The organism is Geomicrobium sp. JSM 1781026 (assembly GCF_041949955.1).
In the GTDB taxonomy this organism is placed as follows: Bacteria; Bacillota; Bacilli; order Bacillales; family Marinococcaceae; genus Geomicrobium_A.
The window spans coordinates 288,358-346,028 of sequence record NZ_JBHFQF010000001.1 but is presented as its reverse complement, the minus strand read 5'-3'; the positions used below and the strand labels follow the sequence as shown (position 1 = coordinate 346,028).

The window sequence follows — 57,671 nt, the reverse complement described above, 5'->3', positions numbered from 1 at the left end:
CAGCAGGCTTCATCGTGCCGTCTCCATGAATCTTTTCATAGAATAGTGGATCAAGAGATCGAACTTGCGGTGTTTGCGCAAAGTTGTACTCTGGAACTGGTGTGTGTGTCGCCCACTCAAGTGTACGGCCATCCCAAGGGTCGCTACTCGCTTTCGGTGATTTCATTGCAGAGTACACGACGTTTACAACGAGTAAAATAATCGCAACACTCATGACAAACGCGCCGATCGTAGAGACCATATTCATCGCTTCCATGCCTTGGTCTTCGAGATATGTATACACTCGACGAGGCATACCGATCAGACCGAGAATGTGTTGTACGAAGAACGTTAAGTGGAAACCAATGTAGAACAACCAGAACGTAAGCTTCCCTAATCCTTCATTTAGCTTATGACCGAACATCTTCGGATACCAGTAGAACGTTGCACCAATAAGTCCAAGAACAATACCACCGAGGATAATGTAGTGGAAGTGAGCGACAACGAAATACGTATCGTGATACAAGTGGTCAACAGGCGCCATGGCAAGCATAACTCCAGTTACACCACCAAGTACGAATGTCGGAACAAATGATGAAGCACAAAGCATCGCTGTGTTGAATGTGAGCTTACCGCCCCACATTGTAAATAGCCAGTTAAATATCTTAATCCCTGTCGGAATCCCGATTACCATTGTCGCAATCGCAAAGACTGAGTTTGCAATCGGTCCAATTCCTACGGTAAACATGTGGTGCATCCATACCATGAAACCGAGGAAACCGATGATAAGTGTTGCAAATACCATCGCTGTATAACCAAACAAACGCTTCTTGGAGAACGTTGGAATGATTTCAGAAATCATACCGAAAGCTGGCAATACGAGAATGTATACTTCTGGGTGTCCAAAGATCCAGAAGATGTGTTGCCAAATGACAACGTTTCCGCCTTCACCTGGGATAAAGAACTGCCCATCAAACATCCGGTCAAGCATTAATAGTGCAAGACCTGCTGCAAGTGGAGTAAATGCGAATACGATAAGAATAGACGTTACGAGCGTTGTCCAACAGAAAAGTGGCATACGCATCATCGTCATGCCTGGCGCGCGCATGTTAATAATCGTAACGATAAAGTTAATCCCCGAGACGAGCGTACCAATCCCGGATACTTGTAGACCAAGAACATAGAAGTCAATCCCTATGCCCCCGTATTCTCGACTTGCAAGTGGCACATAAGATGTCCAACCTGCATCAGGTGCTCCGCCAAAGAACCAGCTCAAACTTACGAGAAGTCCCCCGAAGAAAAACAACCAAAAACCGAGTGCGTTCACAAACGGAAAGGCAACATCTCGAGCACCAATTTGCAAAGGAACTATATAGTTCATAAAAGCAAATAACAACGGTGTTGCCGCTAAAAACAGCATGATAGTACCATGCATCGTAACAAATTCATTAAATGTTTGGCCGCTTAGAAAATCATTCATTGGGCTCATGAGCTGTATCCTCATGAAAACCGCCATAAGGCCGGCTTTCAAGAAGAACAGCGTACCCGAAATGAGATATAAGACGGCTAGCTTCTTATGGTCAACAGTCGTCAACCAATCCCAAAGCACGCTCTTTCTGAGCGTATTCGTAGCCTCTCTTACCACGTGGATTAGCCTCCTTTATGCATACCTTGAACAATTAGTCTCGTTCAAGTCCCTCTTTCGTTTCTGGATCTAATTTCTCTAATTGATTCAAGTAAGCAACAATCGCGTCCAGCTCTTCATCACTGAGCTCTGGATACGCCGGCATTTCATTGCCTTGTTTTAACGATTGTGGATCTTGAATCCATTCTTTTAGGTTCTCATCTGTGACTTCAAGGTAGTTCGCAATTGTCTCGCGATCACCGAAGTTCGTTAATGCTGGTCCTTGCGCAGACCCTTGTCCTTCGACAGCGTGACAACTAATACACCCTTGCTCTTCAAAGATTTCACGACCTTGGTTAGCGAGTGTATCCGCAGGCTCTTCTGCTTCTTCTTGCATTGATTCTGCCCACTCTTCATAGTCGTCTTGTTCCAAAGCGATTAACCTGAAGTCCATGAGCGCGTGGGAAGGTCCGCAAAGCTCAGCACATTTCCCTTTATAAACCCCTGGTTCATCTGCTTGTAGCCACATGTAGTTTTCAATTCCAGGGATGTTATCAACCTTACCTGCGAGTGCAGGAACCCAGAACGAGTGCATAACATCTTCAGCTTCCAAGATGAACGCGACTTTCTCTCCAACCGGAACATATACTTCATTTCCGGCAGTGAATCCATCACCGTGGTTGTAATCAAACTGCCACCAGAACTGATGACCTGTTGCTGTAATTTGAAGAACGTCATCATTCAGTTCTTCTAATTCTTCTTCAGACAACTCTTCTTCATTTACATCTTCTTGCGCTTCAGCATCTTCTAGGCCGGTATTTGATAAGTAAAATTGACCGGTCACTGTCGGAACAGCAAGAATCGCAAGCAAGAAGAGTGGAATCACTGTCCAGGCAACTTCAAGCTTTGTGCTTCCATGTACCTGTTCAGGGTATTCGTTATCTCCTTCTTTATGTCTGAAACGAATAACAACGATAAAGAACAACACAAAGACTACAATAATTACGATTGCCATTACGTAAAGGCTCAAGATCATGTTGTCATAAATCCATTGTGACTGTGGTCCCATTGGATCAAGAGCTGTCAATCTCCGTTCACCACAGCCTGCTAGGAACAGGAAGACTGCCATAAACGGTGCAAACTTGAGAAGTTTTCTCCAACCATTCATGAGTGTTTAACCCCACTTTCTTTCAATCGCTGATATTACAAGTGTATCCGTTGCAACATGAAAACATGTAAAAACATCGGCGCGTGCATACAAATGAAAACATTTGTAGTTCTACACCGAACAGTCAACAGATTACAATTCATCATCAGCCTTTTTATATTCATCTGCACCATCTGCGATTTACAAATGTTTAGGCTGGCAGACAAACATCATCGCGAACAAAGTTCAGTCCGTTGTCATGCAACAAAGCACGAATACTTGTGTTCAGAAAATCGCGGTGCACATCAGCCTTTATTATGCACACATCGACGTTACAGGTAAGACGAATTGATAACGGCTTAATTGGCGGCAAAAGCAATTGCTTGATCGTCAAGCTCTTTACGAAAGTGGGTTCTCACGACCTATGTATGAAAAAAAGCTCGGATCATCTGAGGTGAGTGCCTCTATTCACAAAAGAGTCACAGACAAGTCATACTTCGCACGGTATACACGTTGTATTCATTCCTTCTAACTGTTCATCCTACACCATTAACGCCATGTCCGCCTTTGTCCGTCTTCACCCCCTTTTTGAAATAGACCAGTGAACACCATTCTTTGTTCGGCGACCAGTCAAACCCTCCCTTATTCTACTACAAATAACGTGTAAAACGTAAGGGTTATCGATTTAATCTTATTATAGCCTAAAATAGAATGGGTTTCATTACATAAGGTGTAATCGTTTTAATTCCCTGAGCCGAATTGCCACGAAATGTTCACTGGAGAAAAATTGACTTCCTTTGATTTCCTTCTTACTATTTAGTATAAAGGCATGTTTATTCTGCGTCGAGTCCTAGACAGCCTACATAGAATAATCGCTCGCAGACGGTTTGTCAACTTGTGTCGAATATACAGAATTGGGTATGCTAAATATTACTACACCCATCTGAATTTGGTAGAAAAGGTGATTGCTTTGAATAGAGGTTTAAAGTTTTTTGGCGTGCTCACATCACTCGGAATGATTCTCGTTTTGTTACAAGGCGCGATCGTGACGAAAACCGACTCCGGTGATGGCTGCGGAGACACTTGGCCACTTTGTTTTGGCGAAGTGATTCCTAGTTCGACCGCGCTCGCCACACTTATTGAGTATAGCCACCGGTTGGTTTCTGGCTTTGTTGGCTTACTCGTTATTATTCTCGCCATTTGGTCTTGGAAGAAGTTAAGCCACGTAAAAGAGACGAATTTCTGGGCACTTATGGCTGTGTTATTTATTATTTTCCAAGGCATGATGGGAGCCGCCGCTGTCGTATTTGGGCACTCAAACATTGTGCTAGCCTTGCATTTTGGGATTTCAGCCATTTCGTTAGCAACAGTTGTCATCCTAACGATCCTCGCCTTTGAGGATGGTCACAACCCGCCAGCCCCGCGTGTTCGTAAAGGGTTTCGTAACTATTTATTTTTTGTTCTCGTGTATGCCTACCTTGTCATTTACACCGGAGCTTACGTGAAACATACAGGATCAACATACGCATGTACAAGCTTTCCGTTTTGTGACCCGGTAGCATCAAGCATGACGTTGCAAACGATCGTACAAATCGTCCATCGCTCAGCAGCAATTTTGCTCGTCGTACTTCTTATCATACTTGCGATTAAAGCGATCCGTTATTATCGAGAAAGTAAAGCATTGACTGTATGTGCATGGATCAGCGTTGCTCTCATCTTCATTCAAGCGACTGCAGGTGTGTTGATTGTCATGTTGCCACAATACTATATGGCAACCGCTCTGACACACTCGCTCGTCGTATCGATTATGTTTACGATCCTTTGCTACATGGCAATGATTTCAGTAAGAAAACCGGCATATTAACTAAAAAAGGAAGTGCCAAGGGCACTTCCTTTTTTAGTTCGCTCTAGAATGCATCAAACAAGTTCGGACGCGTCGACGGGATGGCTGAACATAGATTTAAAACATCTTGTGCCTCACCTTTCATCCGTCCATCTGCGTATAAATGTTCGCCATTCACATATCCGAACAACAAAGGGACAAGTGTGGACACATCCATCTCGATAAGATTCGTGCCATCATCCATCCGTTTCACACCTTCAGAACTCACTTCAAAAATCCCGTCATTCCACGCGGCAAACTGATCAGTAATCTTTAATACGAACGCCTGATCATCTTTGAATTGGAAAGGAAATATAGAGAAAAATGCTTCTACATTTACAATTCTTCCCATAAAAAACGCTCGTTTCTTTTCTAAAGCCTTTGGGTTTTCCATGAAAAAACGCCATGACTCACTGTTTGCCACCTTCACATTCATGCTGTCTGCCATCGAATCATGGTTTGCAAGAAAGCGCCATAGCTCACGCTCGGCTGCGTCATCTAAAGCAACAAATTCTGACACTTTTAACTGCTTATCTTTCATCGAATACAGCACATACCCGCGGTCTTCGCCTTCAGGATTGGTAAAAATGATATTCCTTCGCTGTTTTGTCCAATGGCTAAACTTGCGGCGCATCCACCACCATTCATCCCGGTCAATCATCCCGGTAAATCGCGGAGCGTATTTCGCGTAAATATGCTGAAGTGCTTGCCAATCTTCTTGATTAACACTGCGAAAGGAACCGTTGCCTTCTTTTACTGGGGTTGGGAACTCGTCTTTTTTGAGTTCGGCAATCGTCTCATCGCAATAGAGCTCCCAGCCAAACTTGCGATAATAACCAACAGAAAATGGATCGAGCAAGGAGACGAGGGCTCCACGATCTTTCATATCTTTGAGCCCTCGTTGTAATAATTGACGAACTAAACCTCCTCGACGCTCTTCCGGCCAAGTGGAAACACCTGTCACCCCGCACCCTTTAACGGAAACACCATGTAACCACACGTTAAGCGGCAGCAAGGATACTTTTGAAGCGAGTCGCTCGCCATCAAATGCTCCCCATACATTTTCAGGTTGGGTATTTTCTCGCAGGTAATCACGATCCTCATCTGTAAACCGATGTTGAAAGGCAAATTCTCCTAATTGTATTGCTTGTTCTTTTTCTTCTGGTTGTAATGTTCGAAACTCCACTACTTGGCTCCCTTCAGCCACGTTCTTATTCGGAGAACTCCACTAAAAGATCACCGGCTTCGATTGTATCTTGGGCTTGTACATGTATGGATTTTACCGTGCCATCCTTAGGCGCTTGTACGGTTGTTTCCATTTTCATTGCCTCAGTAATGAGCAAGTGGTCTCCTTTCTTCACTTCTTCCCCATCACGGACGAGTACTTTTAAGATCGTTCCTGGCATCGTTGCTCCGATATGCGCAGCGTTCTTTTTATCTGCTTTTACTTTTTCTCGAATGTCTGTTTTAATACTCCGATCTTTAATGACGACCTCACGAGGTTGCCCATTCAATTCAAAGTATACGATGCGATCCGCTTTTTCATCAGCTTCTGAGATGGAAATCAGTTTCACGATCAATGTTTTTCCTTCTTCTATCACGACTTCAATTTCCTCACCTAAGCGAAGGCCATAGAAAAATGTCGGGGTGTCAAGGACAGACACATCGCCAAATCGATTTCTAAACTGCTCATATTCTTCGTACACTTTCGGATACATCGTATAGTTGAGAATGTCGTGAGCAGTCACTTCTCGATTTAGTTCTTCATACAACTGCCTACCGACTTCATCAAAGTCTACTGCTGACATATGACTGCCTGGGCGATCGGTTAACGGTTTGCGGTTTTTTATAATGATGTTTTGAAGCTCTTTTGGAAATCCACCAGGTGGCTGACCAATTTCACCGGCAAACAATTCAATGACCGATTCAGGAAAATCAAGTGATTCCCCTTTTTCATAAATGTCTTCTTCAGTAAGTTCATTTTTGACCATGTATAACGCCATATCACCAACCACTTTGGATGATGGTGTTACTTTCACGATATCTCCAAACAATTGATTCACTCGTTGATACATATCCTTCACGTCGTCCCATTGTTCTTTCAAACCAACTGCCTTCGCTTGTTGAAGCAAGTTGCTGTATTGTCCCCCTGGCATTTCGTGCTCATAGATCTCAGGGTGTGGCGAGAGCAATCCATTTTCAAACCCTTGGTAAAAACCACGGACATCTTCCCAATAGCCTGTAAGCTTACGCGCGGATTGAATGTTTAAGTTAGGCTCTTTGCCCGTTCCACTTAATGCATAATATAAGCTTTCCATACTCGGTTGCGAAGTTGAACCCGCCATTGAACTAATCGCTGTATCGATAACGTCTACGCCTGCATCAATCGCTCGGCTGTACGTATATACCCCGTTGCCACTCGTATCATGCATGTGCAGATGAATTGGTAAATCAACGGTAGCTTTTAGTTCACCAATTAACTCAAAAGCGGCTTCCGGCTTTAATAATCCCGCCATATCTTTAATCGCTAAAATGTGCGCCCCTTCACTCTGCAGTGTCTTAGCTAACTGTTTGTAGTACTCGAGATTGTATTTCGTCCGGTTCGGGTCGAGAATGTCACCTGTATAACAAATGGCAGCTTCAGCGACTTTATCTGCTGAGCGCACCGCATGAATGGCTTGTCGCATCCCTTCAACCCAGTTCAATGAGTCAAACACACGGAACACATCAATTCCTGCATCCGCTGAACGCTTCACGAACTCCTCAATCACGTTGTCTGGATAATTCTTATATCCAACAGCATTTGCTCCTCGAAGCAGCATTTGGAAAAGTACGTTCGGCATCTTCTCTCTTAAATGAATTAAACGCTCCCACGGGTCTTCATGGAGAAAGCGCATCGATACATCATACGTTGCCCCGCCCCACATTTCCATCGAAAACAAATCAGGAAGCAAGTGTGCCGTTTCTTCAGCAATTGACGTTAAATCTTTCGTGCGAATGCGCGTAGCTAACAGTGATTGATGAGCATCACGGAATGTTGTATCTGTGATCATCGTCTTTTCTTGGTCTTTTAGCCACTTCGCCAACCCGTCTGGGCCGTGTTGTTCAAGTACTTGCTTCGTACCGCTTGGAAGCGGTTTGGTGAGATCCACATCTGGTATACGAGGTTTACTAAACAGCGGCTTGTCTTGTTTTTCCAAGTCAGGATAGCCGTTCACGATCGTTTCACCGATAAAGCTCAACATCTTCGTTCCCCGGTCTTTCCTTCTCGGGAACACAAACAATTCTGGTGTATCATCAATAAACGATGTATTATATTCTCCATTTAAGAACGACGGGTGACGAACCACATTCTCTAAAAACGATATGTTCGTTTTAATTCCTCGAATTCGAAACTCTCGCAAGTTCCGAATCATCTTCTCAGCAGCTACATCGAATGAAAGCGCCCACGTCGATACTTTGACGAGTAACGAGTCATAATGAGGGCTAATGACCGCTCCTTGGAATCCGTTCCCAGCATCTAACCGCACGCCAAAGCCGCCGCTAGAGCGATAAGCCATAATTCGTCCCGTGTCTGGCATAAACTGATTTTCTGGGTCTTCTGTTGTGACTCGCGATTGAATTGCATACCCGTGTAAACTAACATCTTCTTGTTGTGGTAAGCGCAATTCTGGACCGAACAATGTCGATCCGTCGGCAACATACAGTTGGGCGTGTACGATATCTACACCGGTCACCATTTCGGTAATCGTATGCTCCACTTGGATTCGCGGGTTAACTTCGATGAAATAAAACTCACCATCTTGTCCGAGTAAAAACTCGACCGTACCGGCATTCACATATTCAATGCTTTTGGCAAGGTCTAGCGCAGATTGGCAAATCCGCTCTCGTAAATCATTGCTAAGCCCAATGCTTGGTGCGACCTCTACGACTTTTTGGTGTCTGCGCTGTACAGAACAGTCCCGCTCGTACAAATGCAACAAGTTTCCTGCGTGGTCACCGATAATCTGTACTTCAATATGCTTAGGATTTTCTATTAGCTTCTCAACGTATACCTCATCACTACCGAAAGCAGATTTCGCTTCTGAACGAGCACGCTCGAAGTTCTGAGCGAGTTCGGATGCTTCCCGAACAATCCGCATTCCTCGGCCACCACCACCAAGGCTTGCTTTTATAATAAATGGGAATCCGTGTTCATCCGCAAACGCTTCCACTTCTTCGATGCCTTCAACTGCTCCGTCACTGCCTGGTATAACAGGTATACCCGCTTGGATCGCTGTCGTTCTTGCTTTAATCTTATCGCCGAACATATTCAAATGTTTCGACTTCGGACCAATGAACACAATCCCTTCTTGTTCACAACGCTCAGCAAATTGAGTATTTTCTGCCAAAAAACCATAACCTGGATGGATGGCATCAACACCAATTCTTTTGGCTAAAGAAAGGATATTCTCAATATCTAAGTAAGCATCAATCGGCTTTTTTCCTTCACCGACAAGATAGGCTTCATCTGCTTTATAGCGATGAAAAGCGCCTGAATCCTCTTTGGAATACACAGCAACAGTACGAATGTTTAACTCCGTACATGCGCGAAAAATTCTAATGGCGATCTCGCCACGATTAGCAACGAGAACTTTCTTGATGTTCTTGAGCTTGCTCATAGTTATGTCTCCACCTCATTTTCTATATGTTTCACTTATCATAGCATGTGAGGCGGCTAAACGGCTAGAACGAAACCGTTTAGTGACGTTAAACGAACGACCTAACACCTTTAAATCGGGCAAAATAACAACAAAAAACCATTCTATGTATGTATAGAATGGAATCATTTATTCACTACAGTCGCTTCATGGAGAGCAGCCAACTGTCGTTCAAGCTCTGCTAAAATCTGTTTTCCGCTTGCTTCGTCAATGAGCTGTAAACGTATTGCAAAATCGATCTCGCGGGATAAGCCAAACATCTGTGTATCGAGTACTTCTTCATAAAGCGGGCATTGCGGCATCGTTAAGTTATCCATCTGTACTTCAATCAGCTGTCTGATTTTCTCAGCATCTGCTTTTAGGATGGCGAAGGCCTGCTCTCTGCTGTCCATCACAGTCTCCATATGCACATGCATCCCTCCAGTTTGAACTCTCTACTCATCATATCGGCTGAGCGATAAAAATGCAAGCAAGATTCAAAAAACCTGCCTTTAAAATATGCTTAAGTCATATTTTTGTGACAGATTTTTCAAAAGTTCAATCCCGACTTTACTATTTCCCTTCTCATCTAGCGGCGGACTGTAGATTCCAATACCTACACCTTGAGGCAATGAGCCTAAAATTGCACCCGACACACCACTTTTTGCAGGAATGCCTGATTTAATTGCGAGTTCACCTGAACTGTTATACATTCCACACGTCACCATGAATGTCTTTACGAGCTTGGCCACTTCCTTTGGAATGATCTGCCTCTGTTCATCCATAGCATACCCTCTAGTTCCCATAATAAGTCCGATGCGGGCGAGATGACAACAGGACACTTCGATAGAACATTGCTGAGTATACACACGGATCAAGTCATCAATGTCATCGTCAATGATGCCCTCCCCTTTTAAATAAAATGCCAAAGCTCGATTCTTATCTGTCGTCTCATATTCTGAATGAGCAACCTCTTGATTGATGCGAATGCTTGTGTCCCCAGCCACTGCCTGAACGAATGATAGAATGCGTTCACATCTTTCTTCAACGGTACGTCCTTTTATCATAGACGTAATCGCAAGCGCACCCGCGTTAATCATTGGATTTAACGGTTTTGCTTGGCGGGTGAGTTCTAACCTCGCCATTGAGTAGTAAGGGTCTCCTGTAGGTTCCATTCCGACACGTTTGAAAACTTCCTCTTCCCCGTGATCCATAATCGCTAACGCGAGCGTCAGGGTTTTTGAAACACTTTGAATCGTAAAGGTCGTACCGACGTCCCCAAAGCGGTGACAAGCCCCTTCTTTCGTAAACACCGAGCATGCTACCAGATTCGGGTCTGCCTCTTTTAAAGCCGGTATGTAATCCGCTACTTTCCCAGTCCGGCTTAACGGTCTTGCTTTTTCAATCATCTCTTCAATATCTGTTGCGGTTTGTAAAGCATGAATATCGATTGTAAGCGCCTCCTTCTACTTTCTTTATTCTAACCTTCCCTCATCGAAATAACCTAAAACAATCGAGTGGCAGAAAAGCCAAGAAGCTGTTAACATGAGAATGAAATGCTTGAAGGAGGACATCGAATGGACGCTCACATACTTACCTTATCAGGAAATACGAAATTCACTATTACACTCGATCCTACCGTATGGATCTTTGACAACCGTAAAGTTGATTTAGATACCTACTTTCATGAAGAATCGATAAGCGAAGCGAATAACGAACCAGAATTTGGCCCAAGAAGATGGCAAACCAATCAGATTCGCACAAAGAAAGAAGCCTCCATTGAAGGCTCCTATGGAATGAAGCTCTCACCTTTTATTGACAACGCTGAACCATCAGCCGGTGCAACTACGATTACCGCTGTCACAAAAGACGGAGAAGAGCATCAATCATCTCTAGACGTGGGTAAAGATTGGATTGCCTGCTTTTCCGAAGACGGAAAGGCGATTAAAGAAACGGGGCCTCTTCACATCTACTTTGGAGATGGGTCCAATCAACATGCTCCGATTACGCACGTCACTGCTCTACGAATTGATTAATTACAGCAAATCCGCAGCCAGTTGGGCGAGTGCAGAGCGCTCGCCTTTTTCTAATGTCGCATGCCCGCTTAACCGCTCATTTTTAAAACATTCAATCACGTACGTTAATCCATTGTTGTACGCATCTAAATACGGGTGATCAATTTGTTCAGGATCTCCGACGAGAACAATTTTGCTATTCTCGCCAACTCTCGTCAATATCGTTTTCACTTCATGCTTCGTTAAGTTTTGCGCTTCATCAATAATAATAAATTGCCCTGGTAAGCTACGACCGCGAATATACGTGAGCGCCTCTACTTGAATGGATCCCATTCCTGCTAGAATATGATCTAGCTCTTCTTGTTTATTCGTATTGAACAAATACTCCAAGTTGTCATAAATCGGCTGCATCCACGGACGTAATTTCTCTTCTTTTTCACCGGGCAAATATCCAATGTCTTTCCCCATAGGTACGACCGGTCTCGCCACTAACAATTTGTTGTACCGCGCCAAATCTTCCGTCTGATAGAGCCCTGCTGCGATGGATAGTAACGTTTTTCCCGTGCCTGCCTTACCTGCAAGCGTAATGAGCGCAATTGAAGGATCTAGCAACAACTCAACCGCCATCTTTTGCTGAACATTTCTCGGTTTCACTCCCCATATGTGCTCACGCTCAAAGCGTAAAGGTGCCAACATTCGTCCGTCCTCACTCACTTTAGCAAGCCCAGATACCGATGGTTTCACCGTATTTTTCAGAATAAAAAATGTGTTCGGCTCCGCTCCTTCAACGCCAACGTCACGGGTTTTCACATCCCCTAACTGATAAAACCGTTCCAACAGTTGCGGATCAACGTCAAGTTGGCGATACCCTTTGAATAAATCGTCATGGGCGATGACACGATCAAACAAGAAATCTTCAGCTTCAATCCCAAATGCTTCAGATTTAATTCTGACGAGCGCATCTTTGCTCACAACAATCACACGCTTTGGTTCATCGTACGTGTTCTGTTCAGTTTGCAGATTTAAAGCTAGAGCAATAATTCGATTGTCATTCGTTGCTAGCGGCAACGTTTCTTTCACTGCTTGATAAGAGCTGTGATTAAGTTCCACACGTAAATGGCTATTTTTACTAACGGTAATACCTTTGTGCAAGGGCCCTTTTTCCCTTAGCTTATCTAGAATTCGTGCCACTTCTCTTGCATTTTTCCCAAGCTCATCCATGTTCTTTTTCTTGCCGTCAAGTTCTTCAAGAACAACGGCTGGAATGATGACATCATGATCTTTAAAAGAGAATAGTGCATAGGGATCTTGTAAAAGCACATTTGTATCAAGAACATAAATATTCTTCAATCGATTACCTCCCGGCATTGAGGTTTGGGCAAACCTCTCAGCAAACTTCTGCCTTACTTCTTTTTATGCAAAGAGAAGTTCAATGTTGACAAGTCTTTCAATTTCTGTCCGGGATTAGTAGAATAGAGGTATGTCTATTGAACAAAAAGGAGTAAAACAATGAGAGCAAAATGCTTGCTATGCGACCGAATTGATCGGCTTTCTGATGATGACCCCTTTACAAAGAAACTAAAAAACCGTCCGATTCACACGTATACGTGCCCGGACTGTTATGATCGTATCGAAAAACGAACAAAAGAGAGACGGGCAAACGGTCATTACCACGTCCCTCATCGTCAAGAAAACAACTTGTAATCAAACGCGTACACAACTGCCTGAGTTCGATCTTCTACTTCCAATTTCTGCAGTACATGACTGACATGTGTTTTCACAGTTTTAATCGTTATGAATAACTCTTCAGCAATGGTCCGATTCGATTTTCCTTCAGCCATGAGCTTTAGAATTTCTCTTTCTCTCGTTGTAAGTTGTTCATGAAGAGCAACTTGTGGGGTTTTGTATAAAGAGAGCATTTTTCCTTGCACTTTCGGATCAAGAACCGACTCCCCAGCGTACGTTTTGCGAATCGCATCGGCAATTTCTTTTGCACTACTCGTTTTCAACACATAACTAGAAGCACCGGCTTGTAATGCCGGTGTTAGCATCTCCTCGTCAACAAAACTCGTCACAACGAGCACTTTGGCTTCCGGCCACTTCTCTTTAATTTCCTTCGTAGCGTCCACCCCATTCACCGGACTCATCACTAAGTCCATAATAATTACATCCGGTAATAGTTGGAGTGCGCGTTCAACACCTTCACGTCCGTCACTCGCCTCGCCTATAACTTCAATGTCTGTCTGGGTCGATAAGTAAGCTGATACGCCTAGACGTACCGTCTCGTGATCGTCGACGAGTACTACAGATATCATTTATCCCCCTCCTCCTTTTCAATTAATGGCACACGTACTTCGATGCTCGTTCCACGATTTGGCACACTCATTAGCTTAAGCGTTCCTCCCATTTCTTCTGCTCTTTCTTTCATACTCGAAAGACCGTATCCTAAAGATTGTTCATGGACGATAAACCCTACGCCATCATCGGTCACTTTCAAAAGGGCAATCCCGTCAACATGCTGATAGAAAATATCAACCGTCAACGCATTGGCATGACGAACAACATTCGCGACCGCTTCTTGGGCAATGCGAAACAGCTGATCTTCAATCCCCGTTAGAAGTCCTACTTCGTCTGTAACAGACACATGAAAATGAAGCGCATGATATTGCCTTAATCGCTCCGTGAACTGGCGGATCCCTTCAGAAAAGCTCTTGTTTTCCAACTGAATCGGACGCAATTGAAATAGCATTGAACGTAAGTCTGATTGTGCATCTGTAATCGTTTTTTCGATTTGTTGTAGTGCCAGCGCCTCGTCCTTCCCTTTTTGCTGTTCAACGTGAGCCGATAACAGCATGGAAGCGGCATACAATTGTTGAGAAACGGAATCATGTAATTCACGCGCGAGTCGATTACGCTCTTGTTCCACAATTTCTTGTTTCAGTGCCTTTTCGTTTTCTGACCAATCGTCAACGAGCCGTTGTGAGCGTTTCGCTTGCTCTTTTAAACGTTCATTTACTTGTGTAAAACGATCAACCACGATATTAAAATCGGCATCAACTCGCTTAATCTCTTGCTTTGCCTGATTGAGCCGGCCTTCCTCGGTTCGTTGCAACGCACTCGCCATCACGTCTACATTACGCCTCCAACTCCAAGATGTCGTGACGTTCATTAGCCAAATCGCGATAACTATTCCTATGACAATGTAAAAAAGCGGTGGGATGTATAAGTGTGAGCGTTCAATCTCAATCAACCAACCCCAATTCGGTGTTTCCACGTAAAACTCAACAATGAAGAAAAAACTAGTCATGAGCAGCAAAATGATGAGCAGATGATAAAAACGTAATCGCCCTATGGCTTTCATCGTTGCCTCACCTCCACATCTCCTGCAACGAGGGACGTGTAGATTCTGACTCGCCTCGTATTGCTCTCATATTGCTTAGAGTGTTTCGTTACACTTTGATTAAAACCCGTTTCAAAATGTTCCAATAGCCGCGTTTCTCCAAAAAAAGATGAATGATGGACCATTACACCTACATCATAAGGCAAATATACGGTCACTTTTCCTATGAATCCACGGACGATAACGACCGTGTCGCCAGAAGGAAGGACGGTATTCTCAAAGTGAATGGTCGTCTCCCCTAAACCGAGAAGGATATTGATGTCTTCCGAGTGAAAGTTTTCTTCATTAATTTGTTGTGAACCGACGAGCATCGTTTGGAAGTACGGTTGCCGGCGAGCATCCGCGATGTCTCCTTCGGTATCCAACGTCACTTGAACGTTTTTATTTCCGGCCCTACTTTTCCAAAACGCATACAAAAGATAGATGGCAATAAGAAAGATCGCAATGCGAAACACATAAGAAGAGAACACGCTTAAAGCCGCAATAATCAGGCCGAGAAGGACAAGCCACTTCCCGTGCCTAATCCGTTTAGAACTAAGCCCAAAATAAACGAGCAAAATCGCACCGATTAGGAAGAAGATCGGTTGAAAACGAAAAATCAGTTCAAGAAGAATTAAAATGATGAGTCCGAAAAGGATATAGGCAAGCAGTGGATTATTTGAAGAACTCATCATCAATCACCTTCTCTTTATGTAGTCGGAAGCGGGGAACGAATCTAGCATCCCTCTCCCCCGCTATTAGTATATCGAATCATTGCTTAGAATGCTCGTTCTGCTCCTCCAGCAATCGAAATCTCTCATCCAGTTCACTATTTTCGGCTGTAAGGTCAACATACTCCGTAGATGTTGCGTCTTTTTCATCTTCTCGCTCATCGGTTTCTTTAAACCAATGACGAATCATTTTCTCAGCTTTTTCTTCCTCTGTGCGTGCATGTTCAGAAAGGTGCTGTCTTTTTAAATTTTTCTTCAGAAAATGGAGCTCTCTTACACGCTTTTCAATGTTTTTCACCCGTGTTTTTTGTTCTTCAACCGTCACCTCATAATCGGTAACGAGCTCCTCGTAACGCACCACTTCTTGATGAGCGAGTGCAATAAGTTCTTCCTCTCCAGCAGATACGGCCATTTGCTTTTGCTTCGCTCTCTTTGCCATCATCTCTCTTGATTGGTCGAGCTCTTGCAAGAAATATGCTTCTAGTTGCTGTTGTTCATCTAAGCTTTTCTCGAGTTGCCGCATCTGTTTATCTAATTTATTCAGTTCTTGCTCGACCGGAAGATTTGAAGTGACCTTCGGTTCCCTTTTTTCAAACAGCTGGTCTAAGTCTTGTGTAATTTGATCTTTTAGATCTTGAAAAAATGTCATGTTCATCATCCTTACCGAGAGTATTTTGTGTCCAATGTCGAATGGGAGTGCAGTGTCCAACGCTCATATAAACGAACGAGCAAATAGACAGCTAGAAAACCGAGTGCCCCAAAGAGATTGCTAATGCCAATGAAAAATCCAACGACGACGAGCGTCCAGCACAACAATTTCACCCAAGATTTTTCTTGAATGCCCGCTTGACGGTAACCGACATACATGAAAAGAGCACCAACAGAAAAACCAATCATCGGTCCAAGTGTAGCGATAACGACAAGAATTAATACGATCGCGGCAATTATCGCAAATATATGCCTACTCAACAGCGTTCACCTCCTTTTCTTCTTCTTTACATTGTACGAAGACGCAGCGCCTCAAAAAATGAGCTGGAGTCGGATTTCGTCTACGCCTGTAGACTGATATTCACATCAGACCGACAAAAAAACCGATCAACTCCAATGGTTACATTGAGATTGATCGGTTGATTCATTTTATGATTCGGTTTGTTCTTGCCCAGCTTTTTGCTTTTTGTGCATTCTCAGTCGAAGTCGATAAATCCCGAGCACTAGCGCGGCGGCAATTAACGATTCTACAATCGGCATAAAGATGGCGAAGAATGTGAGCATGATCGCTCCAAACAGTAAAGCTCCGTACACAACGATGTTTTTCATCAACGACAGCTTTCTTGCAAATCCTAAATTAAACACGAGAATGCTCATGACGACGACGGCCAAGTATAATAGCCAAAACCCCATCGCTGCGTTCTCATGAATATTCATAATGCCAGCAGCCCAAGAAACATCATCAATCGTCATTTCCGGTCCTTGCATGGCGAATCCTCCTTTTGCTAATTACGTTGAGATTTTCTTTTTGCGTTTCGTTTCACGTTCTCTCATGGAGGTGTCTAACGTTTTCTTACGCAGACGAATCGACGCCGGTGTCAACTCGCAGTATTCATCATCACCTAAATACTCAAGCGCTTCTTCAAGCGTGTGAATGCGCGGGCGCTTTAGTGTCGTTGTTTGTTCTTTCGTGGCAGACCGAATGTTGTTCGCCGCTTTTTCCTTCGTAATGTTCACGGCAAGGTCGTTGTCACGATTGTGCTCACCACAAATCATGCCTTCATATACTTCTGTTCCTGGTTCAATGAACATAACTCCACGATCTTCTAATTGCAACATGCTATACGTTGTCGCTTTGCCTTTTTCATTCGCAATCAGCACCCCTTGACGTCGACCTGCAATCTGACCGTCAAAAGCTTGTTGATACGAGTCAAATGAATGGTTAATAATGCCGTATCCTTTTGTTTGACTCATAAACTCCGTAGAATACCCAACGAGTCCTCTGGAAGGAATCTTAAACTCAAGACGTACTTGTCCATCGCCTTGTTGTTCCATGTTGAGCATTTCACCTTTTCGTTCGCCGAGCGACTCCATGACAGATCCAGTGTAAGCTTCAGGAACATCGACTTGAACGTGCTCATACGGTTCACATTTTACGCCGTCAATTTCTTTTATGATGACTTGAGGTTTAGAAACTTGTAGTTCAAAACCTTCACGTCGCATATTTTCAATTAAAATCGACAAATGTAACTCCCCGCGACCTGAAACGGTCCACGCATCTGGAGAATCCGTTTCTTCGACTTTCAAGCTCACATCTGTTTCTAATTGACGATATAAACGCTCTTCAAGCTTACGGCTCGTCACATGATCTCCTTCACGACCAGCAAACGGACTGTTGTTCGCAAGAAATGTCATTTGTAACGTCGGCTCGTCAATTCGGACAGGAGCAAGCGCTTCTATCTTTCCTTCTAAACAGATGGTTTCCCCAACGTTAATATCATCCACACCTGCAAGGGCAATAATATCTCCCGCAGAGGCATGCTCAACCTCGACTTTCTCTAAGCCGTGGAAGCCAAACATCTTACTTACACGGAACGTATGCTCACTTCCGTCGCGTTTGACGACGACACAACGATCTCCTTTAGACACTTCTCCACGGAAAATTCGGCCGACACCAATTCTTCCAAGAAAATCATTATATTCAAGCATCGTCACTTGAAACTGCAACGAATCTTCAATGTTATCTTTTGGTGAAGGTACTTTGTTTACAATCGCATCAAAGAGTACTTCCATCCCTTTTGTATCAGTGTCCTCAGGTAACTTAGCGGTTCCTTGGACCGCAGACGTATACACAACCGGGAAATCAATCTGGTCATCGTTGGCACCGAGTTCAATGAATAAGTCCAGTACCTCGTCAACGACTTCTTCAGGACGAGCAGCATCACGATCAATTTTGTTTACGACAACAACAGGCGTAAGTTCCTGAGCCAATGCTTTCTTCAATACAAAACGTGTTTGCGGCATGCACCCTTCGTAGGCGTCTACGACGAGCAAAACGCCATCCACCATTTTAAGAATGCGCTCCACTTCTCCACCAAAATCAGCGTGACCTGGCGTATCAAGGATGTTAATCTTCGTGTCGTTATATTTAATCGCGGTATTTTTTGCAAGTATGGTAATTCCGCGTTCTTTCTCAAGGTCATTTCGGTCCATCGCACGTTCAGATACTTGTTCATGTGCTTCAAACGTTCCAGATTGCTTCAGCATCTCATCGACAAGCGTTGTTTTTCCATGGTCAACATGGGCAATAATTGCGATATTACGCAAATCGCTTTGTGTTTTCACTAGGCGTACTCTCCTTATATACCGTTACTTGAACTGTTCAACTTTTCTATTCTACCATAAATGTTCTCTCAACTCTATACACGCTCCTCTTTCATTTTGTGAGGAATTGCTTTACACTAAACATATTGAATGAAAAAGCAGGTGAGACAATGAAAAACATCCAATGGCCCGTATTATTTATGGCAGTGCTTGCTGTTTTAGGTATTTCAACGATCGGCGTCGCGGTTGCAGAACGAAGCATCTGGATTGCACTGCTTGCCTTAGTTATGATTGCGTTTGCTTTTATCGGCTCTTCAAAATACCGACAAAGTAAGACGGCCTCTTAACGTCAAGAACTCGGACTCAGCATCTTTTAGCTGAACCCGAGTTCTTTTTATGTTTCATTTAAATACGCCAACATTTTCGTTTTCACTTGTTCATCTGCGGCTAAATACGTACACTCTCGGTCGAAGTGGAGCACGCCACCATCCAATTGGCAACAAGCGCCCCCTGTCTCTTCAAGAAGTACTGCCGCCGCCGCATAGTCCCACGGCGACAGCCTAAGGCTGACGTAGGCGTCTAACCTGCCTGCAGCTACGTATGCACTTTCAAGTGCTGCGGATCCATAGGAACGAACCGCCCGCACTTCTCGGACAATGTTTGCGAAGGCATCCTTCATCTTCTCATCTGCCCGACCGACGAGCCAGCGTGCATTAAACCCAATGATCGCTTGGTCAAAACGAACCGGGCGTCTGTTTGGTAGCCGCTTTCCATTCACATATGCCCCTTGTCCACGAACAGCGGTAAACCATTCGTTCGCCTGCACATCATAAATGATGCCAATATGACCGACGCCTCCTTGATAAATGCCTATAGAGATCGCATAGTTCATCGCTTGATGTACGAAATTCGTCGTCCCATCGATCGGATCAATAAACCATGTTACCGCATGCGGGTCGACATTCGCTTCGTCACCTTCTTCACCAACGATGTCGTGATTGGGATAATTGCGAGTAACCTTCTCAGTTAATATTCGTTGAACTTCGATATCTTTATCTGTCACCAAATCGTCGGCATCTTGTTTCGTATCAATGTGCAGCTGCTCCCGTTCAACCGTGCGAATACGCTCAGCAGCCTCCATTACGAAAGATATTGCCTCGTCTTTTAGCTCAGACCAGTTAATTGCGTCCACAGCTGCACTCTCGTCTGTTAGAGTCACCACGACATTCACTGAACGACCGGTGATACGCTCCATCTCTTTACTTATAACACTTCTGTAACGATCCTCAATCCATGCTTTTGTACGTGAGTCTTTCGCTTGTATGTAAAACGTGTCGTTTTTGTATGCGATGGGCTTTAGGTGCACGAGCCACGTCTCATAACTAGGCTTACTGATTTCTTTTTGGATGACACCTAATACGTCTTCCCATAATTTCTCTGGTGACAACAACGGATAGCCCTCCTAATAGTATGTACATTCATGTGAAACACGTTTGACTGACCATATCAATTCCCTTCATTTTATCTCACAAAACCTAGAATGTAAAAAAGCGAGCTTCTGCTCGCTTCCGTCAATCAACCCTCTAGTCTGAGTAATTCTTTTGCCAATTCTTTGAGTTTATTCTTCGCTTTTGTGATTCCATCAGAATCATTATTCATCATGTAGTCGTGGAGGGTAACGAGCTCATAATCAATTTCAAGTCGAACTACCGGTATGCGTTTCTCTGCATCTGTTCTTTTCAGCGTCTGAATGACTTGTTCCATCACAAACACCCCTCATTTTTTGGGACTCCCACCATCCTACTTAGCGGTAAGCCAAGTTTCTCTAGTCAAAAGCAATATGATTAAAAATTCTGATTTTGATAATTATATCATATGCGCTTTAGAAATTAAATGTCATTATATTTATCACTTTTAGGTGTCCCCCTAGCTTACATTTGATCTCAGGCATAAAGGGCGCTATCATCAAGATAGACAAGCTTTGAAAGGAGTAACAACCATGTCAAACACTGGCTTTACAACAAAAGATTTTAACGTCTTTACGATCCCTGGATTAGAGCCTCGAATGGAAGCACTACAGGAGCAAATTCAACCGAAATTCAAAAACATTGGCGAACGTTTAGTTTCTGAAATATCTTCCTTAACTGGAGAAGAAATGTTTTTACACATCGCCAAACATTTAAGAAGAACGACCAATCCCCCTGATGATTCATGGCTAGCCATCGCACCAGATAAAAGAGGGTATAAAAAGCACCCACATTTCCAACTCGGCTTGTTTGATGACCACCTGTTCATCTGGTTGGCATTCATTTATGAATTGCCGAACAAAAAAGAGATTGGCGAAGCCTTTTTGAATGATTTGAACACGATAAAAACTTTACCGAATGACTTTGCAATTTCAACCGATCATACGAAAAAATCTGCCGAACAAATCGGTGACCTAACCGAATCAGATCTCGAGAAAAAAGTAATTCGGTTCCGTGATGTGAAAAAAGGCGAATTTCTTATCGGTCAGCAACTCACACCAACTGACAGCCGTGTTCAAGATGAGGAAGAACTTATAAAAACAGCTATCGACACGTATGAAACTTTACTTCCCTTATACCGTAAGAGCCTAACCCGCTAAAAAAAGACTGTGCGCTGCACAGTCTTTTTTTACATCGTAATTCGGTATTCACGTTCTTCGTCTAGCGCTCGTTTAACGACAGTCCAAGTGTTCGTATTCGCTTGGTCATCATACGCTTTAAAGTGGGTTTTCTCTTCACTCTTCGAAGGAACGACAGCCTTAAATGCCTCATATGCGTCTTTAACGTCACCTGCTTTCACACCTGAGCCGTACGCATATTCAATCTGTGTAAAAAAGTTGGCCACAGTTACAATTTCATCTTGATTCCAATCCACAGATAACGGAATCGAGACCGAACGTTCGTCCATATGATCGTCTCCTTTCCATAATTCCCATCATACAAAAAAAAGAAACGGATGGAAACCATCCGTCTCGTGCTATTTCTTCTTACGTTTATTTTTGCAAGCTGTACAACTACTATAAAGCGTTGTCATTTTATCACTTTTATAATGTTCGATCGTACAATCACACGTTTGACAAATAATCATTGCCATTATAAGCACCCCTTATGAAAGCGTTTGTAATTTCCTTATACTCATAATATGATGTCACAATTCATTTGTCAACGGCTAATTGTATAACACAATAACACTATATATTTGATTAGCATAACTTTTTATCGTTATTGCTTTAATACGTGCATATATGCATCATATTTAGCGAAGAAAAGATCGTTTTGTGTGCCGAATAACAGATTTCATCATTCGATATCGTACCATCGTCGTTCCCTTTTTTGTAAATGTGCGAGTAACAAGGATTTTCTTAGCCGCTTTCTATATAGGAAGAACCTTAGATTTCCCTAATTTGCGCTATTGGTCGCTGCTTTCCATTACAGGCAGATGCTTGCACTCCGGAGTATAAGGGCAACATCACCTCTCACTGCGCTCCGCTTGTGCTCGCTGTGTTTACTTTACAGTACAGACTATAAGTGCAACATCGGCGGCCACAATACGCCCACCGTGTTTTCTTTGCACTGGAGGACACAAGTGTCCAATCTATGTTACATGTGATTAGATGGGGACCGACTAAAAATGGTCTCTCATTCAAGAAATTCTCATCATGGACGTGGGATTGTGATTAGAGGCTATGGAATTGGCTCCCATATCAAAATTAAATCCATTTGAAAAAAATTCATACCGATTCGCTGTTGCCACCCGTGCTTTTATGGTGAGTCACCATAAAATAACTTGGGAATGACTTCAAAACGAACTGCTTGTTCAATCCGAAGGGCCTGTCCGGAACAGAAAACTTACATCTACGCCATTTAGTTCCTGACAAAGGGTCTGTCCGGAACGAAAAACTCACTTCTATGCCATTTGGTTCCGGACATAAAGGGTTGATAGTATGATAACGGTTCTTCTCTGCGTGCTTGTTCAGTGAAGAGGCGTTTGTTTGATGGTACGAAACGAGGCTATGGCATGTAGCATGTCTTCGTTTACCAAGAATTTCTTATGCTCTTTTAAGAAAATGTGTTATGTAATTCGCTCATATTCATTCCCTCTGTCTTCTTATATAAGTCGTTGAAAATTGTAGCAACATACGCGCTAATTATTAAGTTGACTTCTGAAACGTCCGGAATCGAAGAAAAAAGCGTAACAGATATGAATCTGTTACGCTTTTTGTGAGCACATCAAAGGGGAGGCTCTGTTAGTCTTCATCGATATTTTCAATTTTAATTTCGTGAGGATTAACAAACCCGTAGCCTTGCTCTTCTAAACCTATAATAATATCTTCTAAAGCATCATTCGTATGTTCTAAGTCGTGCATTAGAATATTGGCACCAGCGCCAAGTTCAGGTGCATTAAGTGTGTCTTCTGCAAACTTCTCAGCGTTTCCAATGTAGTCAGCTTCCCAATCAAATCCAAACGTCCAATTCATGCCAACCATACCTTCTTCTTCCAATAGCTGCCAGCTATAGTCGGTATTCTGACCAAACGGCGCTCTAAAGAAATCAGGTCGCTCCCCTGTAATTTCCTCAATCTGATCGTTAACTCCTACAATTTCTTCTCGTTGTTCTTCTTCAGATAGATCCGGAAGGCTTGGATGTCCATACGTGTGATTCCCAATGGCATGGCCGAGCTCCTCAATTTGGAGAAGTTCTTCTTGTTCTTCTGATTCTGTTAATCTCATTCCATTCACAAAGAAAATCGCTTGAATGTCATGCTCATGCAATAATTCTGCCATTTCTAAGCTATATTCTTTCGGGCCATCGTCAATCGTAATAAGTACCACGTCTTCGGGTGCATCGTCAATCGGATCAATGGAATACATCGTTGGGTTTACTTCATATCGTATTTCTACATCTTCTTCTATGTCTTCTTCATCATCTTCGGTTTCATCTTCGTCGTCCTCTTCCGGAAGCTCGACCTCTTCGTCATCAGCGGCTTCATCCTCATCCTCAGATGTAGGTTCTTCAGTTCCTTCTGCCTCTACATTCTCATTGCCTGCTTGTTCCGTATCATCAGCACACGCCGCGAGCAGTAGTGCTGATGCTGCTCCGAGTGCAAGCATACGCTTTGGCTTTCTCATGTTGACACCTCCAAGATTTTACAATACCCGTCTCCATCTTACACTAATCGACGAACATTGTAACACCATTTTTTTAAGGAAAACGCCGAAACTTTTTTCAGTCCGGATTATCACTTGCAAAAAATGGGTATAGAGACGTTATACGGACAACTCCATAACTGTGTTTACTAGCAAAAGTTTCCTTGATCGTTACAAATACATCTCGATGCTTTCGATCGTGTTACAGTTTGTTTATTCCAGCAAATTGGGAATTCACACATGCTATCATAAATATAAAGAGAAGAAATAAGGAGTGAGGACTCTTTTATGAGACAATATACATTACCGTTCGTCCGCTTCGGTTCGTTACTTCTTCTTAGCTTAGTTCTTGCTTCTTGTACCCACGGTTCCATACATGAACTTGATGCAGTCGCAAGTGATGAAGACACGGGTCATGATGAACCATTTGTTGTGCTCGTCTCTAACGATGAAAACATAGATACTGAAAAGCAATATTACGAAGCACTCCTAACCATACAAAATGAACGGTCCAATGAAACAGCCGTTAACATTTTAAACGCAGATGACCATCGTACATTTATCGAAGACCATGAAGTGGAAAGTTTCCCTACGCTTATCCTCGTCGCAGGTCAACCTCCGCACGAACAAGTAAATGGTGATTTAGCGAATGAAGACTTGATGTATATCTTAAGAAACCATTACGAGTAATCCTAACAAAGAGGGGAATTGCCGACCGGCAACTCCCCTCTTTGTTTTGTCATTTGCAAAAATCACCGTGCCAAGAGATTGGCACGGTGATTTTTATATCGATCAAACTATTTAATATGAATTGGTGTTCCGATGGCGACTTCCGCTGCTTCCATTGTAATCTCACCTAGTGTTGGGTGAGCATGGATCGTCATCGCCACATCTTCTGCGGTCATGCCTGCTTCAATTGCAAGACCAATTTCTGCGATCATATCTGATGCACTAGGTCCGGCAATTTGCGCACCGATGACAAGGCCATCTTCACTGCGCGTAATGAGCTTCATGAAACCGTCTGAATCGTTAAGTGAAAGGGCACGACCATTCGCTTGGAATGGGAATTTCGATGCTTTAGCATCAAAACCTGCTTCTTTCGCTTCTTCTTCAGAATAGCCAACAGATGCCAATTCGGGCTCTGTGAACGCAACGAGTGGAATACCAAGATAATCAACTTCACTCGCTTCACCTGAAATGACTTCAGCAGCAATTTTACCTTCATAAGATGCTTTATGAGCAAGTTGTGGTCCGTCTACGATATCGCCGATAGCGAAAATGTTGTCCACGCTTGAGCGAAGTTTCTTGTCTGTTTTGATGAGTCCACGATCTGTAAGGTCAACACCGATTTGCTCAAGACCAAGCTCATCAGTGTTTGGGCGACGGCCAACAGATACGAGCAAGTAGTCTGCTTCAATCTTCTGCTCTTCGCCTTTAACGTCTACAGAAACTGTAATGCCTTCATCTGTTTCTTCTACACCTGAAGCTTTTGCTTGTGTAATGAACTCAACGCCTTTGCTCTTGAGGCGACGTTGTACAAGTTGAGCCATCTGCTTTTCAAAACCGCCAAGAATCCGCTTCTCACCTTCAAGAACGGTAACTTCACTGCCAAGATTAGCATAAGCACCAGCGAGTTCAACACCGATATAGCCACCGCCGATAACGACAAGACGCTTTGGAACTTCTTCAAGAGCAAGTGCCCCTGTAGAAGTACCGACACGATCGCTTAAAGGAAACGCTGGTAATTCAATTGGACGTGAGCCCGTTGCAATGATACAGTTTTTAAACTTGTACGATTGAGAATTGTAGTTTTCTCCAGAGACACGAACCGTGTCCTTAGCAGAGAAATACGCTTCGCCTTTAACGATATTCACTTTGTTCCCTTTAAGAAGTCCTTCAACGCCACCCGTAAGCTTTTTAACGACGCCAGACTTCCACTCTTGAACTTTAGAGAAATCTAAAGAAACGTTTTCAGTCGTAATGCCTAACTCATCGGTACCATGCGCCTTTTCAAAACGGTGACCCGCTTCAATTAACGCTTTTGAAGGAATACAACCGACGTTTAAACAAACGCCACCCATATCTTCTTTTTCTACGATCGTCACTTTTTGTCCAAGTTGAGCGGCACGGATGGCTGCTACATAGCCACCCGGTCCCGATCCGATAATGAGTGTATCTACTTCTTCTGCTAAATCCCCTACTACCATTTATTACCCCTCCATTATTATGCGTTCTGGATCGTTAAGCAAACGCTTCACGTGGTTTAAAGCATTTTGTGCAGTCACACCGTCAATCAAACGGTGGTCATAACTTAATGATAAAGCAAGCATTGGTCGAACGACAACTTCTCCGTCTTCAACAACTGCTTTTTCTTCAATTCTTCCGATTCCAAGAATCGCTACTTCAGGGTGATTAATGACTGGAGTGAACCATGCCCCGCTGGCAGAACCAACGTTCGAAATGGTACTTGTTCCTCCTTGCATATCGCCGCTTGTAAGCTTACCGTCCCTTGCTTTCACCGCAAGCTCTGAAATTTCGGATGCGAGCATAAACACAGACTTACGGTCTGCTTCGCGAACGACGGGCACAACGAGACCACGATCCGTGTCTGCAGCAATCCCTACATTATATTGCTTTTTGTACACAATTTCTTCATTCTCGTCGTCAATCGACGCATTGAGTGCTGGATACGCACGCAGTGCAGACGTATACGCTTTTACGACATATGGCAAGTACGTTAGCTTAATATCTTGGTCAGCAGCAATCGGCTTGAATTTCTTACGGTTTGCAACAAGCGCACTTACTTCAACTTCATCCATGTGCGTAACGTGTGGAGCTGTATGCTTACTGTTAACCATTGCTTTGGCAATCGCTTTACGAACACCTTTTAGCGGTTCACGCTCTTCTGTAACCGTCGAAGTTGTCGTCTGCGTTGCCGAAGACTCTTCTTTTGCTTCTGTTGTTTCTTCAGAAGCCGAAGTACCCTCACCAGAAAGGTGGGCATCGATGTCTTCTTTTAAAATACGACCATTTTTTCCGCTACCGGTTACTTGTTGGATCGTTACGTCGTTCTCTCTTGCGTATTTACGAACCGTAGGCATCGCAATAACACGCTTCGACTCATCTTCAGTAGACGTTTCTTCTTTTGACGCTGACTTCGTTTCATCTGACTTAGCATCTGAAGGCTCTTCTTTTTTCTCTTGCTCTTGCTCTTGCTCTTGTTCTTGCTCTTGGTCGTTGTCGCCTTCATCTTCGCCATCATCGCCACTGCCGTCATCAATGGTCAAAATCACTTCACCAACCGTAGTTGTCGTGTTTTCGTCTACTTTTATCTCAAGAACGGTACCGTCGACAGGAGATGGAATCTCCACAACAGCTTTATCGTTTTGTACTTCACAAAGCACATCATCTTCTTCTACTTTGTCACCGGCTTTGACGAACCATTTTACAATTTCGCCTTCATGAATGCCTTCGCCGATATCCGGCAGTTTAAATTTATATGCCATCGTTTCGTACCTCCTTTTCTTTACCGCTCACTAAAACTCGATCGTTTCTTTCGCTTTTTCATAGATGTCTTCAGCATTCGGTAGCCAAGCATCTTCATCTGAAGCAAATGCATACACCGTATCTGGTGCAGCAATACGACCAACAGGTGCTTCTAAGTGAAGAATTGCACGCTCACTGATTTCTGCAGAAACGGTTGCGGCAACACCTGCTTGACGCTGTGCTTCTTGTACGACCATCGCACGATTTGTCTTTTTCACGGACTCAATGATTGTTTCTAAGTCGAGTGGGCTTACTGTGCGCAGATCAATGACTTCAGCATTGATGTCTTCTTCAGCAAGCTTGTCAGCCGCTTTTAGCGCTTCATGAACCATTGCGCCGTAGCTCACAATCGTAATATCTGTTCCTTCACGCTTAATATCTGCTTTTCCAATTTCAATCGTATATTCCTCATCCGGAACTTCTCCTTTAAATGAGCGGTACAACTTCATGTGCTCAAGGAATACGACAGGGTCGTTGCTGCGAATCGCTGAGATGAGGAGTCCTTTTGCATCATAAGGAGTTGAAGGAATAACGACAGAAATTCCTGGTGTTTGTGCAATTAAGCCTTCGAGGCTATCGGAGTGTAGCTCTGGCGTCTTCACTCCCCCACCAAATGGTGCACGAATGGTAACCGGACTGCTGTAATGACCGCCAGAACGGTAATGCGTACGAGACATTTGCCCTGCTACACCGTCCATCACTTCAAATAAGAATCCGAAAAACTGGATCTCCATAATTGGGCGAAAACCTGTAAGACCAAGACCAATTGCGAGACCACCAATACCAGACTCAGCGAGCGGTGTATCAAAAACGCGGTCTTCACCAAATTCTTCTTGTAAACCTGACGTGGCACGGAATACACCACCGTAATGACCCACATCCTCACCGAAAAGGAGGACGTTTTCGTCATTTTTAAGCTCCGTGCGCATGGCTTCAGTAATTGCTTGAATCATTGTCATTTCCGCCATAATTATTTCGACTCCTTCGCACGATAATATTCAAGTTGTTCTTGTAAGTTAGGTCCGAGCTCGTTGCCCATAATCTCAATGAGTTCGCTTACTTTTTGACGTGGCGTTTCATCTGCTTCTTTAATCGCCGCTTTTACATCCGCTTTCGCTTGCTCTACAATCTCATTCTCTTGATCTTCAGACCAGATCCCTTTTTCTTCCAAATATTTACGGAAGCGAACGAGTGGATCTTTTTTCTCCCATGGGTCGTTCTCATCATCGGTACGATACCTCGTCGGGTCGTCACCAGATAGAGAGTGCGGCCCGTAACGGTAACAAAGCGTTTCAATAAGGGTAGGACCGTTCCCTGAAATTGCATTGTCACGCGCTTTTTTTGTTGCAGAATAAACAGCTAACACGTCCATACCGTCTACTTGAATGCCTTCGATACCTGCTGCAACAGCTTTCTGAGCAACTGTTGATGCGGCACTTTGCTTTTCTACAGGTACAGAAATTGCGTATTGATTGTTTTGTACGACGAAAATCGCTGGTGCGTTAAATGCACCTGCAAAGTTCATTCCTTCATAGAAATCGCCTTGTGAAGCACCACCATCACCTGTATACGTAATGACGACGTTTTCTTTATTCTTTTTCTTAAGACCTAGGGCAATTCCTGCTGCTTGTACGATTTGTGCCCCGATAATGATCTGTGGCATAAGGACGTTAATGCCTTCCATTTGCCCGCCTTTGTAATGTCCTCTAGAGAAAAGATATGCTTTTGAAAGCGGGTAACCATGCCAAATGAGTTGTGGAATGTCACGATATCCCGGTGCAATCCAGTCTTCTTTATCCAACGCAAAATGTGATCCGAGCATTGAAGCTTCTTGCCCAGCAACTGGTGCATAAAAACCGAGTCTTCCTTGACGGCCTAACGAAACCGCACGTTGGTCAGCAACTCTCGTATAAACCATGCGCTTCATGAGTTCTTTTAGCTCGTCATCACTTAGTTCAGGAACAGCGTCTTCATTTACGATTTTACCGTCCTCGTTTAGAATCTGAAAAGTTTCGAACTTATTCTCTACTGCTTCAATTGTCTTTTCAGCCAAAACGGCTCACCTCTTTCATTTATTATCACACACGTGAATCATTGAACGTACGAAAAGTCACTACTTGTAACGTACCCTCAACAAACAGATTTCAACCTTTTTCTTTGGAGAATTCTGTTTCAATCCATCACGCTAAAAAACTAATACACAATCACTCCATTTCAGCATACATGATCTTCAATTCATTCGTCAATGTATTATAACCAGTTCTATTGTTTAGCCAGTGTAATATTTTAAATATACTAAAAATATAACCCTGTTATATATCATACTCCAATAATTGTTTCGTAATAGTAATACAGATGTAGCAATTTCCTGTTTTATGGAGCCGACACCATTCGATAAACTTGTGCTTTCCAGTCTTTTAGTTACGCAGGCATCATCATAGGGACATTTGTTTACGTATTCACCTATCATGAGCCTCTTGCTATGTGAGGGAGGGTTTGCTTATTCTCGTTGGTGTAAAGCGGTTGTCACGTAATTAAAGGTAGGTGGACTTATTTAAACACAATCAATAGCCTGTGTAGCCTTTCTACATAACATGTTGCTTGGAAGTAAGCGCGGCACTACATTTTTGTAACACTTGTACTAAGAAGTTGATCTCTTTTCGGGCCGTTTGTGACGAAGAGCGTTCAATGATTAGCCCGCTATGTAATGAGTCAAGCTTCATCCCTATCGTGCCACACATCATTCGCAGTCTCCAGTGGCAGACACTTGACTGCGGATTGTATGACTTGTGTAGTTTCAAATGCTGTAGCAAAACACCCCTATAGCTTTGCTTAACTTACTGAAAAAGGGAATTTCCACATCGCCCATGCCGAGGCCGTTGAATCTCGTGCGACCTTCTAATGAACATGTCGTTATATCGCGACTTGTTCACGTTATAGGAATGAATGAGTGATTATGTGTTTCGCCTTGACTGTTCCAGCGTTTATTGACATATAGCAATCTACACGAGTGAAATTAAAGAGATTCATTCGGCTACAAGATCGGGATTTACAATGATAATTAGCCGTACATATACGTGCCACTTCCGTGGACTGAGCATTTTCGGGGGCGCGGGACGAAAATCTTACCATAGATTGACCAATGGTAAGATTCTATATAGAAAGAACTTAATTTTTTCCTACTTGCACAGTTGGGTTGGAAGGGTAGCACGGTGCTGCTTGCTATTTTGCGCGCTAGTTTGTTTAAACTTGCGCGCAGATTCCAGGCTGAAGTGCCAACGACATGTCGGCCCCAGCGGGGCCGAAGCCAAACCGGACTCGGTTCGGCGCGGCTCGCGCCGGTATCATATGGATACTTCAGGGCGAGGATGTACATGTGACTTTGTCATCTGTTACCGAGTTCAGTTATTCTGTTCCCTAGTTTAGGAAAATGCACCGCTTTTCTTGCGATTTCCCCCAACTTGAGAACAGTTCGGTGGCAACTCGAGCACAGTTTCCACTTTACCTAGCTTACCACTGGTTCTTGAAGAAATTATTTAGTCCAACTTATATAGCCTAAAAAGCAAGCAAATTTGAGAAAACTCTACCATAGCGGATTACTACCTCATTCAGCGTCCTCATCCTCTGTGTTAATGACCAAATGAAGTATTGTTTATTTCATTAATATAAGAACGGGACACTATTTTTTCAGCTCGCTCGCCCTGCCCTTCAGTGCCTAGAAAACACGGTGGTCGTTTTTTGACCACCGATGTTGCTCTTGTACTCTGGAGTGCTAGAAAACACGGTGGTCGTTTTTTGACCACCGATGTTGCTCTTGTATTGCAATTAAAGCTCCCACAGTACAAATCAGGAAAATTAAACGTGCTATAGATGTAGATTACACACTTGCACACCGTCCCAAATACTAAGCCTTGTGAGCGCGGAACGTTCCAAAATAAAAGCAAACAATGATACATTTCACTCAAGAAAAAGCCGGTTACCCGTTTACGGGCAGCCGGCTTTCAGTTTTTTGTGCTTAGAATTTTTTTTATTTTTCAGCTTCAATGACGAAATCAGCCGTGTCGTAAAATTGTTCTTTCCGCTCATTGAACGTTGTTGTGTACTCGTTGAATTGCTCTTTATATTCGTTCACGGATTGATACTGCTCATTGACGAGGTTAATTTGGTCTTCAAGTTCTTCAAAAGACAGCTCTTCATCTAGAAACATTTCATACAAGTCGAGGTCCATTTGCACGGCATCTGTATAGCCTTCATATAATTCGGTATGCACTTGATAGCGCTGCTCCATCGCATCAAAAACGGCTTCTGCATCTTCTCGTAGTGAACCATCCAAGTCATCGAGTAACGACTCTTCTTCCATAAATGTCTCGTAAGCGGCGACGATGCTTTCTCGCTCTGTTTCCATACGACTGATTCTTTCGTTTGCAAGCTCTGACGCTTGTGCAACAAGCCCTTCAATTTCATCCATGTCTTGAAGTCCAAGATTGACCATCTCTTCAAAAAGTTCATATTCCTGTTCTTCAGCTTCAATTAACGGTGTTTGTTGTTCTTCAAATTCGTTCTCAAGTTCAATGGCATCTTCAATATTGATCATAAGTTCTTCTTCAGCCGATTCCATGCACCCAGCTAAAAGTAACGTACCTAAAACAAACGGTCCTACATAAAGCAATCGTCTCATCAAAGAACGTCCCCCACCTCATTACGTACTTATCTTCAATAATCATATAGGATGATGTTAACCTTTGCAAAGAAAAATATGGAAATGTTAAGAGACAAATGTCCTTCTAAAAAAATAGGCATTTATCCAGTCAAAAGCGATTTAGTTGCATACATTGTAGAGTAGTATCGCTTCAGGCGAAAACAAAAGGAGGGTTCACTCCATGTCTTATGGTTATGGCGGTTATGGTTATGGCGGCAACCCATGTTATGGAAACTACGGCGGCGGTGGCGGTTTTGGCGCTGGTCGCGGATTCGCGTTAATTGTCGTTCTGTTTATCTTGTTGATCATCGTTGGCGCTTGCTATGGTGACAAGAAGTAAAGAAGCGTTTCCTCAAGAGACAGTCACTCGGTGGCTGTCTTTATTTTTTCCTTTTTGTCTATAGAGGTTGTCTTCTGATATACTTAGCCCGTATGTAAAAACGTATGCAAGTCCGTGACCATTCATACGGCTTTGTTTTATACCGAGGAGGATAAATTGATGATACTGATGGACAATATCGTCCGTGAGGGCAGCCGGGTACTCCGGGAAGTGGCTAAAGAAGTTGATATGCCACTAAGCGAGGAAGATTTGGCATTACTACAAGACATGCTTGACTATCTAAAAAACAGTCAAGACCCTGAAATCGCTGAAAAATACGATCTACGTCCTGGCAGTGGCCTTGCCGCACCTCAAGTCGGTGTTTCAAAACGAATGTTTGCCATTCATACGACCGATGAGAAAGATCAATTATATAGCTATGGTTTTATTAACCCTAAAATTGTGAGCCATTCTATTGAAGAGACGAGTTTGGAAAATGGGGAAGGTTGTCTATCGGTTGACCGTGAAGTTGAAGGGGAAGTTCCGCGTTACGCCCGTGTGAAACTACAAGCCGACACACTCGAAGGCGAACGAGTGACTCTTCGCTTAAGAGGGTACTTGGCCATTGTTGTTCAACACGAAATGGACCACCTAAATGGAATTATGTTTTATGACCGAATTGAAGGCTACGCAGGCCCTCATAAAAAAGAAGTACCTAGAACCGCACTATAACAAAGAACGGGCCTCAAAGGAGGCCCGTTCTTTCTATAAATGATGAGTTAGATCAGACCTAATTCTTTTAAACCGGCATGAATTCCTTCTTCATCGACACTTTTTGTTATGAAATCTGCTGCTTGTTTCGTCTCTTCCGTTCCATTTCCCATAGCAACACCAACACCTGCCGCTTGTAACATTTCAATGTCGTTTAAGCCGTCTCCAAATGCAACTGTATCCTCCATTGATATGTTTAACAGATCCGCTGCTTTTTGTATGCCGACCGCTTTTGAACCGCCTGCAGGAACAATATCAACGGATAAATCATGCCACCTGACGAAATCAAATTCCGAAAATGCTTGTTCATACTCGCTTGGATTCTCACCTTTTGTTGAAAACAATAGTGCTTGATACACTTCTCCATCCATAGGATTTTTGTGAATTGGGGGATACGGCAACAATAAGCTTTCCATACACTCTTTAATACGAGGGTGGGATAATTGATCGGTGCGCATTCCTGTGTGATCCATAAACACCATCGCATGGTCATTACGATGTGCCATCTCGAAAATGTTCTTTAACGCAGAAGAATGAAGCGACTTCGCTAACACAACGTCTCCATCAATGACGACGTATGAGCCATTAAACCCAATGTGGGAGACGATTCCGAGCTTCTCCATTAATGACGTATACATAAACGGGGATCGTCCCGTTGCAATTAACACATGATGTCCATTTTCTTGAAGTGCTCGCACGGCGCTAACCGTTACATCTGACATCTGTTTATCTTCATTATAAATCGTGCCATCAATGTCGAGAAAAATCGCTTTTGTTTTCATACCATCACTCCACTCTAAAATCAATCAAGCTTCTTTCATTATGAAGGAAAGTGCGCGTACTGAAAAGAAAAACGCCTAGCTTTGTTTCCAACAATTAACGAGACATCACTTGTATGTGAACGAGCCAGTCATCACAAATTATAAGGTAACACGCATCAAAACGGGAGAAATTGCCAATGCGGTTTGCTAAACGGATGAAAATACGCTAAAATAAGGTAACTGTCTGCTGAGCTTGTTGTGATGTGGAAGTGCCCTCCCCTCTTTGAAAAACATCGGCCGAGCATTGTTAATCACTGAGGGACCACGACTACTGTATAAGCTCGATAAGTGAACGGATTTCTTTTTTTTGCATGGTGTATGAATGAATATGGTCGCTCTTATGAAGCGTTGCCATTGGGCAACGTTTTTATATGAGTATCCGCGTATACCTTAAGCAATAAATTAATAAACAAGGAGAGATTTGACAAAGTGATCTACAAAGTAATGTACCAGTCGAACGCCAAAGAGGTTCCTGTACGCGAAAAAACAGGGGCTCTCTACGTAGAAGCAAATGATGAGCGTGACGTTCGACGTAAACTAGCAAAAGACGAATTAAACATTGAATTTATTCAACCATTATCAGGCGCCCATCTTGAATATGAACAGAGTAAGCCTGACTATAAGTTGGAGAAGCGCTAATGAAACAATTGCAACAAGACCAAGTTGCTGTTTTCGCTCTTGGAGGGCTTGGCGAAATCGGCAAAAACACATATGCGGTTGAATATAAAGACGAGATTGTTATTATTGATGCAGGAATAATGTTCCCAGAAGATGAGTTGCTCGGCATCGACTACGTTATTCCTGATTATACGTACCTCTCTCGTAACGAAGACAAAATTGTCGGGCTATTCATTACCCACGGCCATGAAGACCATATCGGAGGAATTCCGTATTTATTACGTGAAATTAACGTTCCAGTATATGGCGGAAAATTAGCCAATGGGCTTTTACGTGGGAAATTAGAAGAGCACGGTTTGCTACGAAGAACGAAAATGATTGAGCTAAACGAAGATGATGAAATCTCTTTCAAACACTTGAAAATATCTTTCTTTAGAACGACGCATAGTATTCCTGACGCGTTAGGAATCGTCGTAAATACACCAGAAGGCAATATTGTTCATACTGGCGATTTTAAATTTGACTTCACACCTGTTGGCGAACCTGCGAACTTAACAAAAATGGCTGAGCTTGGTGCAGAAGGTGTGCTTTGTTTACTGTCTGACAGCACAAATTCAGAAGTACCCGGTTTTACGATGTCAGAAAGAAAAGTCGGCGACAGCATTGAGAACATCTTCAGGCAAGTTGATGGCCGTGTCATTTTCGCGACGTTTGCCTCTAACATTCACCGATTACAACAAGTCGTACAATCCGCGGTGAAACACGGGCGTAAGATCGCCGTATTTGGACGTAGCATGGAGTCCGCCCTTACGATTGGACAAGAACTCGGCTACATTCAAGCACCTAAAGATACGTTTGTCGAGACGAATCAATTAAGTCGAATTCCCGACAACGAAATTACGATTCTTTGCACCGGATCTCAAGGAGAGCCAATGGCGGCATTGTCTCGAATTGCTCACGGAACACACCGTCAGATTCAAATTATTCCTGGCGATACCGTTGTGTTCTCGAGCTCGCCAATTCCTGGTAATACGCTAAGTGTCAACAAGATTATTAACCAACTGTTCCGTGCAGGTGCGAATGTCATTCACGGGTCATTAAATGATATTCATACATCAGGTCACGGTAGCCAAGAAGAGCAAAAGCTCATGCTTCGTTTGATGAAACCGAAATACTTCTTCCCAATTCACGGGGAGTACCGCATGCTCGTGAGCCACAAAAAACTTGCGATTGATTGCGGCATTGCCGAAGAAAATATCTTTATTATGGATATTGGAGAAGTATTAGCACTGAAGAAAGATGAAGCGAAAAAAATCGGTAAAGTTCCTTCAGGCTCTGTTTATGTCGACGGTAATGGCATTGGTGACATCGGAAACATCGTCTTACGTGACCGTAGAATCTTGTCAGAAGAAGGCCTCGTCGTCGTCGTCGTATCACTCGACATGACGAACTTTAAAGTATCTGCTGGCCCTGACATTATTTCTCGTGGGTTTGTATATATGCGTGAGTCATCTCACCTCATTCACGACGCCCAAAAGATGTTAGACAAGCACCTTCGTGAGCTCATGGACCAAAAAACAACACAATGGTCAGAGATTAAGAACGAGATTATCGAGCTTCTCTCTCCATTCCTTTACGAGAAAACAAAACGCAAACCGATGATTTTACCGATCATCATGGAAGTATAACGACGTACAGCGATTTCCAATTGGAAATCGCTGTTTTTTTATCGTAACAACCGTTTAATTCTTTGTTCTAATGTGCCGAGGTGATCTTGACCTTGTTGAAAGTACCTCATCTGTCCTGATGCATCAAACAAATAAAATGCAGGAATGAAATTGTAGCCAAATGCATCTGATAGCAGTGCTTCTTCATCAATAGCAAGAGGTGCGTCCAGACCGGCCCTTTTTGCTTGCTCCGTCACTTCCGCATCATCTTCTGGCTCTAAATTAACCGAAACGGCATGTATGTGAGATTCGTACTTCTTCATTAACGCGGACACGTCCGGCAATGTCGTTAAACAAGAAGCACAACTTAACGTCCAAAAGTGGACGAGGTAAGGTTGGTCATGAGTCGCTCTAGGCGGTAGCTGATTCAGCCACTTTACATTGGCTGTTAGATCTGGCATAGATGAACCAATTTTTAAACCCATATTAAGCTCCCCCTTCTTGGTGTTTCAATTATCTTACTCAACATGGGGAGCTTTTGTTCCGAGAAGTTAGACCATCCCTAGCATCGTATGTGACATGTTTACACTATGCTGGTGAATGCGAAGCATTAAGTTCATCAGATCCGAGAAAACAACACTTACCGTACTGCTTGAACCTGAACCATAATAGAAATGTTCATATCGCATTTCTCTTTCCATTCGCTGGATTTTTGGGTTGTTATAGATGACTTGTAATGCCTCTTCTTCTCGATTGTTCGAAAAGGCTTTTGACGCATGGGAAAACCCTTGTTCGACTTCTTCAAACAACTGCTGAATTTTTTCACGCTCCCAATCATTCAGCATTTTATGTTTGTTCTCCAACTTATTCATTGCCCTTGCCATCTCTTTCATCACATTTGTCAAACGTTCGAGATCATTGTTTACATACAATAATTTTAATGCTTCCTCAGATTCTTTATCATTTAAGTTATTCTCCATAATTCTTTGCAAATGATGATAGGTAGCTTTATAGACGACATCAATGATTCTCTCTTGTTGAACGACTTGTTGACGAGCTTTATCATCTTCAATCATGCTGAGTAAATGCGGAAACATGTGCTCACTCACTCGTTCGGTCACGACTTCAAGCTCTTTTCTCGCCTGCAACAAGCCGACCGCCGGTATCGCACTTGCATCCCGATCCAGGTGTTTTACGTATTTAGACGGCAATTCCTTTTTCGGCATGAGCTTGGTCATCCACACCGCAAATCGGTCGCAAAACGGCAGCAGTATAAACAAGTTCACGAGATTAAATAACGTATGGGAGTTCGCAATTTGCCGTTCTATCTCCCCACCAAATAGCGGTAAAATTGCAACAAAAACGCTCGTTAACGGCAAAAAGATGAGCACACCGATTCCTTTAAAAATTGCATGGGCTACCGCCGCACGTTGGGCATCTTTCGAAGCCGTCACGCTTGAGATGAGGGCAGTAAATACCGTACCGAAATTCGCACCATAAACGATGGCAACGCCTGCTTCTAGGCTAATTGAACCGTTGGCAGCAAGGGCCATCGCAAGGGCAATGGTGGCTGCACTGTTTTGAACAATTGCGGTAAATAAGGCAGCGACAACGACGGCTAACAAGGGTTGCTCAGAAATGGCAGCTAAGTATTCCATAAATACCGGGTCCGTTTGCAACGGCTCCATCGCCGCAGTCATAATCCCCATTCCAAAAAACACAAAGCCAAACCCGAGAACGATTGACCCGTATGCACGCATTTTCACATTCATAAGAAATAACAAAACCCCAAGCGTCACAAACGCAAGGGCGTAATCGGTAATGCTAAATGCAATGAGCTGAACAGTAATGGTCGTTCCAACGGCTGAGCCTAACATAATACCAAGTGCTCTTCGTAAGCTAATCAGGCCGGCATTGACAAAGCCGACCGTCATTACGGTCGCAGCAGTTGATGATTGCATAACAGCCGCCAAAACAATGCCTGCGATCGCACCATAAAATTGGTTCTTCGTAACTTTTTGAAGAAAAACTTTAAGGTGGTTAGACGCGGACTGTTTTAACCCGTCACTCGCAATCCACATGCCATACAAAAAGATCGCAAGTCCCCCAAGCAGTTGGAGACTAATCTGAATCCAATCCATACACGACACCTTCTTCTTGACTTTCCTTTAACTTGCGAACAATGTTAACGACATGGTCCGCAATTCGCTCTTGGTATCTCGCAACAAGAAAAAAAGGCGCTAGCGAATCAATTCGTAAAGGGTCTTGTTTCATCTCTGTGGATAACTGTTTTTGCATCGTATAGAATAACGCATCGACGTGCTCATCTTGCTGTTCAAGCGCGTCGTAGTCTTGATAGTCTTGTTCTTTCATCATTGAAAGCGCATGTGACATCATTTCTAGACTAATGTGATTCATTTCACGAACAGCTTGTTCAACTTTTTCACTATTGAATTGCGCTTTTGGATCGGTCGTTCGTTCCTTAGCAATTTCGGCAATGTTCACAATTTGATCACCCATTCGCTCTAGTTCCCTCGCTACCCTCATCATTGATGTAAGGACACGCAGCTCGTGAGGCAGCGGGGGCTGGAGCATAATCAAATTCAATACATCAGTGTGCACTTGTTGATCAAAGCGATCAATCGTTTCATCTTCAGAGATGAGCTGGGTGGCGTGTTTTTCGTCTTTGGAAAACAGTGCAGTAGGAACACGTTCCATTTGCACTTTCGTCGCCACTCCCATTTTGTATAATTGTTTTTCGATCTTTCTCATTTCTTGATGAAAATATTTCATTTTGTACATGTGAGCCCACCTCTCTTATTAGAGCGTATGAAAAGGGCTCTAAAATCATGATTCACCCATGATACTGTCTGAGATGATCCCATCTACTCCGAACTGCTTCATCGCTGACAAATCACTTTGCTCATTTACGGTGTACGGAAAAACCTTGAGGTTGTTGGATTTGAAGTCTAGAACATCCTCCGCTTGAATGGTACGAAAGTGTGGATGTACCGAATAGACCGAATACGGTTGAAAGGAACGTAAATAATTTTCTATTTTTACAATTCTGGAATTTAACAAAAGCCCGATGTGAACATTTGCAGCCCTTTCTTTCACGCGAACAAGAGAATGATGATCAAAGGAAGAAACAATCGTAGTTTCCATACGTTCGTAGGTTTGGATCGCTTGCACGACCAGCTCTTCAATCCCTTCATAAAAGGAAGGGATGTTTTTAATCTCAACGTTGATGACTGTTTCTTTCGGCATGCATTCAAACACTTCTGACAATGTTGGGATCTTCTCACCTCTATAAGCTTCGCTATACCAACTTCCAGCATCGTGCGCCTTTAATTGACCCAGTGTCATATCCGCGACTTTCCCTTCACCATTCGTTGTCCGGTTAATCCATTCATCATGAATGACGATTAATTCCCCATCCAATGATCGGTGCACATCTAACTCAATGCCATCTGCTCCTTTATGAACGGCTTGTTGAAATGCAGCTACTGTATTTTCCGGGGCATTTGCTGAATAACCGCGATGAGCAATATACAAAATGAATCTTCCTCTCAACAATTGCTATGACGTTAATTTTAGTGAACCTCGATAAAGTTGTCAATGTAGGCGATATGCGGGACACACCAATCATTGAACGTGTCCCGCTCTTTCGCTTATTTGTTCATCGCTTCGTGTAGGTAGCCAATCACATGCTCAACTGCTACGGGGATCGCTTCTTCTTTTGGATTTAACGTAGGTTCATGTAATCCAGCTTCTCCATCAACACCGAGCCAAAACATAAAACCTGGCACGTCGTCTAAGAAAAAGCCGAAATCTTCCCCAGTCATGGCGCGCTCAGATTCAACAAATTGAACGTTTGGTTGCTTTTTCGTCCAATTTATGAAATCGTTCGTTTTCGTTGCATCGTTCCACACTTGTTTGTATGCTGAGCCCCATTCAATCACAACTTCACAATCAAAACTTTCAGCAATGCCTCGGCACATGCTTGTGACATGTTTTTGCACACGATCCATTGATTCTTTTGAAAGCGTGCGAATCGTCCCTTCCGTGCTTGCGCGAGAGGCGACAATGTTCTCCTTCGTACCGCTTTCGAGCTTTCCAATCGAGATAACCGCACTATCAATCGGGTCAATTCTACGGGAGATGACCGACTGCAACTGCGTAATTAAGTAACTAGACGCTACAACCATATCATTCGCTTCATGCGGATAAGCGGCATGTCCACTTTTCCCGCGCAAATGGAGATTAAACTCTGCCGTATTCGCAAACAACAGCCCTTCTTTCGTGGCCACTGTCCCGACCGCTAGATGAGGATGGACGTGCAGAGCCATCATCCAATCCGGGCGCAAAGCTTCATATTCTTTACTCTGAATCATCGGTTCTGCCCCGCCCGGTCCTTCTTCTGCCGGCTGAAAGATAAACAGGAGATTGTCTTTTGGTTGCTGCTCACTAAAGTATGAAAGGAGCGAAAGCGCGATCGTCATATGCAAGTCATGTCCACACGCGTGCATATACCCTTCATGTACAGATGAATAGGGCAAGCCCGTTTGTTCTGCCATCGGTAGACCATCAATATCAGTCCGGTACCCAATCGTTTGTTCAGGTGCATACCCATTGATGTTCACAAAGTAACCTGTTTGCCATTCGATGATGCGCATATATTTCTGGTCTAAGTTATCAAGATAATGACGGAGCGTTTTGCTCGTTTCCCACTCCTTAAACCCTTCTTCAGGAATCTGATGAAGCTCTTGGCGAATGTGATACATCTGTTCCTTCGTATACATGGCAATGCTCCCCCTATAAAGAAACTCCCGCTCATGTTGACCGGGAGTTTTAACTCATGTTTAGTCTTCTTTAAGCTTACGAAGCTCTGCTTTAATTTCTGTTTTCCCACGCGTACCTTCATCAATGTCTTTGATGACACGTGCAGGCGTTCCAGCAACAACAACATTCTCTGGAACATCTTCAGTAACAATTGCGCCTGCTGCAACAACAGCGCCTTTTCCAACACGAACACCTTCCAAGATTACAGCGTTCGCACCAATAACAACCTCATCTTCGACGATCACTGGCTGTGCAGATGGCGGTTCAACAACTCCTGCGAGTACGGCTCCAGCTCCGATATGGCAGTTTTTGCCGACGGTTGCACGACCACCCATAACGACGTTCATATCAATCATCGTACCTTCACCTACTACGGCTCCGATGTTGATGCTAGCCCCCATCATAATGACGGAATTGTCACCGATAATGACTTGGTCACGGATAATCGCACCTGGCTCAATTCGTGCTTTAATATTCTTCATATCAAGCAATGGAATTGCCGAATTCCGTCGATCATTTTCGACGACATAGTCTCGAATCTTTGCTTCATTTTCTAGAAGAGTTTCTTGAATCGCCTTCCACTCTCCGAAAACAACTGCACCTGACTCATTAGGGAAGACTTTTGCGTCTTCGCCAAAATTCATATCACGAACATCTCCGTTAATGTACACTTTTACCGGAGTTGATTTCTCGCTTTCAGAAATAAACTTTACAATTTCATGTCCATCCATCATTTTCATGGTTCATCCTCCAAACGATCATTCGTATCATTTTTTCCTATTCTAGATTATCATAACACTGCATTGAACAAAAGCATTACGACTGCTTGTCCTCTAATTTGTCATCTGGACCTTCTGTGAGTAAGTGCAACTCATCGTTGATGTACAAGTCTTGAGAAGGCATTGCAAAGTCGACATTTTCCTCACGGAGGATTTCCAAAATCCGCAAGTTCAGCTGCTCTTTAACTTTTAACCATTCTTCCCAGTTTGTCGTATTCGTGAACAAGTAGAACATTAGTTCAATGCCAGATTCTTGCAACTCGTGCAAACGGACGAAGATCGTTTCCTGATTGATCGCTTCATTTCCTTTCAATTCACTTTCAATCCGCTCTCTAGCCACTTTTAACGATTCCATCGGAGTATCATATCGAAATTGAATTTCAAAAGCGATTTGTCGCTTCGTCATCTCAGACCAATTCGTGATCGGTTCGTGAGCGAGTGTTGAGTTGGGCACTGTAACGAGCCCTTCAGAAAACGTTCTGACCTTTGTACTCCGAAAAGAAATGTCTTCTACAATTCCTTCAACGGTTGGCGTCTCAATCCAATCATCTTTTTTAAAGGGCTTCTCTGTAACGATAATGATACCGCCAAACAAGTTGCCAATCGTGTCTTGAGCTGCAAGAGCAAAAGCAAGACCACCAAGCCCTAGACCGGCAACAAAACCGTTAATATCAAAACCAAACGTATCGAGAATAACCACGACAGTTAGCGCGACGATCAATACGCGTAACAACTTGGAAAGGAAAGGTACGAGCATACTGTCTTCCCCGGAATCGAGGCGCATGCTTAACTTCTTAAACAGATTAGAAGATGTTCCAGATACGTTAAAGAACCCCCAGCCGAACATTAAGATCACACTGGAACGAAAGAACGTGTTCACAACTTCCATTCGCCTTTCAACAGCTGCTGTCGGATCATCTGGCACTAAGTATTGAATCGCAAGATACAAACCTAATATCACAAAGAAAAAACGAACCGGTCGTTGAAATGACAACAAGATATTCGGAAGTAGTTCACTTTTGCTTTTTCGTGATAGCCGCAAAATAAAAGCGAAAACATAACGGGTGAACACTTTTCTAAGAAATAAAAAGAACATAATGATTATAAATGCGACGACATATTGTAGCCACGGATACATGGCAATCCAGTCGTGGTACATATCTAACAATGAAATCCCTCCGGTCTAAAAAAACGAAAAAATAGAGAGTCAGAAGACCCTCTCACTTATTTATCCTATATGTTAAATGAATGCTTTTAACTTGGTACTTTGCATCATCATTACATGATCAAGAATCGCATGCACCCGCTCTTCGTCTAATCGATCGGTTCGTGACCCTTCCCGAATGGAAAGTGCGTGAGACACAACATCAGAGTCGGACCATCGCGACAAAGCCCATAGCGCGCCCTTCGTTTTTGACGTCATCCGGCCGTTTTCTTTAAAGCACCATGTGCGACAAGCATTCAAAACAGCTTCGTGACCATACGGATCATAAAATGGGTGAAAAACATGTGCCTTATGCCAACGAAGCGACCCTTTCATGGCCTCATTCAACCATGGTTTTGGCACGACCCCAAATACTTCTTCAATCGGTTTTCCGATGAGAGTTTTTCCAGATTGATAACAGATGGTAAAGTCCATCAATAACCCTTCGTCCATCCCTTCTTCTTTCACCTTTACACCGATATCTTGTTGAAATGTGAGCACGTATTCGTAAGACGGAAGAGAATGCGGTTTTAACACCTCATCTTCTAATACGAACACAAGCTCCAAACCTAAACCTGGAGGAACCAACCTCTCCTCAGCTAATTGGTCGACCAACTTCAGTTTCACAGAATCTTTAAGCGGACGGTCCACAATGCACATCACATCCACGTCGCTATTCGTCGGAATCCAATCGTCCATAACGAGCGATCCACTCAAATACACCCCTGTGAGTTGTTTTTTCAACAATGATTGCAACGTTGTGGCAAGGCGGTCCAAATAATCGTCAATCTGGTCGTCCATATCCAGCATCTTCCCCCATCCATGTTGTAATGATGTAATGATACTTATCAATATCGTAATCGATTGTCGTTCCACTTGCAATGGGAAGTATGTCATTTGTCATACAACAGATAAAAAGAACGGAGTCAATGACCCCGTTTCAAAAGTTCCGTTCAATGTGTTGGAGGGAATTACATGCCATGATTACAGACCTGGGAGGTATGACAGAGCCAATCTTTACAAGCAAGACGTCCGGCGGATGACGTTTTTGCTTGCCTTATTATTCTATGATTATCTTTGAAAAACTAGTAATGGTCTTACCTATATCTAGCGAAATTCCATATACAACTACTTTAATCACACTCAACAATAATAGACCCTTTTAAGCGACTTCTCGTTTTCCGTTTTTTGTCTGGTTTTGCCTTTGGTTTTGCCTTTGGTTTTGGCTCTGGTTTGCCATTGTACCACGAAGGATACCACGGCGGGGCAGGCTTTTGATAGCCACTATGATAGCAGGAACTTCCCTTATCCGAATGCTTCTTTCGACAAGAACATCCTGTCCAATAGTGTCTTGATTGGTTCATATTTTCATTTCCTTTCTTTCGATCCTGTAAAGGGGAAGCAGTTATAAAACTGCTTCCCTCACGTCCTTATTAGTCGTCGCACTCGATTTCAAACTTAATGCGGCAACGCTCTCCACGATCTTTGTCACATTTGTCTTTCTTTTTGTAACAACGGTCATAATCATAGTCGTAGTCGTAATCATAGTCATACTTGTCTTTACATCCACATCCGCGACCTCTGTCACGTACTTCTCTACACTCGCACTCAAAACGCTTGCCCCGTCGGTTGCGGCCACCTCGGTTACCGCCACAGCCAAACAGATAGTCCCAATGATTATATGACATTTCAAACTCTCCTTTTTTCCTCATAAATTGTCTTACATTAAATCCTATGTCAACTCTCACATTCGTTGTAATGACATAACCTAGCTATCGACAAAAAAGAGGGAGACGTCTATGAAATTGGGTAGTTTCACTGGATCGCAAAAAATAAAACTACTGTGCATAATTCCTCTTAACGTGAATTACATTGTATTAATGAAGGAATGCAGGTGCTGCAAATGACAGAAGTGTTACGTGTTCTCTTCGAACATCAGCCGGACTGGGTATACGGAGTGACTGGTTTTCTCATCATTGCGGGTGTGCTCGTTCTTTTTGTATTAATCGGACGCGCCGCGATGAAGTATACGGAGAAAATTGATAAAGAATTAGGATTCCAAAAAATTCAACAAGAATTGTTTACATCCAAAACCGAAGCTTCCTTACAAAAAGACATCTCGCTGCAAACGACACATGCGATGCAAAACGCAGAGCGATTTCTTGCGTCTCTGTCCAACTTAAAGGAACAAGAGTTACCCGTCACTGAACGATTAGAAGCGTACGAAAGCTTAATGATTCAACTCGTGAACACACTAAGTACCGATATTAAGTTCAAACCAGGCGAAGAACATTACTGCGCTATATGGATTGAAGAAGAAGAAATTGATCGGCTCGTGCTATTTGCAGGTAACACCCGTTTTGATGAAGGCGATCAAAACGACCAACTTCCCATTCATGAAACGATTGCCGGACGTTGTTTTCGCAAAAAAAGAAGAGAACACGTCCAGAACATTTACGCGGATGTTGATTATTACCCAACCGAGATGCTAAGAGTGGATTCCAAAGCGCTTCTTTGCTTCCCTTTATCCGAATGGGGAGTGTTAACCATTGATGCCCAGACGTCGTTTCAAAAAGAAGTGATTCCAATTGCCGCACTATATAGCAGATTTATTGAGCTGGCATTCATTGAATATAGTCAGACGCTTGATAATCAATTTGTCGATCAACAATTAAATGAGACAGAATACGATAGAAGCAAGGGAGGTTGATGCAATTTGTCAGGAAAAGAACTGCTAAAAAAAGCCGCAGCGCGATCGGCAAAAAAGCGTGGCATTCTATCTGAATCCCATTATCACAAATGGCTGAGAACGCAAAGACAGGCCGCAGCCAAAGCATCCACTTCCGATTATTCGGAGGCAAAAAGACAACTGTTAAAGCGACTGTAAATTGTCATTTCCGATATCACACGTTCGTCCAAGTTGGGCGGGCGTGCTTTTTTAATCCAACGTGTGCAATCTAATACCTTCCACTTACTCATTAAAAAACCGCCAGACTCCAACGTGTGGAATCTGGCGGTCCTCTTACCAAACTGCTCAGTTTTTTTATTTTTCATTGTCGTTTTTGTTGCGTTTGACAATCGACTCAAGAAGGTCGAGCAGTTCATCTTTACTTAAATCATTCGTCTCACGGTCTGTGGACGTGTTATTCTCTTGTTTCTCTTCTTCTTGGTACTCTTCGTTCTGTTCTTCTGTCATTTCTTCGTGTCGGTCTTCAGCGTCTCTAGGCTCCGGATCAGCCGGCGCTTTTTCATCATCGACTTCTTCAATGTCCTCTGCTTGTGTCGACTTGTACGTTGAAGGACGCCCTGCTTCGTGTGCGGGTAAATACATGCGTCGCTCTTCACCTGATTCATCGTAGTCACTCACAACTACATATGGCGTCCGGCGTGAGCGTGTTTCTTTATCAAACAAGCTGTACATGACCGGAATAAACACGAGTGTAAGCACTGTACTACTAATGAGACCACCAATTACAGCAATCGCCATTGGCTGCTGCATTTCTGCACCTTCACCCATACCAATAGCAATCGGCACCATACCTAGAATTGCAGTGACAGATGTCATCACAATCGGTCGTGTTCTTAACTTCACAGATTCAACGAGCGCATCGTAGGTAGACAACCCTTTTCGCTTCTGTTGATTCACGAAGTCAAGCATGACAATTCCGTTGTTTACTGCAATACCTACGAGAATGATTACCCCGATAAAGGTCGTAATTCCGATAGCGGTTTGCGTTGCTGTAAGAGCAATTGCAACCCCGATAATAACGAGAGGAACCGTTAGCATCATAATAAATGGCAACTTAAATGATTCAAATTGTGCAGCCATAATGAGATAAATGAAGGTAACCGCAAGCACAAGCGCAAGAACCATGCTCATCATGGCATCATCAAGGATTTCTTGCTCTCCGCCAAAGGAGAAGTTTGCTCCATCTGGCAACTCAACTTCATCAACAGACGATACAATCGCATCTGACACATCACTGAGTACAGCAGCAGTCGTATAACCGACTGTAAATTCAACGGCTTCTTCTTGGTCCGCTCGTTGAACGGCTGCAGGGCTTTCTCCTTCAGTGATCTCGGCAATATCATTGAGGTTTACCGTTTCACCTTCGTTATTTCTAATCGTTAAGACTTCAAGTTCATCTATTGAATCGGTAAAACTTGCATCGAGACCAACGACAACTTCATACGTCGTTGTCGTGCCATTTGTATCCTCTTCTTCATCATCATCAGGAATTTGGACAGTTGCAACGGTCTCGCCTTGGGTCGCCTCATTGACTTGTGTCGCAACTTCTGCTGGTGTTAGACCGTTGTCAAGTGCTGCCTCATCATCGACTTCGATAAGAATTTCTGGCACCGTATCTTCAATACTTAGTTGTACTTCTTGAATGATGGAGTAATCGAGCAACTCATCTTGTAGCTCTTCTGCGAAATCATACAACTCGCTACGCTCTGAGTGAGACACGATAAACGGTACCGTATTGGCTTCCCCGCCCATCGCTGCGGTCATTGTATAGGCTCGCAACTCTTCAACACCGTCATCTGCACGTTCCAGTTCACGCGTAATTGATTCCACAAACTCCGCATCCGTCATTGATCGCTCATCCATCGGAATCATCGATACGATGATTTGGGCAGTATGAGATTCACCTTCCCCACCCATATCCATTGACGATCCTCCAATGGAGGCCGAGTAATGGTCGATTTCTTGGTAGTCATCCAAAACATCTTCGATTGCCGTTACGGCTTCATCTGTTCGCTCTAAACTCGTACCAGATTCCATTTCAATATCGACGTTAAATGACGATTGGTCAGCTTCTGGGAGAAGCTCTGTGCCGACTGTAAACAGTCCACCAATACCGCCAAAAAGAAGCAATAACGTAATCGCGATGACAGACTTGCGATGCCCGAGCGACCAGTGCGTAATATTTTCAAGTGATTTCATTGTTTTGCCTTGGCGGCGTTTTTCTTCAATGTCTTCTTTAGGTGCTTTTAATACACGGCTCGCAACCATCGGAACGACCGTAATCGCAACGAGGAGCGAAGACAATAAACTAAACGATACAGTTAAGGCTAGCTCACCAAAAATGTCTCCAACAATGCCTGTAATAAATACGATTGGCAAGAATACAGAAATGGTCGTTAGCGTTGAGGCTGTAATCGCCCCCATCACTTCTTTCGTACCTTCTCTCGCTGCCTCTTTTGCGTCTTTACCTTTGGATAGGTGGCGATAAATGTTCTCAATAACAACAATCGCGTTATCAATAACAAGACCAATTCCTAGGGCAAGACCCCCCAGCGTCATGATGTTTAATCCAATGTCCAAAAAGAACATAAACGCAAATGTAACAATGACCGAGAAAGGTATGGCCAAGCCAATGATAAATGGTGTCTTCAAGTTTCTTAGGAAGAAGAACAACACTGTCATCGCCAGCACACCACCGAGTACGAGTGCAGAAAGTACACTGTTAATCGCTTGGTTTATAAAGTCCCCTTCATCATATAAGGAGATAATACTCAAGTCTTCAAAATCACTGTCATTCATTAATTCGTCCAACCGCTCATTTACTGCATCAGATGTTGATGCCGTATTGGCGCTAGATTCTTGCATGATCGATAACATCATGGCATCTTCTTGGTTGGCTCTTGTAATGACCGTTTGATCTTCGGTAACAATGTCTACGTCCCCGACATCATCAATCGTAATTTGATCGCCCGATTCTGGATCAACACCTACGACTAGCTCGCGAATGTCATTCACTGATGTGAGTTCGCTAACGACCCTTGTCGTTAAACTCAGATCATCCTGGAGCACAGTACCACCAGGCATGGAAACGTTGTTTGATTGAATGGCTCCACTAATGTCGTCTTGTGCGACGTTGTTATCATCCATGAGTTCACGATCGAGGTTCACTTCTACAATTTCTGTTAGACTACCTGATTCATCAACGCTTGCTACACCGGGTATGTTTAACAGTTCTTGTTCAAGGTCTAGCACATCATCTTGAAAGTCAATGATGTCATCCCCTGATGTGACCGCAAGTTGCATCATCGGGAACATCGATGGGTCAAATTGCAAAAAGCTCGGTTCATCCACACTATCAGGCAAGTTCACCTGCCGTAGCGTATTCATGATGTCCAGTTCAACATCTTCGATGTCTGTTTCCCAATCAAACTGCAAAATAATCATTGACGTGCCTTCAGTCGTATTCGACTGAATGAGATCTAAACCCGTTGTCGTCGCTAATTGCGCTTCTAACGGTTCAGTTACTTCGGTTAGAACTTCTTCTGGCCCTGCATCTGGATACGATGCAATCACCGCTGCTACTGGAGGATCAATATCTGGAATTAATTGTAGCGGTAATCTCGTAGAAGAAACGAGACCTACAATTAAAAACAAAATCATGACGACGATTGTAAAAACCGGACGTCTGATCGAGAAATTTGTCATGTGTAAACCACCCCTATGCCCTATCAATTTTTATGTATTTTTTACGTATGGAAATGCACTTCATTAGCATACACCGGAACGATGAACTGATTATGAACCAACTTCACATTCTTACCGTTGTCACAAATTAGTCATAACTTATGGAAGGCATGATCGTCACAGTGAACGTCGACCCTTCGTTTATTTTGCTCTGAACATTGATTGAAAATCCATGTGCATCAACAATTCGTTGAACGAGGGGAAGTCCGAGACCATTGCCACTCTTTTCAGGCGTTCTTGCTTCATCTACCGTATAAAAACGGTCAAACACATAAGAAAGGTGTTCTTCAGCGATCCCAATCCCTTCGTCTTCGATAACCAATTTGATCTGTTGGGGAAGCACAATGACATTCACCCATATAGTGCCGTGACTGTGCGAGAATTTAATCGCATTCGTAAACAAGTTCATCCATACTTGTTCCATTAAATCTTGGTCTGCCTCAATGGTAATCGAAGGCAACTCAACTTGAATATCGATATGCTTCTCTTCCCAAAGTAAGCGCGTAGATAAAATCACCCTACGAATTTGCTCATCCAAAGCATATGAAGTCATTTGCAGTGGATGATGTTCTGATTCTAACGAAGCGAGTTGCAGCAAGTGATCACTAAGCCGGGATAAACGTTGGGTACTCGACTGAATAATCGCTAAGTACTCTTCCCGCTCATTTTCTTTCACAACCCCGTCTCGAATCGCTTGAGTGAATCCATTGATCGTCGTCATCGGCGCCTTAAACTCGTGAGAAACATTACTCACGAACTCTTGTCGCATATTCTCCACTTTTTGCAACTCTTTGGACATGTAGTTGAAATTGTCCACTAGCTCGCCAATTTCATCTTCCCTTTTTTTCTGAATGTAAACCGAAAAATCTCCAGTTGCCATTTTTTTTGCTGCTTTTGATAGCAAGTTAATCGGCGAGACGATCGGTGTGGAAGCGATGAGAAACAGTATGCTACCTACAATAAATACGACGAGCAATGAAGCAATGATAATATCACGAACAGCTTGTGATTCTGCTGACAAATCAACTTGATAGACGAGCGTATGCAACTCTCCATTAATCGGTCGCGCGATCGCAATCTCAAACAACTCTTCCGTCCCTTTAAAAACAAAAGAAGATTCACCTTCACTTAGAGATGAGAAATTGTTGATGGAAGCGTCTGATATGGGTTGTGCGGCTTCACTTCTGTATTGCAATTGTTGCTCTTCATCCAAAACAGTCAATGTTGCTTGATGTTCCCTCGCATTCGCTTCTAAATCGGCGATCGACGCTGCTTCTTCAGAAAGAAGCAAGGCATTGATGCCATCTTCAACTGTTGAAAGGGATTGTTCAGAACGATGATGTTCTGGGTAGAAGACGTATGTAAACATATAGGCGGCACATAGACTGATGAGCAGCACGACGATAAACATCGTGACGATTCTCGCGTGAAAGCTTCTTCGAAAAAATAAGATGAGCATTATCCATACTCCTCCATCGTATATCCCAACCCTCGAATGGTCCGAATCGATAGCCCTTCAAACGGGCGAATTTTCTCCCTTAATCGTTTAATATGCACATCGACCGTTCGATCATCCCCTTCATAGTCATGTCCCCATATGAGTTGTATCAATTGATCTCGAGTGAAAATCGTGCCTGGGAATTTCGCAAGATGAAACAGCAGTTCGCATTCTTTTCTTTTTAACGCGACCTCCGTCCTGTCACTCGTCACTTTAAGTTTATCCTTTTGAATGACGTACGGACCAATTTGAACTTCTTGTGCAGTGAACAACTCGTAGCGGTTTAGTAATGCTTTGACACGTAATACGAGCTCTACTGGATCAAACGGTTTAACAAGATAATCATCGGTCCCTGCGTTAAATCCTTCGATTTTATCACTTGACTCGCCTTTTGCTGTCACGATGAGAATGGGCAATGTATAAGATTGGCGAATGAACCTCGTCACTTCCCATCCGTTTACTTTCGGCATCATCACATCGATAATCGCTAAAGAAACGGGTTGTTCCTTCATTTTTTCTAGCGCTTCTTCTCCATCTAATGCTTCGATTACACGGAATTGATCATTTTCTAAGTACAAACGGATGAGTCTTCGTATGTTCGCATCATCATCAGCGACAAGAATGGTTGTCATACTTTCACCGCCCTTTCTCTGCAGTATACCCCTCGTGTATGAACTGAGGATGACATCACAAAAAAACCTTTCGCTTCATTATAAATCAATGAAGCGAAAGGTTCATCTCTATTCATTTACTGGTTGTTTCTTTAAACCAGCACCAATTTTTTGCTTTTGAAGAAGTGGGTATAGTTTCAAAAATACTGGAACAAATACCGCACCGACGAGAATGCCTTTCATTAGATTAAATGGCAATATCCCTGCGAGAACCATTGTCATCATAATTTCAGGGGTAAATGGCATTTCCACAAGCCATACGTAAGCGGGTAAGAAAACAAAATAATTGAGTACGCTAAGAATAACGGTAAGTGAAAATGTGCCCACACCTACGCCAACAACGAGGCTGCGCGTCGTCCGGTACCGACGATAGATATACGCAATCGGCAACACAAATGCTAAGCTTGCGGTAAAGTTCGTCACCATACCGATCGGGTCGCCCGCCCCCATAAATAGTGTATAAAGAGCGATTTTAATACCTGCGACGGCAATGCCTGCAACAGGCGAGAACAGAATGGCCGCTAACAACACAGGAATTTCACTAAAATCAATGCTTAAAAACGGTGTAGCTGTTAGAAACGGCAACGGAAAGCTTAGAAACATAAACGCGGTACCTAGTGCACCAAGTATGGCATAGCTTACCATTCGGAACGTTTTCGATGATTGGTTGTTCATAATAATTGCCTCCCTTCTCCGGTAAAAAAGGGATAACAGAGTTGTTCACTTTGTTATGTTCGTTGTTTTTCATTAAAAAAGCCCCTCGACAGTAAACTGCGAGGGGCTTGAGCGATCAATAACAAAGCGTTCACCTAAACAAATCGGCCGCATGATAAACATGCTACCCATCGAGTAGGAACGACTTTCTCTGCAATCTTCTCCCATCCAGACTATACTGTCGGTTCCGGAATCACACCGGATCAACCACTTTAAAATAAAAGTGGGTCACGGACTTGTTACAACGCGCGTAACTTACCGTCGGTCGGGAATTTCACCCTGCCCCGAAGATTTATATTAGATTATGTAACTTAGTGTATCGGATGATGCGCAAACCGTCAACCATTTGTCCTCAATGTTTAAGATTACGCGCAATGGGTATGCTTTTTGAGACATCCATTCACTACCTTGGGAGGCCTACAATGCACATCCGCTTTGGTTTTGTTGCCAATGCCCTTGACCTTTATGAAGCATCACCTGCAAAAACAGTTACGTTTTCTCGTTATCGCCAGCTTGGCGAGAAAGAAGGTAAAAAGAAATTGCATGACGTGACCGAAATGAATTTATTACGCACGAAACGGATTATCCATTACTTAATTGCCCATGAAATTCCGTTATACCGGTTCTCCTCTTCACTCGTTCCACTTGCAACACATCCTGAAACACAGTGGGATTATATAACGCCCTTTTCTCATTTATATAAAGAGATTGGCACTCTTGTTAAAACCCATCAATTACGAACGAGTTTTCACCCGAATCAGTTCACCCTGTTTACGAGTGATCGTGATCACGTCACTGAAAAAGCCGTTGAAGATTTGGTTTATCATTACGAGCTCGCAAAAGCGATGGGTCTACACGAAGAGATTCGAATTAACATCCACGTTGGAGGCGCTTATGGCGATAAAGAGAAAGCGCTCGAACGGTTTCACAACAACATAAAGAAGGTTCCCGCTCACATCTTAAAACAACTCACACTTGAAAATGACGATAAAACGTATACGACGACGGAAACACTCGCTGTCGCCGAGCAACACAGCATTCCGATGATGTTTGACTATCATCATTACGTGGCAAATCATACCGACGACGAAGAGCTAACAGAGCTACTTCCTCGGGTTTTTGCGACTTGGGAATCCACCTCTCAACCCGCCAAAATTCACATTTCCTCGCCAAAAAGCAAAACCGCTTTTCGGAGCCACGCGGATTATGTCGATGAAACATTTCTCGAGCCGCTGCTCGACGGTTTGAAAACCATTCGAGAAAATGTGGATTTCATGATTGAAGCAAAAGCAAAAGATCGTGCTTGTTTGTCTCTCATTGATCGCCTCTCCAAAAAGCGTGGCATGAATCAAGTTTCAGGAGGGTCCATAGTTATTCGTTAAAGACGGCCACAGCGCGAACCGGCGAACCATCTCCACCTTTAATATGTAGTGGCAATCCTACCCAAAGAAACGGCTTTCTGACCGGTACACGGTCTAGGTTAACAAGGTTTGTGTACGTGACAATCCCGTGCCCTAACAACGCTTTTTCTAAGTCAAAATCAATTTCACCTGCGGCAAACGGCGGTGCGGCTTTTACAATCGCATCAAAGTGCTCGATGCCGACGTCTTGTCGGAATACAAGCCCTGTTCGCTCTGGAAGATGATGGACATCATTAACGAGAACCGCAACGTGCACGAAAGTCGTGAGAGGGATCTGATCGATCGTTTGCTTTCCGGCATGCATGTGCGAAAACGCATCCACATGAGTGCCGGTATGAGATCCTAAACTTAAACGACGGACTTCGAATCCTTGCTGCTCAATTGTCGTTGCAACGTCTAGGTTTACTTCCGGATCGCCTGGGTAGACCGTCATTCCTGATTCAATCGGTGCCGTTAAATCAATGATTTTCATTTTTTCCTCCTTTGGATCATCTCGTCATCCCATCGATTATTAAAGATCATTTGTTGTTCGTGTTTTCTTTCAATGCAATATATTTATCCTATCGGCCAAAAACGAAAGAAAATAAAGAACCCCAAACGTGTGTTTATACACGAACGTTTGGGGAGTTTCAAATCATTAGACTACACGACGTCATATCCTTGATCTTCAATTTCTTCTTTAATCTTATCCAATGTTACTTCGCTATCGTTAAAATTTACATCGACTTTGTTTTCGTCAAGGTGTACAACGACAGACGCCACACCGTTCATTTCCCCAACACTTGATTCAATTGCCTTCACACAGTGCCCACAAGACATACCTGTTACATTTAGTGTCGTATTCATTGCGATCCACCTCCTTCGTACACTGCTCCATCTCCATGAAATGTTCGTCATTCAACCGATGATTCTCGGACATTTACTACATATCCTACAAGTAAAATCTTAACATAGAGAAGTCGGAAAATAACATTTCGTTTTACGATGATTCATGCTCCTCACTTAGCATTTCAAACGTTTATAGACGCAATGCGTTCTGTAGCGGAGATTAATTAAGAATGAATTCCTGTTTCTCATCGTCTCGACGCTGACGTGCAACCCGGTAGTACTGAGTAATGACGCTATTGCTGCTTTTAACTCCTCATACACTCATTTCTACATGTTGGTCATCCGCTCGTGCGCCTTATGCAAAACATGTAAATGCGAGTCTTTATTCAGTATACATTATAGCTATAAACAACGCGCTGGAGGAGATAAGCAATGATTCAAATAACAGGAGTTTCCAAATCATATAAGAACAAAAACGCCTTACAAGCCATTGACATTGATATTCAACAAGGAGATTGCTTCGGTCTTGTTGGACCTAATGGTGCAGGGAAATCTACACTAATCAAAATATTAACGTCGATTTTGCAACATGACCGAGGGAGCATCACGATTCAAGAACGCCCGCTCCAAAAGACGAGTCAAAGTATGATTGGATACGTACCTCAAGACATTTGTTTAGAAGAAACACTCACTGCTGAAGATAACTTAACCTTTTTCGCTCGAATCCATCATTTAAAAGGAAAAGAAAGACGAGAAAGAATGGATGCTGTTCTCGAACAAATCAGCCTCACGAATCAAAGAAAAGACGTTGTATCTACATTTTCTGGAGGGATGAAGCGTAGACTGAACATCGGCTGTGCACTCTTGCACGACCCAGATGTTCTCATTATGGATGAGCCAACGGTCGGAATTGACCCCCAATCTCGTTACAATATCTATTCACTTATTCATCGTTTAAGACGTCTTGGCAAGACGATCATTTATACGAGTCATTACATGGAAGAAGTCGAACAGCTTTGCAATCGAGTTGCCTTTATTGATCATGGTGAAGTGGTTGCGTGCGGTTCTCTTTCCCAGATTGCCAATCAGCATGCCAAGTCTGGGGTCTATGTTGAATTCCAATCTGAGCAACCCGACATATTGAAGCCATTTGAACATGTAGAGGAAAAAGGAAACGGGTATCGCATTCTTACAGAACAGCCATTGCAACTGTTAGAGAAGATGGCCCACCAATTTGAGCGAGATCACATCCCGATTGCTCGGCTTGAAGTATCGCAACCAAAACTGGAAGATATCTTTATTCAATTAACTGGGACTGCACTGCGAGAGGGGGACGCTCAGTAATGATTCCAATGTATGTACTGGAAATGAAGAAAAACCTCAAAGACAAAGGATTAATTTTTTGGACATTACTTCTCCCGATTGCCTTTATCGTTGTGTTCGCATCGATTTTCGGATCAGACACAACAGATCAAGAATTGACATTGCATTACGTTGACACCGATCAAAGCGATGAATCTGCTGAACTATTGCAAGAAATTTCCACACTTGAAAACGTCGAATTAGTAAAAGAAGAGAGCTACGCAAACAGTGTAGAACAAATTCAATCCGGTCAGATGAATGTGCTATTTCATCTTCCTGAAGGCTTCTCAAATGACGGGAGCGCGCATTTATATTACGAACAAGTGCGCGAAGAAGTGGCTGCACCAATGATTGCGATGTTAGAAAATTTGCGATACGGATTACAAGCAGAAGAGCAGTACACATTGGCACAAGAGGAGTGGGAAGATGCTGCCATGGTCGCTGAATTTTTCACGCCACCGTTTGATATTTCTTATGAAGCACAAGATTCAGGTGGAGAGGTTGATGCAATCACTCATCTTATCCCAGGTTATGCCGTCATGTTCACCTTCTTTATTATGATTTCAATGGTCACCTCATTTATTAAAGATCAACGATCCGGTATGCTTTCGCGGCTGGCAGCAACACCGCTTGCCCCGCTACAATACCTAGGAGGAAAGTGGATCGCTTTTATAACAATCGTTTTTTTGCAAGTCGTCATTCTTCTCCTTTTCGGTTACTTTGTGTACGATATCACCCTTGGAAATGTGCCCGCGATTACCGCTGTTTCCCTACTCCTTGCCCTGACTGCGACAGGTCTTGGTCTTGGCCTTAGCCTTGTTGTACGTACAGAGAATATGGGAATCGCACTCACACAAGTGATCGCTCTTGGCGGCGCGATTGTGGCTGGATTATGGATGCCTTTAGAATTTATGCCGTCCTTTATTCAAACCATCAGTGTCGGGTTACCCCAATACTGGGCGCATCAAGCATTTCTTGATGTGATGTCACGCGGGGCTACGATCGTTGACATTTGGCCCTCACTTGCAATGCTTCTTGGGTTTAGCATGCTTGGCGCATTTATCGCTTGGCTTAGCTACGGGCGTTACGTGAAACACGCAAACTAGCGCATAGCTCAATAAATTGACGGGAACCCTGAAAACACGACTATAGCGTATATGGCATTGCTAGGCTATACTAGAGAGAGTGAACGATACATGTAAGGGGGTTCATAAAATGCAGGAGGATACCCTGATCGAACAGCCGGACAAAAAACCGGTTTCTCCACACACAAATGACGATAAGGAACGATTGTTGAAACGACTGCGTCGCGTAGAAGGTCAAATTCGTGGCTTGCAGAACATGGTTGAAGATGATCGATATTGCGTCGACATCCTCGTTCAGATTACAGCTGTTCAAGCCGCATTGAAGAAAGTCGGCTACTCGTTACTTGAACATCATACGAAAACGTGCGTCGTACACGACATCCAAAACGGCAAAGAACAAGAATCCATCGAT

General features: G+C 43.3%; 55 protein-coding genes and 1 riboswitch (2 of these 56 only partly in view). Of the genes, 15 read left to right on the top strand and 40 right to left on the bottom strand.

Annotated elements, in window-relative coordinates; translation table 11 throughout:
* Positions 1-1,624 carry the 5' portion of a cytochrome c oxidase subunit I gene (gene ctaD / locus ACE1TF_RS01705; protein ID WP_375013752.1) on the bottom strand. Its footprint begins 254 nt before the window's first position, so 1,624 of the gene's 1,878 nt are visible here — the first part of the coding sequence; it begins with the start codon at positions 1,622-1,624; its stop codon lies off the left edge, out of view.
* 34 nt (positions 1,625-1,658) lie between these two features.
* A complete protein-coding gene (coxB, locus tag ACE1TF_RS01700) occupies positions 1,659-2,771 on the bottom strand; it encodes a cytochrome c oxidase subunit II (protein WP_042400908.1) in 1,113 nt (370 codons plus the stop codon).
* Positions 2,772-3,720: 949 nt separating this feature from the next.
* Here coxB and ACE1TF_RS01695 point away from each other — a divergent pair.
* Positions 3,721-4,614 carry a COX15/CtaA family protein gene (locus ACE1TF_RS01695; protein ID WP_375013750.1) on the top strand — a complete coding sequence of 298 codons (894 nt, stop codon included), beginning with the start codon at positions 3,721-3,723 and terminating at the stop codon, positions 4,612-4,614.
* Between the two features lie 43 nt (positions 4,615-4,657).
* On the opposite strand, the gene ACE1TF_RS01690 is transcribed toward ACE1TF_RS01695, so the two are convergent.
* The 4 genes from ACE1TF_RS01690 to glsA all read right to left on the bottom strand — a co-directional run bounded on the left by ACE1TF_RS01690 (position 4,658) and on the right by glsA (position 10,720).
* Complete coding sequence (locus tag ACE1TF_RS01690; protein ID WP_375013747.1) at positions 4,658-5,818, bottom strand: GNAT family N-acetyltransferase; 1,161 nt, start codon at positions 5,816-5,818, stop codon at positions 4,658-4,660.
* Between the two features lie 25 nt (positions 5,819-5,843).
* Entirely contained in the window at positions 5,844-9,293 is a 3,450-nt protein-coding gene (gene pyc / locus ACE1TF_RS01685) for a pyruvate carboxylase (protein WP_375013745.1), read from the bottom strand.
* Positions 9,294-9,457: 164 nt separating this feature from the next.
* On the bottom strand, positions 9,458-9,736 hold the full coding sequence (locus ACE1TF_RS01680) for an Fpa/YlaN family protein (protein WP_042400999.1): 279 nt from the start codon (positions 9,734-9,736) through the stop codon (positions 9,458-9,460).
* 87 nt (positions 9,737-9,823) lie between these two features.
* Entirely contained in the window at positions 9,824-10,720 is an 897-nt protein-coding gene (glsA, locus tag ACE1TF_RS01675; RefSeq protein WP_042400917.1) for a glutaminase A, read from the bottom strand.
* Positions 10,721-10,888: 168 nt separating this feature from the next.
* Here glsA and ACE1TF_RS01670 point away from each other — a divergent pair, with 168 nt between their 5' ends.
* Complete coding sequence (locus ACE1TF_RS01670; protein WP_375013743.1) at positions 10,889-11,347, top strand: peptidyl-prolyl cis-trans isomerase; 459 nt, start codon at positions 10,889-10,891, stop codon at positions 11,345-11,347.
* Here ACE1TF_RS01670 and ACE1TF_RS01665 read toward each other — a convergent pair whose 3' ends face one another.
* Complete coding sequence (locus ACE1TF_RS01665) at positions 11,348-12,694, bottom strand: PhoH family protein (protein WP_375013741.1); 1,347 nt, start codon at positions 12,692-12,694, stop codon at positions 11,348-11,350. It lies immediately after the preceding gene.
* A 141-nt stretch (positions 12,695-12,835) separates the two neighbouring features.
* On the opposite strand from ACE1TF_RS01665, the gene ACE1TF_RS01660 reads away from it, so the two are divergent.
* The gene (locus tag ACE1TF_RS01660) at positions 12,836-13,030 is read left to right on the top strand and encodes a YlaI family protein (RefSeq protein WP_042400920.1); all 195 of its coding nucleotides are present in this window, start codon (positions 12,836-12,838) and stop codon (positions 13,028-13,030) included.
* Here the strand turns inward: ACE1TF_RS01660 and ACE1TF_RS01655 are convergent.
* The 7 genes from ACE1TF_RS01655 to typA all read right to left on the bottom strand — a co-directional run bounded on the left by ACE1TF_RS01655 (position 13,012) and on the right by typA (position 18,769).
* Positions 13,012-13,641, bottom strand: coding sequence for a response regulator (locus ACE1TF_RS01655; protein ID WP_042400924.1), 630 nt, complete (start codon positions 13,639-13,641; stop codon positions 13,012-13,014). The genes ACE1TF_RS01660 and ACE1TF_RS01655 overlap by 19 nt on opposite strands.
* The gene (locus ACE1TF_RS01650) at positions 13,638-14,687 is read right to left on the bottom strand and encodes a sensor histidine kinase (protein WP_375013738.1); all 1,050 of its coding nucleotides are present in this window, start codon (positions 14,685-14,687) and stop codon (positions 13,638-13,640) included. Before ACE1TF_RS01650 ends, ACE1TF_RS01655 begins: the two co-directional genes overlap by 4 nt.
* Complete coding sequence (liaF, locus tag ACE1TF_RS01645; protein WP_042400926.1) at positions 14,684-15,397, bottom strand: cell wall-active antibiotics response protein LiaF; 714 nt, start codon at positions 15,395-15,397, stop codon at positions 14,684-14,686. Before liaF ends, ACE1TF_RS01650 begins: the two co-directional genes overlap by 4 nt.
* A gap of 79 nt (positions 15,398-15,476) precedes the next feature.
* The gene (locus tag ACE1TF_RS01640) at positions 15,477-16,085 is read right to left on the bottom strand and encodes a hypothetical protein (protein WP_375013736.1); all 609 of its coding nucleotides are present in this window, start codon (positions 16,083-16,085) and stop codon (positions 15,477-15,479) included.
* An 11-nt stretch (positions 16,086-16,096) separates the two neighbouring features.
* Positions 16,097-16,405, bottom strand: a complete 309-nt coding sequence (locus ACE1TF_RS01635) for a lmo0954 family membrane protein (protein ID WP_375013734.1) — start codon at positions 16,403-16,405, stop codon at positions 16,097-16,099.
* Positions 16,406-16,573: 168 nt separating this feature from the next.
* Positions 16,574-16,912: a YlaH-like family protein gene (locus ACE1TF_RS01630; protein ID WP_238544668.1), complete on the bottom strand. Its 339-nt coding sequence runs from the start codon at positions 16,910-16,912 to the stop codon at positions 16,574-16,576.
* A gap of 21 nt (positions 16,913-16,933) precedes the next feature.
* Positions 16,934-18,769 (bottom strand): translational GTPase TypA, encoded by a 1,836-nt coding sequence (typA, locus tag ACE1TF_RS01625; protein ID WP_042430077.1) that lies wholly within the window; start codon positions 18,767-18,769, stop codon positions 16,934-16,936.
* A gap of 149 nt (positions 18,770-18,918) precedes the next feature.
* On the opposite strand from typA, the gene ACE1TF_RS01620 reads away from it, so the two are divergent.
* Positions 18,919-19,095: a DUF5325 family protein gene (locus tag ACE1TF_RS01620; protein WP_193744737.1), complete on the top strand. Its 177-nt coding sequence runs from the start codon at positions 18,919-18,921 to the stop codon at positions 19,093-19,095.
* 47 nt (positions 19,096-19,142) lie between these two features.
* Here ACE1TF_RS01620 and ACE1TF_RS01615 read toward each other — a convergent pair whose 3' ends face one another.
* Positions 19,143-20,195, bottom strand: a complete 1,053-nt coding sequence (locus ACE1TF_RS01615) for an inositol monophosphatase family protein (RefSeq protein WP_375013730.1) — start codon at positions 20,193-20,195, stop codon at positions 19,143-19,145.
* 128 nt (positions 20,196-20,323) lie between these two features.
* Complete coding sequence (locus tag ACE1TF_RS01610; RefSeq protein ID WP_042400943.1) at positions 20,324-20,512, bottom strand: hypothetical protein; 189 nt, start codon at positions 20,510-20,512, stop codon at positions 20,324-20,326.
* A 235-nt stretch (positions 20,513-20,747) separates the two neighbouring features.
* Between ACE1TF_RS01610 and ACE1TF_RS01605 the strand changes: the two genes are divergently transcribed.
* Positions 20,748-21,374 (top strand): YktB family protein, encoded by a 627-nt coding sequence (locus ACE1TF_RS01605; protein WP_375013728.1) that lies wholly within the window; start codon positions 20,748-20,750, stop codon positions 21,372-21,374.
* 29 nt (positions 21,375-21,403) lie between these two features.
* On the opposite strand, the gene ACE1TF_RS01600 is transcribed toward ACE1TF_RS01605, so the two are convergent.
* The 3 genes from ACE1TF_RS01600 to ACE1TF_RS01590 all read right to left on the bottom strand — a co-directional run bounded on the left by ACE1TF_RS01600 (position 21,404) and on the right by ACE1TF_RS01590 (position 23,903).
* On the bottom strand, positions 21,404-21,682 hold the full coding sequence (locus ACE1TF_RS01600) for a UPF0223 family protein (protein ID WP_042400946.1): 279 nt from the start codon (positions 21,680-21,682) through the stop codon (positions 21,404-21,406).
* Between the two features lie 69 nt (positions 21,683-21,751).
* Positions 21,752-21,862, bottom strand: coding sequence for a GapA-binding peptide SR1P (locus tag ACE1TF_RS01595; RefSeq protein ID WP_375014088.1), 111 nt, complete (start codon positions 21,860-21,862; stop codon positions 21,752-21,754).
* Positions 21,863-23,021: 1,159 nt separating this feature from the next.
* Complete coding sequence (locus ACE1TF_RS01590; protein WP_042400949.1) at positions 23,022-23,903, bottom strand: polysaccharide deacetylase family protein; 882 nt, start codon at positions 23,901-23,903, stop codon at positions 23,022-23,024.
* Positions 23,904-24,209: 306 nt separating this feature from the next.
* Here ACE1TF_RS01590 and ACE1TF_RS01585 point away from each other — a divergent pair, with 306 nt between their 5' ends.
* Positions 24,210-24,611: a hypothetical protein gene (locus ACE1TF_RS01585; RefSeq protein ID WP_042400952.1), complete on the top strand. Its 402-nt coding sequence runs from the start codon at positions 24,210-24,212 to the stop codon at positions 24,609-24,611.
* A gap of 107 nt (positions 24,612-24,718) precedes the next feature.
* On the opposite strand, the gene lpdA is transcribed toward ACE1TF_RS01585, so the two are convergent.
* The 5 genes from lpdA to ACE1TF_RS01560 form a co-directional block, all read right to left on the bottom strand.
* A complete protein-coding gene (gene lpdA, locus ACE1TF_RS01580) occupies positions 24,719-26,128 on the bottom strand; it encodes a dihydrolipoyl dehydrogenase (RefSeq protein WP_042400954.1) in 1,410 nt (469 codons plus the stop codon).
* Positions 26,129-26,131: 3 nt separating this feature from the next.
* Positions 26,132-27,427, bottom strand: coding sequence for a dihydrolipoamide acetyltransferase family protein (locus ACE1TF_RS01575; protein WP_375013725.1), 1,296 nt, complete (start codon positions 27,425-27,427; stop codon positions 26,132-26,134).
* A 30-nt stretch (positions 27,428-27,457) separates the two neighbouring features.
* A complete protein-coding gene (locus ACE1TF_RS01570) occupies positions 27,458-28,435 on the bottom strand; it encodes an alpha-ketoacid dehydrogenase subunit beta (protein WP_042400962.1) in 978 nt (325 codons plus the stop codon).
* Positions 28,436-28,437: 2 nt separating this feature from the next.
* Entirely contained in the window at positions 28,438-29,520 is a 1,083-nt protein-coding gene (pdhA, locus tag ACE1TF_RS01565; protein ID WP_042400964.1) for a pyruvate dehydrogenase (acetyl-transferring) E1 component subunit alpha, read from the bottom strand.
* Positions 29,521-31,494: 1,974 nt separating this feature from the next.
* Positions 31,495-32,145, bottom strand: a complete 651-nt coding sequence (locus ACE1TF_RS01560) for a YkyA family protein (protein ID WP_375013722.1) — start codon at positions 32,143-32,145, stop codon at positions 31,495-31,497.
* Between the two features lie 202 nt (positions 32,146-32,347).
* Between ACE1TF_RS01560 and ACE1TF_RS01555 the strand changes: the two genes are divergently transcribed.
* Both ACE1TF_RS01555 and def read left to right on the top strand, forming a co-directional pair.
* Entirely contained in the window at positions 32,348-32,506 is a 159-nt protein-coding gene (locus tag ACE1TF_RS01555; protein ID WP_081829240.1) for a YjcZ family sporulation protein, read from the top strand.
* Between the two features lie 159 nt (positions 32,507-32,665).
* Entirely contained in the window at positions 32,666-33,217 is a 552-nt protein-coding gene (gene def, locus ACE1TF_RS01550) for a peptide deformylase (protein WP_375013720.1), read from the top strand.
* Between the two features lie 47 nt (positions 33,218-33,264).
* On the opposite strand, the gene ACE1TF_RS01545 is transcribed toward def, so the two are convergent.
* Positions 33,265-34,038, bottom strand: coding sequence for a Cof-type HAD-IIB family hydrolase (locus tag ACE1TF_RS01545; protein WP_375013718.1), 774 nt, complete (start codon positions 34,036-34,038; stop codon positions 33,265-33,267).
* Between the two features lie 468 nt (positions 34,039-34,506).
* Here ACE1TF_RS01545 and ACE1TF_RS01540 point away from each other — a divergent pair, with 468 nt between their 5' ends.
* A complete protein-coding gene (locus tag ACE1TF_RS01540) occupies positions 34,507-34,716 on the top strand; it encodes a DNA-dependent RNA polymerase subunit epsilon (RefSeq protein ID WP_042400973.1) in 210 nt (69 codons plus the stop codon).
* Positions 34,716-36,383 (top strand): ribonuclease J1, encoded by a 1,668-nt coding sequence (gene rnjA, locus ACE1TF_RS01535; RefSeq protein ID WP_042400974.1) that lies wholly within the window; start codon positions 34,716-34,718, stop codon positions 36,381-36,383. The genes ACE1TF_RS01540 and rnjA overlap by 1 nt, the downstream gene beginning before the upstream one ends.
* A 38-nt stretch (positions 36,384-36,421) precedes the next feature.
* Here the strand turns inward: rnjA and ACE1TF_RS01530 are convergent, their stop codons facing one another.
* The 9 genes from ACE1TF_RS01530 to ACE1TF_RS01490 all read right to left on the bottom strand — a co-directional run bounded on the left by ACE1TF_RS01530 (position 36,422) and on the right by ACE1TF_RS01490 (position 44,875).
* A complete protein-coding gene (locus ACE1TF_RS01530) occupies positions 36,422-36,847 on the bottom strand; it encodes a TlpA family protein disulfide reductase (protein ID WP_042400976.1) in 426 nt (141 codons plus the stop codon).
* A gap of 66 nt (positions 36,848-36,913) precedes the next feature.
* Positions 36,914-38,503 (bottom strand): Na/Pi cotransporter family protein, encoded by a 1,590-nt coding sequence (locus ACE1TF_RS01525; protein WP_375013715.1) that lies wholly within the window; start codon positions 38,501-38,503, stop codon positions 36,914-36,916.
* Complete coding sequence (gene phoU, locus ACE1TF_RS01520; protein WP_375013713.1) at positions 38,484-39,164, bottom strand: phosphate signaling complex protein PhoU; 681 nt, start codon at positions 39,162-39,164, stop codon at positions 38,484-38,486. Before phoU ends, ACE1TF_RS01525 begins: the two co-directional genes overlap by 20 nt.
* A 45-nt stretch (positions 39,165-39,209) precedes the next feature.
* On the bottom strand, positions 39,210-39,917 hold the full coding sequence (locus tag ACE1TF_RS01515) for a glycerophosphodiester phosphodiesterase (RefSeq protein WP_375013711.1): 708 nt from the start codon (positions 39,915-39,917) through the stop codon (positions 39,210-39,212).
* A gap of 116 nt (positions 39,918-40,033) precedes the next feature.
* Positions 40,034-41,164 carry an N-acetyldiaminopimelate deacetylase gene (locus ACE1TF_RS01510; protein WP_375013709.1) on the bottom strand — a complete coding sequence of 377 codons (1,131 nt, stop codon included), beginning with the start codon at positions 41,162-41,164 and terminating at the stop codon, positions 40,034-40,036.
* A 60-nt stretch (positions 41,165-41,224) separates the two neighbouring features.
* A complete protein-coding gene (gene dapD / locus ACE1TF_RS01505) occupies positions 41,225-41,944 on the bottom strand; it encodes a 2,3,4,5-tetrahydropyridine-2,6-dicarboxylate N-acetyltransferase (RefSeq protein ID WP_042400989.1) in 720 nt (239 codons plus the stop codon).
* Positions 41,945-42,020: 76 nt separating this feature from the next.
* Positions 42,021-43,142 (bottom strand): mechanosensitive ion channel family protein, encoded by a 1,122-nt coding sequence (locus ACE1TF_RS01500; RefSeq protein ID WP_042401004.1) that lies wholly within the window; start codon positions 43,140-43,142, stop codon positions 42,021-42,023.
* Positions 43,143-43,223: 81 nt separating this feature from the next.
* The gene (locus ACE1TF_RS01495) at positions 43,224-44,084 is read right to left on the bottom strand and encodes an aminoglycoside adenylyltransferase domain-containing protein (protein WP_375013707.1); all 861 of its coding nucleotides are present in this window, start codon (positions 44,082-44,084) and stop codon (positions 43,224-43,226) included.
* A gap of 536 nt (positions 44,085-44,620) precedes the next feature.
* Positions 44,621-44,875: a hypothetical protein gene (locus ACE1TF_RS01490; RefSeq protein WP_375013705.1), complete on the bottom strand. Its 255-nt coding sequence runs from the start codon at positions 44,873-44,875 to the stop codon at positions 44,621-44,623.
* A gap of 206 nt (positions 44,876-45,081) precedes the next feature.
* Between ACE1TF_RS01490 and ACE1TF_RS01485 the strand changes: the two genes are divergently transcribed.
* A complete protein-coding gene (locus tag ACE1TF_RS01485) occupies positions 45,082-45,897 on the top strand; it encodes a GAF domain-containing protein (RefSeq protein WP_375013703.1) in 816 nt (271 codons plus the stop codon).
* A 333-nt stretch (positions 45,898-46,230) separates the two neighbouring features.
* On the opposite strand, the gene ACE1TF_RS01480 is transcribed toward ACE1TF_RS01485, so the two are convergent.
* From ACE1TF_RS01480 to ACE1TF_RS01465, 4 genes are all read right to left on the bottom strand, one after another.
* Positions 46,231-49,641, bottom strand: coding sequence for an efflux RND transporter permease subunit (locus ACE1TF_RS01480; protein ID WP_375013701.1), 3,411 nt, complete (start codon positions 49,639-49,641; stop codon positions 46,231-46,233).
* A gap of 127 nt (positions 49,642-49,768) precedes the next feature.
* Positions 49,769-51,139: a sensor histidine kinase gene (locus ACE1TF_RS01475; protein ID WP_052364040.1), complete on the bottom strand. Its 1,371-nt coding sequence runs from the start codon at positions 51,137-51,139 to the stop codon at positions 49,769-49,771.
* The gene (locus tag ACE1TF_RS01470) at positions 51,139-51,810 is read right to left on the bottom strand and encodes a response regulator transcription factor (protein WP_042403532.1); all 672 of its coding nucleotides are present in this window, start codon (positions 51,808-51,810) and stop codon (positions 51,139-51,141) included. Before ACE1TF_RS01470 ends, ACE1TF_RS01475 begins: the two co-directional genes overlap by 1 nt.
* Positions 51,811-51,918: 108 nt before the next feature.
* Complete coding sequence (locus tag ACE1TF_RS01465) at positions 51,919-52,524, bottom strand: ECF transporter S component (RefSeq protein ID WP_375013698.1); 606 nt, start codon at positions 52,522-52,524, stop codon at positions 51,919-51,921.
* Positions 52,525-52,715: 191 nt separating this feature from the next.
* A riboswitch (FMN riboswitch) is annotated at positions 52,716-52,859 on the bottom strand.
* A gap of 126 nt (positions 52,860-52,985) precedes the next feature.
* On the opposite strand from ACE1TF_RS01465, the gene uvsE reads away from it, so the two are divergent.
* Entirely contained in the window at positions 52,986-53,945 is a 960-nt protein-coding gene (gene uvsE / locus ACE1TF_RS01460; RefSeq protein ID WP_375013696.1) for a UV DNA damage repair endonuclease UvsE, read from the top strand.
* Here the strand turns inward: uvsE and ACE1TF_RS01455 are convergent.
* Complete coding sequence (locus ACE1TF_RS01455; RefSeq protein ID WP_375013694.1) at positions 53,935-54,456, bottom strand: cyclase family protein; 522 nt, start codon at positions 54,454-54,456, stop codon at positions 53,935-53,937. The two genes, uvsE and ACE1TF_RS01455, sit on opposite strands and share 11 nt — an antisense overlap.
* Before the next feature lie 170 nt (positions 54,457-54,626).
* A complete protein-coding gene (gene copZ / locus ACE1TF_RS01450) occupies positions 54,627-54,830 on the bottom strand; it encodes a copper chaperone CopZ (protein WP_042403538.1) in 204 nt (67 codons plus the stop codon).
* 414 nt (positions 54,831-55,244) lie between these two features.
* Here copZ and ACE1TF_RS01445 point away from each other — a divergent pair, with 414 nt between their 5' ends.
* From ACE1TF_RS01445 to ACE1TF_RS01435, 3 genes are all read left to right on the top strand, one after another.
* Positions 55,245-56,156, top strand: a complete 912-nt coding sequence (locus tag ACE1TF_RS01445) for an ABC transporter ATP-binding protein (RefSeq protein WP_375013691.1) — start codon at positions 55,245-55,247, stop codon at positions 56,154-56,156.
* A complete protein-coding gene (locus ACE1TF_RS01440; RefSeq protein WP_375013689.1) occupies positions 56,156-57,280 on the top strand; it encodes an ABC transporter permease in 1,125 nt (374 codons plus the stop codon). Before ACE1TF_RS01445 ends, ACE1TF_RS01440 begins: the two co-directional genes overlap by 1 nt.
* Before the next feature lie 109 nt (positions 57,281-57,389).
* Positions 57,390-57,671 carry the 5' portion of a metal-sensing transcriptional repressor gene (locus ACE1TF_RS01435; protein ID WP_042403542.1) on the top strand. The gene runs 36 nt beyond the window's last position, so the window shows 282 of its 318 coding nt (coding positions 1-282); it begins with the start codon at positions 57,390-57,392; its stop codon lies beyond the right edge, outside the window.

Bases quoted from the DNA above. Each gene is read 5' to 3' on its own strand.
- coxB (WP_042400908.1), bottom strand. From the start codon at position 2,771: ATGAATGGTTGGAGAAAACTTCTCAAGTTTGCACCGTTTATGGCAGTC.
- pyc (WP_375013745.1), bottom strand. From the start codon at position 9,293: ATGAGCAAGCTCAAGAACATCAAGAAAGTTCTCGTTGCTAATCGTGGC.
- ACE1TF_RS01680 (WP_042400999.1), bottom strand. From the start codon at position 9,736: ATGGAGACTGTGATGGACAGCAGAGAGCAGGCCTTCGCCATCCTAAAA.
- glsA (WP_042400917.1), bottom strand. From the start codon at position 10,720: ATGATTGAAAAAGCAAGACCGTTAAGCCGGACTGGGAAAGTAGCGGAT.
- ACE1TF_RS01670 (WP_375013743.1), top strand. From the start codon at position 10,889: ATGGACGCTCACATACTTACCTTATCAGGAAATACGAAATTCACTATT.
- ACE1TF_RS01665 (WP_375013741.1), bottom strand. From the start codon at position 12,694: ATGCCGGGAGGTAATCGATTGAAGAATATTTATGTTCTTGATACAAAT.
- ACE1TF_RS01660 (WP_042400920.1), top strand. From the start codon at position 12,836: ATGAGAGCAAAATGCTTGCTATGCGACCGAATTGATCGGCTTTCTGAT.
- ACE1TF_RS01655 (WP_042400924.1), bottom strand. From the start codon at position 13,641: ATGATATCTGTAGTACTCGTCGACGATCACGAGACGGTACGTCTAGGC.
- ACE1TF_RS01650 (WP_375013738.1), bottom strand. From the start codon at position 14,687: ATGAAAGCCATAGGGCGATTACGTTTTTATCATCTGCTCATCATTTTG.
- liaF (WP_042400926.1), bottom strand. From the start codon at position 15,397: ATGAGTTCTTCAAATAATCCACTGCTTGCCTATATCCTTTTCGGACTC.
- ACE1TF_RS01640 (WP_375013736.1), bottom strand. From the start codon at position 16,085: ATGACATTTTTTCAAGATCTAAAAGATCAAATTACACAAGACTTAGAC.
- ACE1TF_RS01630 (WP_238544668.1), bottom strand. From the start codon at position 16,912: ATGCAAGGACCGGAAATGACGATTGATGATGTTTCTTGGGCTGCTGGC.
- ACE1TF_RS01620 (WP_193744737.1), top strand. From the start codon at position 18,919: ATGAAAAACATCCAATGGCCCGTATTATTTATGGCAGTGCTTGCTGTT.
- ACE1TF_RS01610 (WP_042400943.1), bottom strand. From the start codon at position 20,512: ATGGAACAAGTCATTCAGACGCTGAAAAGAACAGATGCAGAGAAACGC.
- ACE1TF_RS01605 (WP_375013728.1), top strand. From the start codon at position 20,748: ATGTCAAACACTGGCTTTACAACAAAAGATTTTAACGTCTTTACGATC.
- ACE1TF_RS01600 (WP_042400946.1), bottom strand. From the start codon at position 21,682: ATGGACGAACGTTCGGTCTCGATTCCGTTATCTGTGGATTGGAATCAA.
- ACE1TF_RS01595 (WP_375014088.1), bottom strand. From the start codon at position 21,862: ATGATTATTTGTCAAACGTGTGATTGTACGATCGAACATTATAAAAGT.
- ACE1TF_RS01590 (WP_042400949.1), bottom strand. From the start codon at position 23,903: ATGAGAAAGCCAAAGCGTATGCTTGCACTCGGAGCAGCATCAGCACTA.
- ACE1TF_RS01585 (WP_042400952.1), top strand. From the start codon at position 24,210: ATGAGACAATATACATTACCGTTCGTCCGCTTCGGTTCGTTACTTCTT.
- lpdA (WP_042400954.1), bottom strand. From the start codon at position 26,128: ATGGTAGTAGGGGATTTAGCAGAAGAAGTAGATACACTCATTATCGGA.
- ACE1TF_RS01575 (WP_375013725.1), bottom strand. From the start codon at position 27,427: ATGGCATATAAATTTAAACTGCCGGATATCGGCGAAGGCATTCATGAA.
- ACE1TF_RS01570 (WP_042400962.1), bottom strand. From the start codon at position 28,435: ATGGCGGAAATGACAATGATTCAAGCAATTACTGAAGCCATGCGCACG.
- ACE1TF_RS01560 (WP_375013722.1), bottom strand. From the start codon at position 32,145: ATGAGACGATTGCTTTATGTAGGACCGTTTGTTTTAGGTACGTTACTT.
- ACE1TF_RS01555 (WP_081829240.1), top strand. From the start codon at position 32,348: ATGTCTTATGGTTATGGCGGTTATGGTTATGGCGGCAACCCATGTTAT.
- def (WP_375013720.1), top strand. From the start codon at position 32,666: ATGATACTGATGGACAATATCGTCCGTGAGGGCAGCCGGGTACTCCGG.
- ACE1TF_RS01545 (WP_375013718.1), bottom strand. From the start codon at position 34,038: ATGAAAACAAAAGCGATTTTTCTCGACATTGATGGCACGATTTATAAT.
- rnjA (WP_042400974.1), top strand. From the start codon at position 34,716: ATGAAACAATTGCAACAAGACCAAGTTGCTGTTTTCGCTCTTGGAGGG.
- ACE1TF_RS01530 (WP_042400976.1), bottom strand. From the start codon at position 36,847: ATGGGTTTAAAAATTGGTTCATCTATGCCAGATCTAACAGCCAATGTA.
- ACE1TF_RS01525 (WP_375013715.1), bottom strand. From the start codon at position 38,503: ATGGATTGGATTCAGATTAGTCTCCAACTGCTTGGGGGACTTGCGATC.
- phoU (WP_375013713.1), bottom strand. From the start codon at position 39,164: ATGTACAAAATGAAATATTTTCATCAAGAAATGAGAAAGATCGAAAAA.
- ACE1TF_RS01510 (WP_375013709.1), bottom strand. From the start codon at position 41,164: ATGTATACGAAGGAACAGATGTATCACATTCGCCAAGAGCTTCATCAG.
- dapD (WP_042400989.1), bottom strand. From the start codon at position 41,944: ATGAAAATGATGGATGGACATGAAATTGTAAAGTTTATTTCTGAAAGC.
- ACE1TF_RS01500 (WP_042401004.1), bottom strand. From the start codon at position 43,142: ATGTACCACGACTGGATTGCCATGTATCCGTGGCTACAATATGTCGTC.
- ACE1TF_RS01495 (WP_375013707.1), bottom strand. From the start codon at position 44,084: ATGACATACTTCCCATTGCAAGTGGAACGACAATCGATTACGATATTG.
- ACE1TF_RS01490 (WP_375013705.1), bottom strand. From the start codon at position 44,875: ATGTCATATAATCATTGGGACTATCTGTTTGGCTGTGGCGGTAACCGA.
- ACE1TF_RS01480 (WP_375013701.1), bottom strand. From the start codon at position 49,641: ATGACAAATTTCTCGATCAGACGTCCGGTTTTTACAATCGTCGTCATG.
- ACE1TF_RS01475 (WP_052364040.1), bottom strand. From the start codon at position 51,139: ATGCTCATCTTATTTTTTCGAAGAAGCTTTCACGCGAGAATCGTCACG.
- ACE1TF_RS01470 (WP_042403532.1), bottom strand. From the start codon at position 51,810: ATGACAACCATTCTTGTCGCTGATGATGATGCGAACATACGAAGACTC.
- ACE1TF_RS01465 (WP_375013698.1), bottom strand. From the start codon at position 52,524: ATGAACAACCAATCATCGAAAACGTTCCGAATGGTAAGCTATGCCATA.
- uvsE (WP_375013696.1), top strand. From the start codon at position 52,986: ATGCACATCCGCTTTGGTTTTGTTGCCAATGCCCTTGACCTTTATGAA.
- ACE1TF_RS01455 (WP_375013694.1), bottom strand. From the start codon at position 54,456: ATGAAAATCATTGATTTAACGGCACCGATTGAATCAGGAATGACGGTC.
- copZ (WP_042403538.1), bottom strand. From the start codon at position 54,830: ATGAATACGACACTAAATGTAACAGGTATGTCTTGTGGGCACTGTGTG.
- ACE1TF_RS01445 (WP_375013691.1), top strand. From the start codon at position 55,245: ATGATTCAAATAACAGGAGTTTCCAAATCATATAAGAACAAAAACGCC.
- ACE1TF_RS01440 (WP_375013689.1), top strand. From the start codon at position 56,156: ATGATTCCAATGTATGTACTGGAAATGAAGAAAAACCTCAAAGACAAA.